Origin of the sequence: Luteimonas kalidii (genome assembly GCF_029887935.1) — a bacterium.
Taxonomy (GTDB): domain Bacteria; phylum Pseudomonadota; class Gammaproteobacteria; order Xanthomonadales; family Xanthomonadaceae; genus Luteimonas; species Luteimonas kalidii.
In genome coordinates this window covers 156,348-214,018 of record NZ_JARXRO010000020.1, presented here as the reverse complement: position 1 = coordinate 214,018, position 57,671 = coordinate 156,348, and the positions used below count along the sequence as shown (strand labels likewise).

The 57,671-nt window shown below is 70.3% G+C and carries 44 protein-coding genes (2 of these 44 cut by a window edge); 21 read left to right on the top strand and 23 right to left on the bottom strand.

Annotation, left to right across the window (positions count from 1 at the left end; all coding sequences use genetic code 11):
* Together QFW81_RS14380 and QFW81_RS14375 are read right to left on the bottom strand one after the other, a co-directional pair.
* Positions 1-2,308: the 5' portion of a hypothetical protein gene (locus QFW81_RS14380; protein ID WP_280579726.1), read on the bottom strand. The gene continues 1,358 nt to the left of window position 1, outside the view; the window shows 2,308 of its 3,666 coding nt (coding positions 1-2,308); the start codon lies at positions 2,306-2,308; the stop codon falls past the left edge of the window.
* A 14-nt stretch (positions 2,309-2,322) separates the two neighbouring features.
* Positions 2,323-8,430 (bottom strand): DUF7927 domain-containing protein, encoded by a 6,108-nt coding sequence (locus tag QFW81_RS14375; protein WP_280579724.1) that lies wholly within the window; start codon positions 8,428-8,430, stop codon positions 2,323-2,325.
* Positions 8,431-8,749: 319 nt separating this feature from the next.
* Between QFW81_RS14375 and QFW81_RS14370 the strand changes: the two genes are divergently transcribed.
* A complete protein-coding gene (locus QFW81_RS14370) occupies positions 8,750-10,144 on the top strand; it encodes a sensor histidine kinase (protein ID WP_280579722.1) in 1,395 nt (464 codons plus the stop codon).
* Here the strand turns inward: QFW81_RS14370 and QFW81_RS14365 are convergent.
* Entirely contained in the window at positions 10,141-10,854 is a 714-nt protein-coding gene (locus QFW81_RS14365; protein WP_280579721.1) for a response regulator transcription factor, read from the bottom strand. The genes QFW81_RS14370 and QFW81_RS14365 overlap by 4 nt on opposite strands.
* Before the next feature lie 274 nt (positions 10,855-11,128).
* Between QFW81_RS14365 and QFW81_RS14360 the strand changes: the two genes are divergently transcribed.
* Complete coding sequence (locus QFW81_RS14360; RefSeq protein WP_280579720.1) at positions 11,129-11,971, top strand: class I SAM-dependent methyltransferase; 843 nt, start codon at positions 11,129-11,131, stop codon at positions 11,969-11,971.
* 20 nt (positions 11,972-11,991) lie between these two features.
* Here the strand turns inward: QFW81_RS14360 and QFW81_RS14355 are convergent, their stop codons facing one another.
* Positions 11,992-13,269 carry a S41 family peptidase gene (locus tag QFW81_RS14355; protein WP_280579719.1) on the bottom strand — a complete coding sequence of 426 codons (1,278 nt, stop codon included), beginning with the start codon at positions 13,267-13,269 and terminating at the stop codon, positions 11,992-11,994.
* 284 nt (positions 13,270-13,553) lie between these two features.
* Between QFW81_RS14355 and QFW81_RS14350 the strand changes: the two genes are divergently transcribed.
* Positions 13,554-14,432 carry a hypothetical protein gene (locus QFW81_RS14350; RefSeq protein ID WP_280579718.1) on the top strand — a complete coding sequence of 293 codons (879 nt, stop codon included), beginning with the start codon at positions 13,554-13,556 and terminating at the stop codon, positions 14,430-14,432.
* Positions 14,433-14,802: 370 nt separating this feature from the next.
* Here the strand turns inward: QFW81_RS14350 and QFW81_RS14345 are convergent, their stop codons facing one another.
* The 3 genes from QFW81_RS14345 to ahr form a co-directional block, all read right to left on the bottom strand.
* Positions 14,803-16,404 (bottom strand): MFS transporter, encoded by a 1,602-nt coding sequence (locus QFW81_RS14345; protein ID WP_280579717.1) that lies wholly within the window; start codon positions 16,402-16,404, stop codon positions 14,803-14,805.
* 308 nt (positions 16,405-16,712) lie between these two features.
* Entirely contained in the window at positions 16,713-18,137 is a 1,425-nt protein-coding gene (locus QFW81_RS14340) for a serine hydrolase domain-containing protein (protein WP_280579716.1), read from the bottom strand.
* Positions 18,138-18,525: 388 nt separating this feature from the next.
* Entirely contained in the window at positions 18,526-19,542 is a 1,017-nt protein-coding gene (gene ahr / locus QFW81_RS14335; protein WP_280579714.1) for an NADPH-dependent aldehyde reductase Ahr, read from the bottom strand.
* Between the two features lie 252 nt (positions 19,543-19,794).
* Between ahr and QFW81_RS14330 the strand changes: the two genes are divergently transcribed.
* The 3 genes from QFW81_RS14330 (at position 19,795) to QFW81_RS14320 (ending at position 23,248) form a co-directional block, all read left to right on the top strand.
* Positions 19,795-21,273, top strand: a complete 1,479-nt coding sequence (locus tag QFW81_RS14330) for a hypothetical protein (RefSeq protein WP_280579713.1) — start codon at positions 19,795-19,797, stop codon at positions 21,271-21,273.
* 156 nt (positions 21,274-21,429) lie between these two features.
* The gene (locus QFW81_RS14325) at positions 21,430-22,386 is read left to right on the top strand and encodes an HNH endonuclease (RefSeq protein ID WP_280579712.1); all 957 of its coding nucleotides are present in this window, start codon (positions 21,430-21,432) and stop codon (positions 22,384-22,386) included.
* Positions 22,387-22,534: 148 nt separating this feature from the next.
* Positions 22,535-23,248 (top strand): hypothetical protein, encoded by a 714-nt coding sequence (locus QFW81_RS14320; protein ID WP_280579710.1) that lies wholly within the window; start codon positions 22,535-22,537, stop codon positions 23,246-23,248.
* A gap of 205 nt (positions 23,249-23,453) precedes the next feature.
* Here QFW81_RS14320 and QFW81_RS14315 read toward each other — a convergent pair whose 3' ends face one another.
* Together QFW81_RS14315 and aceE are read right to left on the bottom strand one after the other, a co-directional pair.
* On the bottom strand, positions 23,454-25,208 hold the full coding sequence (locus QFW81_RS14315) for a hypothetical protein (RefSeq protein WP_280579709.1): 1,755 nt from the start codon (positions 25,206-25,208) through the stop codon (positions 23,454-23,456).
* A gap of 273 nt (positions 25,209-25,481) precedes the next feature.
* Positions 25,482-28,172 (bottom strand): pyruvate dehydrogenase (acetyl-transferring), homodimeric type, encoded by a 2,691-nt coding sequence (aceE, locus tag QFW81_RS14310; protein ID WP_280579708.1) that lies wholly within the window; start codon positions 28,170-28,172, stop codon positions 25,482-25,484.
* 197 nt (positions 28,173-28,369) lie between these two features.
* Between aceE and QFW81_RS14305 the strand changes: the two genes are divergently transcribed.
* The 6 genes from QFW81_RS14305 (at position 28,370) to QFW81_RS14280 (ending at position 34,073) form a co-directional block, all read left to right on the top strand.
* Positions 28,370-30,388, top strand: coding sequence for a SpoIIE family protein phosphatase (locus tag QFW81_RS14305; RefSeq protein ID WP_280579707.1), 2,019 nt, complete (start codon positions 28,370-28,372; stop codon positions 30,386-30,388).
* A gap of 5 nt (positions 30,389-30,393) precedes the next feature.
* On the top strand, positions 30,394-30,807 hold the full coding sequence (locus QFW81_RS14300; RefSeq protein WP_280579706.1) for an ATP-binding protein: 414 nt from the start codon (positions 30,394-30,396) through the stop codon (positions 30,805-30,807).
* Between the two features lie 14 nt (positions 30,808-30,821).
* Positions 30,822-31,211, top strand: coding sequence for an STAS domain-containing protein (locus QFW81_RS14295; protein WP_280579704.1), 390 nt, complete (start codon positions 30,822-30,824; stop codon positions 31,209-31,211).
* A gap of 200 nt (positions 31,212-31,411) precedes the next feature.
* Positions 31,412-33,220, top strand: a complete 1,809-nt coding sequence (locus QFW81_RS14290) for a sensor histidine kinase (RefSeq protein ID WP_280579703.1) — start codon at positions 31,412-31,414, stop codon at positions 33,218-33,220.
* A complete protein-coding gene (locus QFW81_RS14285) occupies positions 33,217-33,657 on the top strand; it encodes a response regulator (protein ID WP_280579702.1) in 441 nt (146 codons plus the stop codon). Before QFW81_RS14290 ends, QFW81_RS14285 begins: the two co-directional genes overlap by 4 nt.
* Before the next feature lie 5 nt (positions 33,658-33,662).
* On the top strand, positions 33,663-34,073 hold the full coding sequence (locus QFW81_RS14280) for a response regulator (protein WP_280579701.1): 411 nt from the start codon (positions 33,663-33,665) through the stop codon (positions 34,071-34,073).
* A gap of 454 nt (positions 34,074-34,527) precedes the next feature.
* Here QFW81_RS14280 and QFW81_RS14275 read toward each other — a convergent pair whose 3' ends face one another.
* From QFW81_RS14275 to rsgA, 4 genes are all read right to left on the bottom strand, one after another.
* On the bottom strand, positions 34,528-35,028 hold the full coding sequence (locus QFW81_RS14275; protein WP_280579699.1) for an REP-associated tyrosine transposase: 501 nt from the start codon (positions 35,026-35,028) through the stop codon (positions 34,528-34,530).
* Positions 35,029-35,301: 273 nt separating this feature from the next.
* Positions 35,302-37,620, bottom strand: a complete 2,319-nt coding sequence (locus QFW81_RS14270; RefSeq protein WP_280579697.1) for an NADP-dependent malic enzyme — start codon at positions 37,618-37,620, stop codon at positions 35,302-35,304.
* Between the two features lie 231 nt (positions 37,621-37,851).
* Positions 37,852-39,096, bottom strand: a complete 1,245-nt coding sequence (locus tag QFW81_RS14265) for a flavohemoglobin expression-modulating QEGLA motif protein (protein ID WP_280579695.1) — start codon at positions 39,094-39,096, stop codon at positions 37,852-37,854.
* A gap of 11 nt (positions 39,097-39,107) precedes the next feature.
* On the bottom strand, positions 39,108-40,373 hold the full coding sequence (gene rsgA, locus QFW81_RS14260) for a ribosome small subunit-dependent GTPase A (RefSeq protein WP_425604051.1): 1,266 nt from the start codon (positions 40,371-40,373) through the stop codon (positions 39,108-39,110).
* 214 nt (positions 40,374-40,587) lie between these two features.
* Here rsgA and QFW81_RS14255 point away from each other — a divergent pair, with 214 nt between their 5' ends.
* From QFW81_RS14255 to QFW81_RS14245, 3 genes are read left to right on the top strand one after another with little or no spacing between them, the layout of a single operon-like run.
* Positions 40,588-41,856 carry an aminotransferase class I/II-fold pyridoxal phosphate-dependent enzyme gene (locus tag QFW81_RS14255; RefSeq protein ID WP_280579694.1) on the top strand — a complete coding sequence of 423 codons (1,269 nt, stop codon included), beginning with the start codon at positions 40,588-40,590 and terminating at the stop codon, positions 41,854-41,856.
* Positions 41,853-42,470, top strand: a complete 618-nt coding sequence (locus tag QFW81_RS14250; protein WP_280579693.1) for an SGNH/GDSL hydrolase family protein — start codon at positions 41,853-41,855, stop codon at positions 42,468-42,470. The genes QFW81_RS14255 and QFW81_RS14250 overlap by 4 nt, the downstream gene beginning before the upstream one ends.
* A 20-nt stretch (positions 42,471-42,490) precedes the next feature.
* Positions 42,491-43,162: a methyltransferase domain-containing protein gene (locus QFW81_RS14245; RefSeq protein ID WP_425604069.1), complete on the top strand. Its 672-nt coding sequence runs from the start codon at positions 42,491-42,493 to the stop codon at positions 43,160-43,162.
* 255 nt (positions 43,163-43,417) lie between these two features.
* Here the strand turns inward: QFW81_RS14245 and QFW81_RS14240 are convergent, their stop codons facing one another.
* The gene (locus tag QFW81_RS14240; RefSeq protein ID WP_280579691.1) at positions 43,418-44,197 is read right to left on the bottom strand and encodes a polysaccharide deacetylase family protein; all 780 of its coding nucleotides are present in this window, start codon (positions 44,195-44,197) and stop codon (positions 43,418-43,420) included.
* Between the two features lie 113 nt (positions 44,198-44,310).
* On the opposite strand from QFW81_RS14240, the gene grxD reads away from it, so the two are divergent.
* Positions 44,311-45,237, top strand: a complete 927-nt coding sequence (gene grxD / locus QFW81_RS14235; RefSeq protein WP_280579690.1) for a Grx4 family monothiol glutaredoxin — start codon at positions 44,311-44,313, stop codon at positions 45,235-45,237.
* A 28-nt stretch (positions 45,238-45,265) separates the two neighbouring features.
* On the opposite strand, the gene QFW81_RS14230 is transcribed toward grxD, so the two are convergent.
* Positions 45,266-45,811: a DUF924 family protein gene (locus QFW81_RS14230; protein WP_280579689.1), complete on the bottom strand. Its 546-nt coding sequence runs from the start codon at positions 45,809-45,811 to the stop codon at positions 45,266-45,268.
* Between the two features lie 484 nt (positions 45,812-46,295).
* Complete coding sequence (locus tag QFW81_RS14225) at positions 46,296-47,072, bottom strand: AMP nucleosidase (RefSeq protein WP_280579688.1); 777 nt, start codon at positions 47,070-47,072, stop codon at positions 46,296-46,298.
* A gap of 106 nt (positions 47,073-47,178) precedes the next feature.
* Here QFW81_RS14225 and QFW81_RS14220 point away from each other — a divergent pair, with 106 nt between their 5' ends.
* The 5 genes from QFW81_RS14220 (at position 47,179) to QFW81_RS14200 (ending at position 52,125) form a co-directional block, all read left to right on the top strand.
* On the top strand, positions 47,179-48,567 hold the full coding sequence (locus QFW81_RS14220) for an amidohydrolase (protein ID WP_280579687.1): 1,389 nt from the start codon (positions 47,179-47,181) through the stop codon (positions 48,565-48,567).
* The gene (locus tag QFW81_RS14215; protein WP_280579685.1) at positions 48,564-49,868 is read left to right on the top strand and encodes an amidohydrolase family protein; all 1,305 of its coding nucleotides are present in this window, start codon (positions 48,564-48,566) and stop codon (positions 49,866-49,868) included. Before QFW81_RS14220 ends, QFW81_RS14215 begins: the two co-directional genes overlap by 4 nt.
* 221 nt (positions 49,869-50,089) lie before the next feature.
* The gene (locus QFW81_RS14210; RefSeq protein ID WP_280579683.1) at positions 50,090-51,031 is read left to right on the top strand and encodes a DegV family protein; all 942 of its coding nucleotides are present in this window, start codon (positions 50,090-50,092) and stop codon (positions 51,029-51,031) included.
* 62 nt (positions 51,032-51,093) lie between these two features.
* The gene (locus QFW81_RS14205; protein ID WP_280579681.1) at positions 51,094-51,435 is read left to right on the top strand and encodes a hypothetical protein; all 342 of its coding nucleotides are present in this window, start codon (positions 51,094-51,096) and stop codon (positions 51,433-51,435) included.
* Between the two features lie 9 nt (positions 51,436-51,444).
* Positions 51,445-52,125, top strand: a complete 681-nt coding sequence (locus QFW81_RS14200) for a Dph6-related ATP pyrophosphatase (protein ID WP_280579678.1) — start codon at positions 51,445-51,447, stop codon at positions 52,123-52,125.
* A 12-nt stretch (positions 52,126-52,137) separates the two neighbouring features.
* On the opposite strand, the gene QFW81_RS14195 is transcribed toward QFW81_RS14200, so the two are convergent.
* The 7 genes from QFW81_RS14195 to ppc all read right to left on the bottom strand — a co-directional run.
* Positions 52,138-53,961: a methyl-accepting chemotaxis protein gene (locus QFW81_RS14195; protein WP_280579676.1), complete on the bottom strand. Its 1,824-nt coding sequence runs from the start codon at positions 53,959-53,961 to the stop codon at positions 52,138-52,140.
* A gap of 91 nt (positions 53,962-54,052) precedes the next feature.
* On the bottom strand, positions 54,053-54,895 hold the full coding sequence (gene fghA / locus QFW81_RS14190; protein WP_280579675.1) for an S-formylglutathione hydrolase: 843 nt from the start codon (positions 54,893-54,895) through the stop codon (positions 54,053-54,055).
* Between the two features lie 166 nt (positions 54,896-55,061).
* Positions 55,062-56,171 (bottom strand): S-(hydroxymethyl)glutathione dehydrogenase/class III alcohol dehydrogenase, encoded by a 1,110-nt coding sequence (locus QFW81_RS14185; protein WP_280579674.1) that lies wholly within the window; start codon positions 56,169-56,171, stop codon positions 55,062-55,064.
* Between the two features lie 48 nt (positions 56,172-56,219).
* Entirely contained in the window at positions 56,220-56,495 is a 276-nt protein-coding gene (gene frmR, locus QFW81_RS14180; RefSeq protein ID WP_280579673.1) for a formaldehyde-responsive transcriptional repressor FrmR, read from the bottom strand.
* A 106-nt stretch (positions 56,496-56,601) separates the two neighbouring features.
* The gene (locus QFW81_RS14175; RefSeq protein ID WP_280579671.1) at positions 56,602-56,877 is read right to left on the bottom strand and encodes a DUF4326 domain-containing protein; all 276 of its coding nucleotides are present in this window, start codon (positions 56,875-56,877) and stop codon (positions 56,602-56,604) included.
* Positions 56,878-56,887: 10 nt separating this feature from the next.
* On the bottom strand, positions 56,888-57,520 hold the full coding sequence (locus QFW81_RS14170; protein WP_280579669.1) for a glutathione S-transferase family protein: 633 nt from the start codon (positions 57,518-57,520) through the stop codon (positions 56,888-56,890).
* Between the two features lie 83 nt (positions 57,521-57,603).
* A protein-coding gene (ppc, locus tag QFW81_RS14165; protein ID WP_280579668.1) for a phosphoenolpyruvate carboxylase crosses the window boundary here: on the bottom strand, positions 57,604-57,671 show its final stretch. The gene runs 2,650 nt beyond the window's last position; only the last 68 of its 2,718 coding nucleotides appear in the window; its start codon lies off the right edge, out of view — the gene reads right to left on this strand; it ends in the stop codon at positions 57,604-57,606.

Sequence of the window (57,671 nt, the reverse complement as noted above, 5' to 3'; positions counted from 1 at the left end):
GCGCGTACACGCCCAGGTTCGGGGTGAACTCGCCCAGGACTTCTGCGCCGTATTCCTCGACCTCGGCGCCGGTGTCGAAACGCGAGATCGAGTAGCCGGCGTCGACCTGGCGCCACCATGCGCCCGCGCTCCACGGCTGTTCGCTCCAGCCCAGTTCCTGGAAGTTGGCGCGCGCCTCGACCGCGGTGGCCTCGCCTTCGCGCGGACCGGCCGGATTGAGGCGGGTGAAGCTCAGGCCGCCGTTGTCGGAGAAGAACACCGGCGCGCTGGTGGACTCGGTGCGCGCGTGCTCGAGCTTGAGGTACGTGCCCTTGCCGGCCTGCAGGGTGACGTCGGCCGAGGTCAGCGTGTAGTCCTCGCCGGCGCGGTTCTCGTCGACATGGGTCACGCCGACGCCTACGTGGTCGCCGAACCAGTGCTTGCCGCGCACGCCGGCGGCCACGTCGTCGGCGTCGAAGTCGCTCGGCACCCATTCGTAATCGACGATCAGGCGCTGCTCGAAGCCGTCGAGCGGCGCGTCGCGGGTCAGCGACGGCAGGTTCTGCAGGGTGATCTGCGCCAGCGGGCGGGTCAGCAGCACGCGGCCCTGCAATTCGTCGATCTCGTAGTCGGCGCCGCGCAGCAGCTCCACGCGCTGCTCGACGCGGCCGGTGGTGCGGTCGCGCACTTCCAGCACCACGCGGTCGGAGCCGGGCAGCACGTCGGTGTGCCGCAGGTAGTACAGGCTGCCGCCGGTGCCGATGAACTCGCTGTGGCCGGGCGCGGTCTGCGCCTCGGAGGCGAACGCGCGCAGCTGCGTCACCGGGTCGCCCCAGGCATTGGCCAGGCGCGAGCGCCAGTTCAGCGCGGCGCCGTACAGCGCACGCGAATACTGGCCGTACTCGGTGCCGGTGAAGCCGGTGGCGAAGTTGCCCCACAGCGCCTCGTTCTTGTCCCAGTCCGCGCGCAGGTAGAAGCGGCCCATGGTGTCGACGTCGCGCCACACACGGGAATCGTCGCCGTAGGTCGGGTAGTACAGGTCGGGATCGAGGCGCCGGAACACGTCCTGCGGATCGGCCGAGGTGAAGCCGTCGAACAGGTCCTCGAGCGGACGGTTCTGGGTGTCGGCCTGGGCGGTGATCAGGTACTTCCCGCCCAGCTTGGCCTTGCCGTAGAACGCCAGGCGGCCGTCGCTGAGGATGTCGTCCTCGCGCCCGGCCATCGCCAGCGACTGGCCGGGACCGCTGGCGTCGTTCTGGTACACGGTGACGTCGGCCATGGCCACGCCGAAGAAATAGCGGCCGCTGACGTCGACATCGAGCGTGTGCACGATCGGCGCGGCGCCGTCCTGGCCATCGAGGCCGATCTCGAACCGGTGTTGGCCGACGGGCACGAGGTACTCGGCGACGAACTTGCGCTCCAGGTCGACCGGATAGGATTCGCCATTGATGCGCAGCGAACGGCCTTCGGGCAGGTTGCGGCCCTGCACGCGCACGCGCGAACCGTAGATCGGGATGTTCTGCTGGCGCAGGCCGTTCCCAGCGAACGCGTCCTCCACGAGTTGCTGGGTCAGCGCCTGGTCGCCACTCAGCGCGGTGCCGAGCGAGCGTTCCACGCTCTCGCGCACCTGGACGCGGGCGCGCTCCACTTCGTCCGGGCGCACCAGCTGCAGCTTGCGCGGCGAGGTTTCGTCGAAGTTGCCTTGCGCGTCGAACGCACGCAGCACGTAGACCAGCTCGTCGCCGGCGCGCAGGCGCAGGTCAGCCGGAAGTTCGCCGTTCCACTCGCTCTGCACGGCAGCCTCGACCGGCAGCTCGATGCTCGCCACCGGCGAGACGAGGTCGCCATCGTTGCCGCGGTAGATCCGCAGTTCGTAGCGGTCGACGAAGGCGGTGTAGTTGCTGCGCACGAACAGGCGCACCGGCTCGACGATGCGCCCGGCGTCGAAGGCGACCATCGACGGCGCGGTGATGCTGAGTTCCGGCACGTCCAGGTCGGGATCCTCGGTGGCCCAGATCGCGCCGCCGCCCGGCAACTGCACTGAGAAGGTGCCTCGCGCCACCGCGCGACCCGGCTGGTCGAGCGCGACCGACACGCGGCGGTCCGGCTGCAACGCCTCGGAGGACGACTGGGCATCGGTGCCGGTGGTGACCGGCTGGTCGTAGCTGCGCGTGCGAACGCGGAACACCAGTTCGCCACTATCGTCGTTGCAGCCTTCGTCGCCGCATTCGATCGCGGCCGTCGCCGGCGCGGGCTGTTGCGCCGAAGCGCCGGCGCACATGCCGGCGAGGATGCCGAGCAACGCGGTGTCGAGCAGTTTCATCTTCATGGTCCGGATCCCCCTTACCTGCGTTCCGTGCCGACGGGGGCCGCCGGATCGCTGCTTGCCTCGACCCGCACCTGCGCGCGGACCTCCGGACTCAACCGCTGCGCGAGCGCCTGCTGCACCGCGCTGGCGCGTCGCAACCCGAGCGCGGCGTTGTACGCGTGCGAGCCGCGCACATCGGTGTGTCCGACGATCGCCACCACGCCGCCGCCGAGTTGCTCGAGCCGTTTCGCGACCGCGTCGAGCAGGCTTTCGAACTCCGGCCGGATCCGCGACTGGTCGGTGTCGAACAGCGCCGTGCCCAGCAACGCGCCGCCGGCATCCACGCCCGCGACCAGGCTGTGCGGATCCTCGACGCGCGTGCGCAGGACCACGCTCAGCCCGGCCTGCGCCTCGGCGGGCACCTGCGCCTGCAGCGCATCGCGCACCGCGGCCGCGCGGGCGAAGGCCAGGCCCTCGCTGTCGCCGTCGGCGGTGATCACCACCTCGCCGCCGCGATGGCGCTCGACCTGTTCCGCCATCTCCGCGATCGCAGGCAGGTACGCCTCGCGCACCTCGGCGCTGCCGGGCTGGAAGATCACTTCGCCAAGTTCCAGTTCCACCCGCCGCTCGCCGCCCGGCAGCACCTGCACCGGCAGCTGCACGCCGAAGTCGAAACGCACCGGCAGGCCCGGGGTCACGCGCCGCACCAGCGGATTGGCGGTGGTGAACGGCGTGCCTGGCGGCAGCGTGGCCGGATCGACCTTGAGGATGAAGTTGCGGCCATGGCCCCAGTCGCCGCCGTGCACGTCGGCCAGGTGGTAGCGGCCGTACTGGTCGGTCTCGATCAGCACGCCCTCCACCGACGCGATGCGCACGCCGGGAATGCCGCGCTCGTCGATGCCCGCGTTGGCGATGACGTAGGCCACGTCGAAACCGCCTTCCACCGCGGACACCACGCGCTCGACCGTCGGCTCGGCCGCGTTCAGTCCCTTCGCCGCCTCGCCGCTGCGTTCGAGCGTGGTGTTGCCGGCGGCGTCCATGCGCAGGGTCGCGCCCTGGGCGCTGGTCAGCACCAGTTCGCCGGTGAAATCGGCCGAGCGCAGGCGCTGGCGGATCACCACCTGGCGCGCCTCCACCGGGTCGGCTTCGGACTGCCGTGCCGCGATCGTGCCCACGTCGATGCCGTGCAGCAGCGGCGCGCTTGCATCGGCGACCGGCTGCGGACCGTCGCCACGATCGATCGTGGTCGAACCGGCGACGTAGGCCGCGGGCGCGAAACCGCCCTGCACGCGCACGTCGCCCAGGTCCGCGCGATCCTGCCAGCCGTCGCCGTCGCGGTCGTCGAAGACGGTGCCGAAGACCAGGCTGTCGTCGAGCAGCGGATCGGCGTCGAGCGCGACCTGCGCGGTGGCGACGTTCGAGATCGGCGTGTCCGCCGCGTCGACCGCGACCGCCTCGTTGACGTGCATGCCGGCACGCACGCCTGCGCCGACGCGCAGCAGGTAGACGATGGTCGCCTGCCCGCCGGCCTCGATGTCGAGCCCGCCGATGCGCAGCGGATGCCGCCCGTCCAGGGTGAAGGCGCCGTCGCGGTCGGTCACCGCCATCGAGCCCTCGACGTAGCTGAAGCCGTCCGGCGGGGTGTCGACGAGGGTGGCGCCGGTGACGTTCACCGCACCGATGTTCTCGACCGCCAGGGTGTAGCGGACCAGGTCGCCGATCGCGACGTTGCGCACGGCCACGCTCTTGACGATGCGCAGCAGCGCGTCGTCGGCCAGTTCGTGGCTGGTTTCGCAGACCGTACATTCGGGTTCGACGTCGGTGGATTCGCCCACCACCACGTTCTCGACGCTGCCGCTGGCATCCGCCGTGACCGTGGCCGGATAGGTGAAGGCGTAGTCGCCCGGCACGGTGCCCGTCGGCAGGGTGCAGACCACGGTGGTGCCCGCAGCGGCGCAGCCCGCGGGCAGCGCGCCCAGCGCAAGGCCCGGTCCGGGCGTGTCGACCAGCCGCACGTCGGCGCGCGTGGCGGAATTCTCCACCGTCGCCGTCAGCGTGTACTCGATGATGTCGCCGACGCCGACTTCCTGATCCTCGCCCGGCGTCGCCTGCTTGGCGATGACGATCCGCGGCTCGACCAGGGGGTGCTGGGTATTGCAGCTGGCGCACGTCGGCGGCTGGCCGCCGGTGCCGGTGCCGCCGCTGGCGGCGACCACGTTGCTCACGATGACGGTGGCGTCGGCATCCACCGTCGCGGTGTAGGTCAGCGCGTAGGTGCCCGGCAGGGTGCCCGACGGCAGCGTGCAGGTCAGGGTGCCGGTGCAGGCGAACGCGCCCGCATCGGTCACCTCGCCGAAGCCCAGGCCCTCGCCCAGGGTGTCGTCGAGGGTCAGCACCTCGCGCGTCGCCGAATGCTCGACCGTCGCCTGCAGGGTATAGGTGATGAGGTCGCCCGCACGCACCGGGGTGTCGCTGCCCGGGTTGGAGGACTTGGTCACGGTGACCACCGGCGCGATCACCTCGTGTTCGGTCGCGCACGTGGTGCACTCCGGCTCCGGATCGCCGCCCGGCGGGTTGCCCGCCGTCACCACGTTGCCCAGCGTGCCGGTGGCATCGGCATCCACCGTTGCGGTGTACGTCAGCGCATAGGTGCCCGGCACGGCGCCGGCGGGCAGCGTGCAGGTCAGCGACCCGGTGCACGCGAACGCGCCCGCATCGGTCACTTCACCGAAGCCCAGGCCCTCGCCGAGGGTGTCGACCAGTGTCAGCACCTGGGTCGTGGCCGAGTTCGCCACCGTCACCGTCAGCGTGTAGGCCAGCGTGTCGCCCGGCGCCACTTCGCTGCCCGGCGCGGGATCGGACGACTTCGCCACCGTGATCGAGGTCGGTTCGACGACGTGCTCGGTGGTGCACGTGGTGCATTCGGGATCGGGATCGGTGCCGCCGGGCGGATTGCTCGCGGTGACCACGTTGCGCAGCGTGCCGCTCGCGTCGGCATCCACGGTGGCGGTGTAGCTCAGCGCATAGCTGCCCGGCACCGTGCCCGCGGGCAGGGTGCAGGTCAGTGCGCCGGTGCAGGCGAATGCGCCCGTGTCCGTCACTTCGCCGAAGCCTAGGCCTTCGCCCAGGGCATCGACCAGCGTCAGCACTTCGGTCGTGGCCGAGGTGGCGACGGTCACGGTCAGCGTGTAGGTCAGCGTGTCGCCCGGCGACACCTCGGTGCCCGGCGCCGGGTCGGCCGACTTCACGACCGTGATGCTGGTCGGCTCGACGGGGTGGTCGGTGGAACAGGTCGTGCATCCGGGATCGGGATCACCACCCGGCGGCGTCGAGGGAACCACCACGTTCCCGACCGTTCCGGTCGCGTCGGCATCCACCGTCGCCTCGTAGGTGAACGTGTGCGTGCCCACCGTGGCGCCGGACGCCAGCACGCAGGTCACCACCTGGCCGCTCGCCGAGCAGCCGGCCGGCAGCGCGCCGGACAGCGTCAGCCCCGCACCCAGCGTGTCGGTGAGCGTGATCGCTTCGGTCGTGTCGGCGTTCACCACCGTCACGCTCAGCGTATAGGCGAGGCTGTCGCCGGGGGCGACCGTCGTGCCCGATGCGGGCATCGAGGTCTTGGCCACTGCCGTCACCGGCGTCAACGGATGCCCGGTCTCGCACGTGGTGCAGTCCGGGTCCGGATCGCCGCCCGGCGGGGTCGAGGGCACGACCACGTTGCCGACCGTGCCGGTCGCATCGCCGTCCACCGTCGCCGCGTAGTCGAACGTATGCGTGCCGACCGCGGTGCCTGCCGCCAGCACGCAGGTCAGCACCTGGCCGCTGGCCGAACAGCCGGCCGGCGGTGCGCCCGAGAGCGTCAGGCCGGCGCCCAGCGTATCGGTCAGCGTGATCGCCTCGGTGATGGCCGAATTGGCCACGCTCACCGTCAGCGTGTAAGCGATCGTCTGCCCGGCGGCGACCGCTGCGCCGCTGGCCGGATTCGAGGTCTTCGCGACCGCCGTCGCCGGGGTCAGCGGATGCTCGGTCGTGCACGTCGTGCAGTCGGGATCCGGATCGCCGCCCGGCGGCGTCGAGGGAACCACCGTGTTGCCGACCGTTCCGGTCGCATCGGCATCCACGGTCGCCGCGTAATCGAACGTGTGCGTGCCGACCGCGGCCCCGGCCGCGAGCACGCAGGTCAGCACCTGGCCGCTTGCCGAACAGCCGGCCGGCGGTGCGCCCGAGAGCGTCAGGCCGGCGCCCAGCGTGTCGGTCAGCGTGATCGCCTCGGTGGTGGCCGCGTTGGCCACGCCCACGGTCAGCGTGTACGCGATCGTCTGGCCGACGGCGACGGCTGCGCCGCTGGCCGGATTCGAGGTCTTCGCCACGGTCGTCGCCGGCGCGAGCGGATGTTCCGTCTCGCAGCTCGTGCAGTCGGGATCCGGGTCGCCGCCCGGCGGCGTCGAGGGAACGACCACGTTGCCGACCGTGCCGGTCGCATCGCCGTCCACCGTCGCGCTGTACTCGAACTCATGCGTGCCCACGGCAGCGCCCGCCGCCAGCACGCAGGTCACCACCTGCCCGCTCGCGGTGCAGCCCGCCGGCAACGTGTCCGACAACGTCAGTCCCGCACCCAGCGTGTCGACGAGGGTGATCGCCTCGGTGGTGGCGGCGTTGGCCACGGTCACGGTGAGGGTGTAGTCGATCGTGTCGCCGGCGCCCACCGCAGCGCCGGAGGCCGGGTTGGAGGCCTTCGCCACCGACGTCGCCGGCCCGAGCGGCGTGAGTTCCTCGCAATCGTTGCCGGTGGCCGTGCAGTCGATCGCATCGTTGGGGAAGGTCACCGCATTGGCGATGGCGGTCAGGCCGGCGGGCAACGGCGTGTCCACGGTCGCGCGGAACGCGAGCGTCGCGCTGCCACCGTTGCCGGGAATGTTGACCGCCGACGTGATCCCGCACGCGGCGCCGGCCGCGGTGCCGGCGCAGGTGAAATCGTCGCCGCCGGCATGGGTGGTGCCCACCGGCACGGTCTCGGCCACGTCGGCCGGGGTGCCCGGGTACAGGGTCGCCGCGGCGCCGCCGTCGTTGGCGATGTCGATGTGCCAGGTCAGCGTGTCGCCCGCCGCCACCGCGTTGCCGTCGACGTACGGCGCACCGTTGACTTCCGCCAGCGTCTTGACCACCGACAGTTCGGGTTCGGCCGGCACGGGGAACGCGCACGACGCCAGGTCGCGCGAGCCGCCCGCGGAGGTCGGCACCGCACTGGCGAGTTCGCCCGTGACCGGATCGTAGGCGTGGTAGGCGCTGCCACCGCCGCCCTGGTTGTTGGCCAGGTAGAGCGTGCCGTCGTCGGCGAACGCGACGCCCGCGAAGTCGAAGTTGGGCACCACGCCACCGATCAGCGGGCGGGTCTGGCGGGTGGCGGCCAGGGTGTCGAAGTCGACCCGGAACAGGTCGCGGCCGACCAGCAGCCAGCCGTCGCCGTTGGCGTCGAACGCGAGGTCGCCCGAGGTATTGGTGCCCTGCGGCGCGAAGTCGTAGGTCAGGGTGCCGATGTTCGCGACCGCATAGCCGAACGCGCCGCTGGGCGTGATCCGCCACACCTGCGGGCTGGCGCCGCCGGTCATCAGGTAGCCCACGCCGTCGGGCGCCATGCCGCCGCGCGGGAAGTTGCCGGTGACGCCGGTAGCGGCCGCATACCAGCCGCCGTTGTCGGCGTCGTAGGCCCACAGCGTCGCGCCGGTGTCGGTGTGGAACAGCAGGCGGTCCCGGGCCGCGTCGATCATCAGCGCGTTGACGTCGCCACCGACCGAAGGCAGCGCGAGTTCGGGTACGGCCGCATCGCTGCCCGCGCCGGGCTCGTAGCGCGCGATCGCGACGCCGTTGACGATGCTGTAGATCGCGTTGGATGTCGCGCTTCCGCCGGGTGCGGCGCAGAAGCTGTACGGCGCCGCCGCGGAAATGGTGACCGTGGCGCTGTCGGTCTCGTTGCCGGGGTTGCTGTCTTCGGTCCCGGCTGGCGCCGCGACCGTGGCGACGTTGGTCACCGACGCCGATTGCGCATGCACCGGCGCGCCCCACAACCCGGCCGCCCCCGCGAACACCGCCAGCACGACACCCGCGGCCGCGACACGGGCCTGCCCGAAACCGATTGAAGCCACCTGCAACCCCCTGGGAACGTCCACGGCACGACGCGCACGGATGTGCGCGGCTGCCGCCAATCGCGATGCGCGTGACGAGCAGGGGCGATGCAGTCCGTTTCCGGACGCCTTCATGCAGCAAGGCGCTGGATCCCCCTGATCCGGACTCCGGGCACGCGCCGGCGAGTCACCTCACGACGGCGGCCCGGAGTGCGCGCACTGTAGGAAGCGCATTGCGGTGCATCAATCGCGTTTCGCTCACGCTCGCTCACCGCAAGTGAGTTACTTGACGCGCGTTTTCGGGGATCATGCCCGCCGTCCGGACACGAGGCGGCATCCGATGGGATCGAGCAGGTTCACGCACTGGCTGCAGGTGCCGCGCATCGCCGACCCGGTCGATCGCCGCAACGCGCCGATGCTGCAGCTCATCCTGCTGGCGCTTGGCACCCTGCCGCCGGTGCTGTGGCTTTACCGCATCTTCGGGACCGACATCCCCTGGCGCGACGGCGAGACCGTGAGTCTGTCGGCCAGCCTGCTGATCAGCACGATCGCGCTGTGGTCGGTGGTGCTGATCCGGCGCGGGCGGTTCCAGTGGGCGATCCGCCAGCTGATGGTGCTGGTCGCGGTGATCCTGGTGGCGTCGTACGCGCTCAGCGGGCTGGGCGCGCACATCTTCGAGATGCCGGTGCAGGTGCTGTGGCTGTTCGTGGCCGGGATGATGATCGGGCGCAGGGCGCTATGGGCGATGTATGGCGCGATCGCCCTCGCCCTGCTGCTCGGCGCCACGCACGACGTGATCACCGATACCGAGGAAGCCCGGCATGCGTTCGGCGACGCCGTCATCCGCTGCGTGATGTTTCTGCTGATCGCGCTGGTGATCGACCGCAGCGTCGCCGCGCTGCGCGAGAGTCTGAGAGAGGCGCTGGCGCATGGCGATGAACTCGAACGCGCCAACGCCCAGCTGCGCGATGAGATCATCGCGCGCGAACGGGCGCAGGCGCTGCTGCTGCACGCACAGAAGATGGAAGCGGTGGGGCGCATGGCGAGCGGGCTGGCGCACGACTTCGGCCACCTGCTGACCCTGGTCAACGGCCATGCCTACAACGCCCTGCACGCGACATCGCCGCAGGAGCGCGACGAGGCCATCGACGGCGTGCGCTCGGCCGCCGCGCGTGCCACGGCGCACGTGCGCAAGCTGATGCACTTCTCGCGCCGCGACCTCGCCCTGGCCGAGACCTTCGACGCGGCGGAAACGCTCGCGGGCATCGAGCCCATGCTGCGCCAGACGCTGGGCTCGCGCATCCGGCTGACCCTCGAACTGCCCGACTCCCCGGCGCCGGTCCGCTTCGACCGCGAACAGCTGGTGCTGGTGCTGCTCAACCTCGCGGCCAATGCCGCGGACGCGCTTCCCGACGGCGGGCACGTGTCGATCGCGTTGCGCGTTCCGGAATCGGGCGGGCTGGAGATCCACTTCGGCGACGACGGCCCCGGCATTCCCGAGGCGCTGCACGAGCTCGTGTTCGAACCGTTCTTCACCACCAAGCCCGAGGACCGAGGCACCGGCCTCGGCCTGGCCGTGGCGCGGGACCTGGTGGAAGGCGCGGGCGGCCAGCTGGCCCTCGCCCCCCACGATGCCGGCGCCGCGTTCGTGCTGCGCCTGCCGGCTGCCTTGCACGACGATTACCCGGACGTCGCCGCAGGCCCGGCGCCGGATGGCGCGTTCGCGCCCGGCTAGCGCTCCAGCACGTAGCCCAGGCCGCGCACCGCCTTGAGCGGCAGCGGTTCACCGGCGGCGTCCTGGCATTTGCGCCGCAGGCGGTAGACCAGCATTTCCAGCCGGTGCGGGTCGAACCCGTCCACGTCGCCGGTCAGGTGCCGGATCAGGGTCTCGCGCGAGACCGGCTGGTTGGGCCGCGTCGCCAGCACGCCCACGATCTGGCGCTCGGCGTGGTTCAGATCCACTGAAACGCCCGACGGCGCGCGCAGCGACCAGCCCTGGCGGTCGAGGCGCCAGCCACCGGCCGCGCCGTCGGCCGACGATTCGCCGCCCGCCAGGCGCCGGTGCACGTTGCGGACGGTCTCGACCACTTCCTCCATGTCCAGCGGCTTGACCAGGTAGGCATCCACCCCCGCCCGCAACCCGCGCAGGCGGTCGGCACCGCGCCCGTGGCCGGTGCACAGCACGATGCCCAGGTCGGGCGACAGGCCGCGCAGGTGGCGCGCGACCTCGACCCCGTCGTCGTCCGGCAGCCCGACATCCAGCAGCACCAGGTCGAACGGCGCACCGGCCCACAGGCGATAGAACTGCAGCGCGCTTTCCAGCCCGGTGACGTCGAACCCGGCCCGGCGCAGGGCCGGCAGCATGAGCTGCTCGCGCAGCTCGGCGTCGTCCTCGACCACCGCCAGCCGGCGGCGCTCCATCGGCATCCCGGAGTCGCCGGCCATCATCGCGTCCCCGTCCGGACGCAACGGTTGCGAGTGCACGACCACCTGCCTCGTCCCATCCACCTTCCCTTGCCGGAGCGCCGACGTATTCGCCACCATGGCCAGGGGCATGATACCCACGCACCCCTGCTGGAACCTGACGCGGCACGACGGGTCAGGCCGCGTGGGTGCAGCGACGGCGCGCCGCCCTTCGAGCTGGCTCGACCGCGAAGGCGCCCGATGCGGGCCCAGGTTCGCGACCCGTTACGATGGCGCGCCCCATCGAGCCCCGACCGTGCCGCACGCCACCGGACCCCTGCTCACGCGAGAGATTGCCGACGCGCTGCGCGCAGCGCGCGATGCCGGCGACGGCACCTGGACAGGCTCGCTGGACCTGGATCGCAGCACGACGCAGGCGGCGCTCTCGCCCGTGCACTGGCGCTGGCAGGACCGCGAGTTCCCCTATCCCGACCGGCTCAAGGACCGCACCATCCACTACTGGGATGGCGAGGCGTTCGTGCCCGCGTCGCGCTACGGCCGGGCGCTGTACAAGCTGGTGCCGACCGCCTGGGGCGCGCCGACCTTCGAGATCGACGGCATCAAGATGCTGCCGACCGCGAAGGTCTCGCCGTTCGAGGACGCGCGCGCCAAGGTGGCGCTGGTGGAACCGCGCGGGCGCCGGGTGCTCGATACCTGCGGCGGGCTCGGCTATTTCGCCGCCGGCTGCCTCGAAGCCGGCGCGGCGCAGATCCTGTCGTTCGAGAAGAGCGAGGACGTGCTGTGGTTGCGCACGCTCAATCCCTGGTCGCCCGACCCCGATGCGCCCGAACACGGCGGACGGCTGCAGCTGCGCCACAGCGACGTGTCGCAGGCGATCGCGCAGCTGCCCGATGCCGGCGTCGACGCCATCCTGCACGACCCACCGCGCTTCGGCATCGCCGGCGAGCTGTATTCTCAGGCCTTCTACGACCAGCTCGCGCGCGTGCTGCGCAGGGGCGGCAAACTGTTTCACTACACCGGCACGCCCAACCGGTTGACGAGCGGACGCGACGTGCCGCGCGAGGTGTCACGACGGCTGGAGACCGCGGGGTTCCGCACGCAGCGGGCGCTGGACGGCGTGCTGGCGCAGCGGCGCTGAGCTCCGTGCCTGACGCCGCGTCAGTCGGTCGCCGCCTGCGTCCCCGACGCGGCCAGGCGCGCATGGCGCGCGACCTGGCCGTCGGCCCAGAGCAGCTCCAGCGCCGTCACGCGCGGCCCCTCGCGCTCGAAGCGTACGCGCCGCGCCGGTTCGCCCTCGACGGTGAACAGCACGTCCGACAGCGGTCGCAACCGCAGGGGCGGCCGGCGACCCTGTCGCAGCTGCAGGCCCGCGCCGGCAGGTTCGATGCGCACCGCGCCGTAGTCGCCGGCGAAGGCCGCCAATGCCTCCGGCGCGAGGACGGTCGGCGTCGCGGTCGAGGCTTCCAGCGCCCAGCGCACGTCGTCGCCGGCACCGCGCGCCAGCAGCGACTCCCATGCAAGGTTGGTCGCCGCCTCCAGCGCCTGCGCACTGTCGACCGGCATGTCGGGCGCCACGCCCACGCCTTCCCAGTTGCCGCCCGTCACCGGGTTGACCGGTGAGCCGGTCGAGACGAAGACGCTGAAGCCATCGTCCAGCGCGAACGGTCGCCCCGGATTGGCGGCACCGCCGCTGGCCTCGCCCACCAGCGTGGCGCGTCCGGCGTGCTCGAGGGTGTAGGCGAAGGCCTCGGCCGCAGAACCGGTGCGCCCGCTCACCAGCAGGTACAGCGGCAGCGTCGTGCGCGGCGCCGCGTACGGCCGCGCCGGCGCTTCGGATTCCGTGCCCGCACGCGAACGGAAGGTGTTGTAGACCTCGCGCCCCGGCGCGAGGAACGCGCTGGCCAGGTAGCCCACCATTGCCGGCGAGCCGCCGCCGTTGTCGCGCAGGTCGATCACCAGCGCGTCCACGTGCGCCAGCAGCTGCAGCGCGGCGTCAATGGCGCGGCGCGCGGGGGCATCGGCCTGGTCGGGCTCGAAGTCGGCGAACAGGCGCAGGTCGAGATAGCCGACATTGCCCGGCAGCACCTGCACCTGCCGAATGCCGAAGTTGCCGCGCGCCGGGTCGAACGGCGGCCGCGGCCGGGGCGCGGCGCCGGCGCCCTCGCCTTCCTGCCATCGCACGTTGAAGTGACCGTCGTGCGGCTTCAGCGCGCTGGTGAGCGCCGAGGCGAGTTCCTGCGGGTTCGTCGCTGCATCGAACTCGCCGCGCGCCGCGGCGCTGCGCAGCCCGGCGGCGATCGACGCGGCCCGCGCCGGATCGAAGTACTCGCGCTCGATGATGTCGGCGACCTGCGCGCCCACGACGCGCGGTTCGGCGGCCAGGACGACGGCGGGCAGCCACAGCAGGGCGGCGAAACACAGCAGGACACGTCGCATCGGGGTTTCCGGAGCAAGGACTGGTCTGAACAGAGATGTACGAGGCGCAGGGAGCGTCGCAGCGGGCGGGTCCGTGCACCGCTGCACATGTGGCGACGGGCAGGATCCAGCCCTGCGCCCTCGGTCACCGGGAGGCAGTCGACGGGCGGAAGGACTGGCACGTTTCGCGCGCCTTCGATTGCGGAAGTGGTCGCATCCGTCGACTGGCTGCTTCCTCCCTCAAGTGCACGGCATCGCCTGGATGCCGGGCATCACCGGTGGACGGCCGGGACCGGCAGAAGAACATGACGCACAATGCCGGTCGACGCATGTCGGCGAAGGAACTGCCCGTGAAGCACAACACCGTCGTCCTGACGATCGTTCTCCTCATCATCGCGCTAGGCTGGACCGTCCTGTCCGCCCTGCAGGATGGGGCCAACATCGAGACCCATGTCGTCGCAGCCGAGCCTGCGCCATCGATGGCTCGCGACGCTCACGGTCAGCCGCAGGGTGCGATCGAGGCACGCGCATCCGGTTCGCAGGCGCCGCCTCGCGTGACCTCCGCACTGCGCACCAACCTCGATCTGCTCGACGACGATCCGCGATTGATCGCGCTCTCGATCGAGGAACTCGAGTGGATGGGCAGGCATTACTACCCCACACCGGAGGAGCTCGCCAGCCTGGACCGGCTGGACCTCGAGCGCCTTGCAGGCACGTCCGATCCCGGACTCCAGACGCTTCAGGGCCTGGCCTTGATCCAGCGCGGCGATATCGCCGGCGCACTTTCCGTCCTGCAGAACGCTGCGACACGCGGGTCGATCTATGCCTACCAGGAGGCGGCCGTGGCCCAGCACGCCCTGCTTGCGGAGCGACTGGGGCGGTCGCACGAGATCGATGCGGCACTGCGGGCGCAGCTGGAAGTCTCGAGGATTCTGGGAGACCACCGGGCCGGCCATCTCATGGCGCGGCATTTGCCGGATTTCGATCCGGCGGCCCATGCCGCGCTCGTGCAGCAGTACACCACCGAGTTCCTGCGCCAACTGGGAAGCAATGCCCAGGCGCTCGGCACGAACGCAGCCGGCCCCGATCCGCGCCCCAACCTGGCCCAGTGGAATGATCTGATCAGGCTGGCGGACGCCGGCGAGTCCGTCAGCGTGGAGGTGTACTCGGCCGGCGGACAGTGAGCGTCCACGCAAGGCGAGGGTCGCGCGCCGGGTAGGCGCGGTGCTCCTGGCAATGCGACGCGCAGCCGGGCGAACGGGGGACGGCGTCGATGCGCATCGACCCGGATGCGGCCTTCGGCCTTATCCGGGCTACACGATCCGTTGCACGTTCCGGGCAACCAGGTCCGTCGCGCGACCCGGATAACGGAGTTCCTCGCGCGGCCCCGCCAACGCAACCCACCGCGTAGCCCGGGTAAGCAAAGCGCACCCGGGGCAGGCGCCCCCCATCCACCTGCCGGGCCGACCCCGTGCCTTCGGCATCCTTGATGCCGCCACCATCCTTCCGCCGCGCACATTCACGCATGCCACCAGGATCCCCGAGCGCACGCCGCTACGGCCCCGCCAGCGCCGTCTCGATCTCCTCCAGCCGCCGCCCGCGCGTCTCGATCCCGTGCCGCAGCAGCATCCAGCCCGACAGCGCCATCGGCGCGGCGATCAGCAGCGCCGACCACGCGAAGTGGTCGAAGAAGCCGACCACGCCCAGGCCCGCGCCGAGGATGCCGCCGGCCTTCGAGCTGGCCGCGACCATGCCCGAACCGGTGCCGCGCAGGCGCACCGGGTAGATCTCGGCCGCGTACGGGATCAGCATTGCGATCACCCCGCTCACGCTGACCAGCAGCGCGGCCGTGGCCACCACCACCCACGCCTGGTCGCGCACCCCGGCGAAGCCCATCGCCGCGAACGCCAGCAGCGACAGCGTGGTGAACCCGATGAACAGCACCAGCGCGCGCACGCTGCTCCAGCGGTGGTACAGCCAGATCACCACCGCGATCCCGGGCAGCGCCAACAGCGCCGAGCGCGCGAGCAGGGCGCTGGCCGCACCGGCTTCCACGCCCAGTTCCACCAGGTTGGTCGGCAGCCACAGCAGGAAGCCGAAGTTCGCCAACCCCCAGGCCACGCCGCAGACCAGCAGCCCGGTGGTGATCGGCGCATGCCGCCCGTGCAGCAGCGCGCGCAGGCCGGTGACCGGATGCGATTCCTCGATCACCGGCGCGCCCGGATGCGCGGCGTCGTCCACCTCCACCGCACCGCGCCCCGGCCCGGCGAAGCGGCGCAGCACCTCGCGCGCGGCGGTGTGCAGGCCGGCGTTCGACAAAAACCGCGGCGACTCCGGGATCCAGCGGTTGAGCACGATGATCAGCGCGCCGGTCGGCAACCCGAGCAGCCACAGCACGCGCCAGCTGAATAGTGGTTCCAGCCACGCCGCCGCGCCTGCGGCCAGCAGATACCCGGCCGACGTGCCTACGCCGCCGAGCGCCACCAGCAGCCAGCCGCGGTGCGCGGCCGGCACGGTCTCGGCCATCAGGGTGAAGGTGATCGGCAACAGGCCGCCGGCCGACGCGCCCATCAGGAAGCACATCGCCAGGTTCCATTCGAAGGTCGGCATCGCGCCGCAGATCGCGGTGCCCATGAACATCAGCGCCGACAGCAGGATCGCCGCGCGCCGGCCGGCGATGTCGGCGATGCGGCCCCATACGATCGAGCCGACCGTGGTGCCGGTGAGCGCGAACAGCGCCAGCAGGCTGGAGGTGGACTTGCCGATGTCGTACTCGGCGCCCATGCCCGGCATCACGAAGCCGAGCGTGGCCGGCTTCATCACGTCCACCGCCAGGGCCACCACCAGCACCAGCACCAGGGTGGCGTGGGCGCGGTTGAGCGCCACCCCGTCGGCGACGTGGAAGTGCAGCTGCGCGCCGGGCGCCGACGCCGCCCCGGGCAGCCGCGGCAGCATGCCGAAGGCCGACAGCGCCAGCCCCACCGGGATCGCGGCCATGCCCAGCCACATCTCCGTGGTCATCGGCATGCCCACCATCTGCCAGTGCGTGTGCTGCCCCATCATGAACATCGGCGCGTGCGCGAACACCCCGCCCACCAGCAGCGCGCAGCCGAACCAGAAGGCGACGGGGTGGCGGAAGGCGAGACCGTTGATCATCGGGGGCCGCTGGGGATGGGTAAAGCGGCGGAGTTTGCGGCAACGCGAGCGGGATTGCATTCGCAAACGGCGGGCGTCCCAGTGCGCGGGCCATGGCCCGGACGGCGCGGTGCCGCAGAGGAGTCGCAGGCCGGTGCGAGGGTCGGCACTCGCGATGCCGGTACGGCCGGCCGCGGAGCCGAATCGACCCGTCGGCAACCGATTCGACATGCATGCAGGCAAGCGCGTCCCGCGCATCGCCACACCTGCCATATGCGCCCACGAATTCCGGCGGTGCGCAAGCCATTCCGCTTGCGCACCACCGGACGTCATTCCGGCATCCGCAACAGGTAGTAGCTCACCAGCCGTTCGACGACGGGCGGATCCAGGTTGGAAAGTCCCAGCACCACGACGCCCGACGCGGGGTAGATGCGCAGGTCGCCGTTCATGCCCGGCGCGCCGCCGCCGTGGCCGAAGAAGCGCACGCCGTCCTGTTCGCGCGCCATGAAGCCGTAGCCGTACCACGGGGTCTGGTTGCGCGTGGCCTCGGCCAGCAGGTCCGGCGACAGCAGGGTGCCGTCCTGCAGCGCGCGCGCGAACTTCAGCAGATCGCCGGCGGTGCTGTAGCCGCCACCCGCCGAGGTACCGCGGTATGGCAGCGTGTCGGCGGCATCCACCCACGCGTCATCGCGCCGCGTGTAGGCCACTGCGCGGCCGGGCACCGCGACGTCCTCGGGCAGAGAACCGCTGTCGCGCATGCCGGCCGGGCCGAACACGTGCGCGTCGACGTAGTCGTAGTACGACTGCCCGCTCGCCTGCTCGATGATCCTGCCCAGCAGCAGGAAGCCATAGTTCGAGTAACGCTGTTCCGTGCCGGGCGCGTGTTCGGTGCCGCGCGCGCCGTACAGCCGCACGTAGTCCTCGTGCGTCTTCAGCGACAGGCGCTTCGCGTCGAACTCCGGCCCGAAGATGTCGCCAGTGCCGCCCGCGTGCGTGAGCAGCTGGCGGATCGTCACTTGCGCGACGTCCGCGTTCGGATAGCCGCGCAGCACGGCGCCCACGGTGTCGTCCAGCGACAGCTGGCCCGCCTGCACCAGCTGCAGCGTCGCCACCGCGGTGAACATCTTGTTCATCGAGCCGACGCGGAACTTCGTGTCCATCGCGACCGGCGTGCCGGCAGCGCGATCGGCCGTGCCCCAGGCGCGCTGCAGCAGCACCTCGTCGCCCCGGGCCACCAGCAGCACGCCGGAGAACGCGTCCTTCGCCGCCTGCGCATCGGCCTTCGCCACCAGCGCGTCGAGTGTGTCCTGCTGCGACAGGCGTGCGACGCGCAGGTCCTCCGGCGGCTCGACCACTTCGATCTCCAGCCGCGCATGGCCTTCGGGCGTGATCGTGGCGGCGATGCGCGCGACGCTGTCGGATTCACGTTCCTGCACCAGCGCATGCGCCGCGCCAGCGGGCGCGTCCTCGCGCCGCACCAGGCGGAAGCCGCCGGTGTCGTTGCGGAAGGCGAGCATCCGCTCGACGTCCAGCTCCGGGTTCCAGCGCTTCGCATAGGCCTCCAGCGAGGCGCGGTCGCCGGCGTTGAACGCCGCCAGCCAGGCATCGGCGGCCTGGCGCGCGCGGGCGGCCGCATCGGTGCCCGCCAAGGCCGCGGCGGGAGGAGCCTTGTTCTCCGCGAGTGCGGCGAAAGACGGCTTGCAGGCCGCAAGCGGCAGGCAACAGGCGAGCAGCAGGGCGAGAGATCGGGTCATGGCGGTCACCGGCAGGGAGTCCTGCGTGGGGATACGGTGCGGGGGTATCCGGTTGCACCGCCCGCAACCGGATCCGGCTTGCGCGCAAGCACGCGCAACCCACGCGTCGCGACACCCTGCTTGCACGCCAGTGAATTCCGGTCGCGCGCAAGCGGAATCGGCTTGCGCGCGAGTGAAAACCAGTCGCGCGCCACCGGAAGCCATTCGCGCGCGAGCGGATTTCACCCGGCCGTAGACCTCCACCATGCCAACCGCAAGCGAATTTTGCTTGCGCGCCACCGGTATTCACCTGCGCGCGACCGGGTTCTGCTTGCGCACGGGTGAAATCCGGCGGACGGCGGGTGAATCCGGCTTGCGGAGGGGTCCATGGGCACGCCGAGGCCGGTCCTCAGAAATCCGCGTCGAGCACGATCCGGTAGCGCGCCTTGCCGGCGCGCAGGTGGTCCAGCGCTTCGTTGGCCCGGCTCATCGGGAAGTGTTCGGTCTGCGGCGCCACACCGTGGCGGGCGGCGAAGCCGAGCATGCTGTCGATCGCGCCACGCGAGCCGGTGGGCGAACCCGACAGCGCCTTCTGCCCCGAGATCAGCGAGAACGCCGACACCGCGATCGGCTGCAGCGGCACGCCCACCACGTGCAGCTGCCCCTTGGGCGCCAAGGCCGCGACCAGACTGAGCCAGTCCAGCGAGGCGTTCACCGTATCGATGATCAGGTCGAACGTGCCGGCAAGCCGCTTCAGCGCCGCGGCATCGCCGGTGGTGACCACGCGGTGCGCACCGAACGCGCGCGCCTCCTCTTCCTTGGAGGCGCTGGTGGTGAACGCGGTGACCTCGCAGCCCCAGGCCCGGCAGAACTTCAGCGCCATGTGGCCCAGCCCGCCGATGCCGACCACGCCGACCCGCGCGGTGGGCGCGATGCCCAGCTCGCGCAGCGGCGCGAACACGGTGATGCCGCCGCACAGCAGCGGCCCGGACTCGGCCGCGTCCAGGCCTTCGGGCAGCGGCACCACCCACACCCAGTGCGCGCGCACCTTCTCGGCGAAGGCGCCGTGGCGCCCGCCCAGGGTGGGCTGCACCTCGCGGCACAGGTGCTGGTCGCCGGCCAGGCAGGCCGCGCAGTGCAGGCAGCTGCGCGCATTCCAGCCCAGGCCCACGCGCTGGCCCAGCGCGACGCCCCTGGCATGTTCGCCCAGCGCCGTCACCCGCCCCACCGCCTCATGGCCGGGCACGAACGGATAGGCGGTGAAGCCCCATTCGTTGTCCAGCATCGACAGGTCGGAATGGCAGAGACCGCAGTGCTCGACCGTCATCTCGACCTCGTCGGCGCCCAGCGGGCCGGGGTCGTACTCGAAGGGTTCCAGCGGGGCGCCGGCTTTCGGGGCGGCCCAGGCGCGGTAGGGGGTACTCATGGTCGGGACCTCCGATGGAGTAGCCCCGCACGATACGCCACCGCCTGTCGTCGCACGTGTCGGGGCCGTCCTCACCGCGTGCCGCTGGAGAAAGCGTGCGCGACTCCATGGTTGGAATGAAGCCATCCGGCGAGTCCATCGCTCTCCACTTGACCCGGCCATAGCCGCGCCTTCTACTCCCGCAATCGAGACACTGTGTCCGGGGGGAGCATGAGGGGGCAGCGAGTGGTCGGACGTCGCATCACCGCGGCAATGGTCGTACTCCTGGTCGGAACCGTGGGCAGCCTTGCACGCGCCCAGACCCCTGAAGAGACGTTCTACCGGCAGCGGGTCCTGGAGGCCTGGACCGCAGCGCAGGCGGAATCCCACGCACGCGCGGACTCGCTGTTCGGGGACGTGATCAACGACGCGCGCTTCGATCAGCTGCCGGAAAACGAGCGTCGCCGACTTCTGTCGGCCGCTGCATGGAGCGCGGCCCAGAATGCGCGTCTGACCACCGCGGCTGCCTGGTATGCGCGCGTTGCCGAGCTGGGTAGCGACGATCCCGACGACTGGTACCGCATGGGCCTGGTCGCCCTGGACCAGCAGGACCGCGATTCGGCCGCACGCGCGATGACCGTGCTGATTGGCCGCTGGCCCGAACTGCTGCCCAACCTGAGCCCCGACCTCCTCTACCCGCTCGCACAGCTGGGCGACACCAGCACCGCCGACCGCGTGGCCTTCCAGCAGGCACTCTTCGACGCCAACTGGAAAGGTGGTAGTGCGGGCACGCCGAGCGGCGTCTGGTTCAACCTGGCGCGCAACCGCCTGATCCAGGGGGATGTGGAACGCGCGCGGATCGTCGCGCGCCGCATCACGGATCCGGAAACGCTGATCCAGATGCGCGCCGACCGGCGCTTCGACGCCCTACTCGACCCATCCACCTGGCGCGCCAATGTGGCCCACGCCAACGCCCGCGAAATCGAGCGAATGCGCCTGCTGGTGGACGCCTATCCGGACCAACTCGAGCCGATCGTCTCGCTTGGCCACCAGCTCCTTCTTGGGGGACACCATCCGGAGGCCATCGCACTGAGTGACGCCACGCTGGCGCGCATCGCTTCCGCTCCGCTGGATGCGCCACCGTTCGACGACCTGGAGCGCCAGGTCTGGCTGATGAACCACAAGTCCCTGGCCCTGCGCAGGACAGGCCACATCGAAGAAGCCGTCGCCGAGCTACAGCGCGCCAGCCGCCTGGGCGAGGACGGCCTTCCCAATATCAGCCAGGCGCTCAACCTGGGCAGCCTCGAATGCGACCGGGGCCGTCCCGAAGCGGCGCTTGCCGCCGCTGCCACCGCAGGCGAGGAAGGCATGAGCCCTTACGGCAGAGCCGTCCGGGCCGCTATCCGCCACTGCGCCGCACTCCAGCTCGATGATCCGGCCGGCGCCGCGGCCGCAGTGGACGAACTGTCCGGACTCGTCGACGACGCGCCGATCAGGTATCTGGAAGCCCTGGTCTGGGACGGGCAGCCAGACCGTGCGGCCGCGTTGATGCGCGAACTGCTTCTGTCCGACGAACAGCGATCACAGGCACTGGAATGGGCGCAGGACTGCCGGCTTCCGGAACCTCTACCCGTCCAGGTGCAGGAGCGCGCACTCAGGCAAGCCTTCCTCGCCCGACCCGACGTGCTGTCCGACATCAAGGCTGTCGGGCGCATCGACAGCTACGATCTCTACTGCCACATCAACGGATGAGCCGCCGCCTCTATCAGTCTCGTGGCAACCGCTGACCTACGAACTCAACCTTCCCCCGTTCTTTATGCCGTGGCTTCCCCAACGTGAGGTGTCGCTCCCAAACCATCAACGTTGCAGGGGCTTCCCTTCGCCAGACGCCCAGATATCCTGGGCCGCATGCCACGGCTACAGCTGCCCACGGACCTACCCTTCGAAGTCGGCGCCCTCTACAACCGCCGGGAGCAGATCCATGGACCGCTGGGTGGACAGCGGCAGGGCGGCATCTCCACGCCCAGCAACTCGCCGTTCGTCATCCTCTTCACAGGAGAAGCTGGTTCACAGCACGGCTACCGGGATCACTGGGAGGAGGAAGATGGCGAGAACATCCTCCACTATTACGGTGAGGGCCAGGATGGGGATATGCAGGACAGCCGCGGCAATCGCGCCATCCGCGAGCATCTCCAGCACAACCGCAGGCTGCTCATCTTCCAGAGCCTAGGCAAGAGTCAGCCATATCGGTTCCTGGGCGAGTTCCGCTTCATCCACGCCTACGAGGAACATGGCGTTCCGGATACGAAGGGCTCGCTACGCAAGGCCATCGTCTTCAAGCTCAAGCCTGTCGAGGACGACTTCAATCCGTTCCAGAAGGAGATTGCGGACAGCATCCTTCCGGAGATTGACCTGTCCACGACGGTCGCCCAGCAGGTGCAGGAGATTCGGGTCAAGCAATCCCTGTTCAAGCGCAGGTTGTTGAACGTGGAGAAGCAATGCCGACTGACGGGAGTTGCTGACCTGCGCTTCCTGCGAGCAAGCCATATCAAGCCCTGGTCCCAGTGCACCAGCGGCACGGAGCGCGTCGACGGTGAGAATGGCTTGCTACTGACGCCCCACGCCGATCTGCTCTTCGACCGCGGGTGGATCACGTTCGAGAACAACGGTGCGCTTGTCCGCTCGTCCCATCTTCCGTCTGAAGTCACTAGACAGATTGGCCTGGATCTCACTAGCGGCCGTCGCTGCGGTGACTTCGACGGGAAGCAGAGGGCGTATCTCGAGTACCACCGAAACGCCGTGTTCGAGACCGCCTTCAAGCGAATAGAAGATCCGCTCACAAACTTGATCACGCCAGCGATGTAGTGATGCAGCGGTCCCCGGGAGGCGATGGCATCGAGCCCTATGCCTCCCCCAGAAGTGAACCTGACTCCGTTCTTCAGCTCGCAAGATCCGCGGAGAAAGTCGACTCTGACCCTTGTTTTGCTCACCCCCCCTTCTACCGGATCGACTGATGAACGCTAGCGTGCCTGAACTGGCCTTCCCTCGGACAGTGTTCGATGACTCTGGGTCCTATATTGGCGGCGGGACTTTTCGGGTTGAGTCACCCAGCATTGAGATGCTTGCAATTCTTGCATGGACGCACCGCGATCTATCCACCGCACTCGATCTGATCAGGGAGTGCTGCAAGGATGAGTGGGAAGAGCACGAAGGCCCGGTCAGCCAGGCACTTTGGTGGAGCGCTGTGGTGATCTATTCCAAGCCCTTCAAGTTTAGTGAAGCTCGTCGGCATCTTCCTCGGCGCTGGGCACGCGACTACCTTGAGCAACACGTGAGTACTGAAGCACTCGATGTACACGAGTACGTAATGCATCTACGAGACAAGATGATGGCTCATGATGATGGACTCGGAGAACACAAGCACTCGGTGTTGGTGCTTCCTGCCACGCCACCGACGAACCACGTCCATATTGGCGTGGGTACGGGAAACACCCGCGTGGTGTCGTTGGGCACGAACATCGCGAGACAACTTGAGCCTCACTTTGCCAGCGTAAATTCTCTCTTTGAGAAGCTTTGGCAACAGCAGTTTGAAGCTGTGCGGCAGCACCTGATGACGACTAGGTTTTCTGAGGTCGAGGTGCTCGGGCCCCACATCGAGGAGGAATTAGAGATCGATCTCGAGAACGTGTTGGCCGCCTATGGTCGTGCCGGCACTTGTAAGCCCTGACGGAAGCTCACAAGGAAATGTGGCCTGGAATGATTCGTGAGAGATTCTCCCGCGACGTAATTCTGCAGAGGTGTCCGCGGGAGGCGAGGGCATCGGGCGTTACATCGCGCCACAGAAGTGGACCTCACCCCGTTCCTTCGGCAAACCCGACTCTATTCTTCAGCATCAGCAGAGAAAAGTCGACTCTGACCCGTGCTTTCCTTGCTCAACCTTGTTCTTGTAACTCAGCAAGCAAAACATTCACATCTAGCCCGCCAAGCTTGTTTCGAACACGATCAGCGTTTAAAGGTGAGGTCTCAGCAATGATCTTCAATGCAGCAAGGAAGCGGGCCCTAGCCGACCTTCCCACATCGTCGTGCGGGCCATGCACACCTAATGTTCTAGCACATTGTCGCCATGTTCTCTTCTCTCGCACAAGGACCTCTGCGATCTCTTCCGGATGAGCGGCAGCAATTGAAGCGACTGCTTCATTGCTGTGAGAGCTAGAGTCGATCTGCACAAGCGCTTCAACAAGGAGCATTCCCGCAGCGCGCGTCTCTTCTATCCTCGCGCTTTCGATTAGATCTTTGAACTCGGCATCTGTCACGATTGTTCCTGGAAAAAATGACTCTTCGAAGAGCTCATCGCTTCGCTCGCCGCGGCGCGCATCAATCCAATCTTTGAACAGCTTCGTCGCGGCATCCGGATGCCCCATAACGCGAAGCAAGCGACCGGTAGATTCGATGTTGTGGACAGCCTCTGTCCCAACAATCCCCGGAAGCGCTTCCTGAAACGCATCGAAAACGTTCGCGTCGTCAGGCTCTAATGACGAATGGTACAAATCCCAAGCGCGCCTAAACTTTTGTTCTCGCTCATGTTTTTGTCTTATTTGACCCCACTCCAAAACCGCGGGAACCAAAAGATCGGTCCGGGGAAATCCATCCAGGACGCTCTGGGCGATCGCCTTATCGAGATCATCTCCGAAGTACAGCCCATACTCGGATATTCTTTTCTTCCAACCATTCTGCTCATCGCTTAGATCTGCATCACCTCCATCACCCAACATCGACAATCCTTGCGGATCTATGATCTCTAGAATATCCGGCGCTCCTACATTTCTACTTGCGTTAGCGGCAGATAGCAGAGTCGCAGTTTTCGCAATTTCCGCCCACGCCTCGTCGGAAACGTCGCTCATGCGCTTGTCTTTCAATATTTCTTCAATCAGTTGACGAACGAATCTCTGCGCTCTCGCTACAACTCGAACGTTGTCAATCTCGAGCTGGATCAGACAGCTTTTCACGGTGTTGTGCCACGTTTCAAGCTCGGTGCCATGCATCCCCACTTCAACGGATTTCTGCAGGGTCGGCTGGTACAACAACTCCGCTTCAAAGACCTTATCCCTACTCCGCTCCCATTCCTCGCGATCTTCTGCTGGCAAGGCATCAAAATTGAGGATTAGAATCACTCGGCACTCTCGTTGATCAACGAGATACGAAACAAGACCAAGAACGTCTCCGATCGATAGTTTGCCGTTGCGGCGCTCCAAGTCGTCTATGCATATCAGGGACCGCCGTATGCTCAGGAAGGAGAAATCATTTAGCAAGGTGGTCGCTTTGACTTTAATACCAAGCTCTTGCCCACCCAAGCTAAGTTCATCAGCAACGTTCTTACTGACGTGACTGGCGATGCGCCTAATACACTTGCGGACCCAGTGCTTAGCTATACCAAACAGTCCTGGCGGCTGATTCTCAATGTAGGAATAAGCCAATGAATTTCTCATTTGAGAGATAGTTTCTATCCCAAACAAGCTGACATACGCGTACCCTCTATTCACACGTCGTAGATCTGCATGCGCGAAGAACTCTTTGGCGATCTGCTCTCGCCAATAGAATGTCTTCCCTACCCCCCAGCGCCCCTTCATCACAAGTGCACGTGGTTGAAGGTTATTGACAAAGAATCGAAGCGATTCATCGATAAGCATGCGAACCCAGCTCCTTGTTATTTATCCGCCGAGGATTTGCGCTTCTAGCCCACATTCAATTTTCGAGCGCGTTAGCTTTTTCGGCAGAACGCCCCATATCTGGCAGCTGAGTGGGTCAGAGAGACATGAACATACTACTGATTGAAATCGGCATGCTTCCCCAGCCTGGACGAGACGACAGTGTCAGAGTCCTTTTCTCGACTGAAACAAAAAGGCGGCCATCGGCCGCCTTCTGCTTATTTGATCCTGCGCACGTGGCGACAGGTGCCCGCCTCAAACCCCCAACGGATTCGGCTTCTCCTGATCCAGCTTGTACAGCTTGATTGCCCTGGCCGCGTCCTTCGCGGTCATCTTCCCATCCTTCGCCAGCGCGTCGATCGCGGCGTGGGCGATGTAGTAGCGGTCCACCTCGAAGTGCCGGCGCAGGTTGGCGCGGGTGTCGCTGCGGCCAAAGCCGTCGGTGCCGAGCACGGTGTAGGTGCGGGGGATGAAGGCGCGCACCTGGTCGGTGAAGTTGCGCACGTAGTCGGTGGCGGCGATCACCGGGCCGGCGGGGCGGGATTCGATGCACTCGGTGACATAGGCCTTGCGCGGCTTTTCCTCGGGGTGCAGGCGGTTCCAGCGTTCGGCGTCGTAGCCGTCGCGGCGCAGTTCGGTGAAGCTGGGGCAGCTCCACACGTCCGCCACCACGCCGAAGTCCTTGTCCAGCAGCTCGGCCGCCGCGATGGCTTCGCGAAGGATCGTCCCGCTGCCCATCAGCTGCACGCGCAGCTCGCCCTTCTTGGCCTTGCCGGCGTCCTTCAGCAAATACATGCCCTTGATGACGCCCTCGGCCGCGCCCTCGGGCAGCGCCGGATGGCTGTAGTTCTCGTTCATCAGGGTCAGGTAGTAGTACTCGTCCACCTGCTCCTCGATCATGCGCTTCATGCCGTGCTGCAGGATCACCGCTACCTCACCGGCGAAGGTGGGGTCGTAGCTGCGGCAGTTGGGGATGGCGCCGGACAGCAGGTGGCTGTGGCCGTCCTCGTGCTGCAGGCCTTCGCCGTTGAGCGTGGTGCGGCCGGCGGTGCCGCCGAGCAGGAAGCCGCGCGCGCGCATGTCGGCCGCCTGCCAGGCGGCATCGCCCACGCGCTGGAAGCCGAACATCGAGTAATAGATGTAGAACGGCAGCAGCTGCAGGTTGTTGGTGGAGTAGCTGGTGGCCGCGGCCATCCACGAGGCGAACGCGCCGGCCTCGGTGATGCCTTCCTGCAGCACCTGGCCGGTGGTGTCCTCGCGGTAGTACATCAGCTGGTCGCGGTCGACCGGCTTGTACTTCTGCCCGGCCGGGGCGTAGATGCCGATCTGGCGGAACAGGCCCTCCATGCCGAAGGTGCGCGCCTCGTCGCAGACGATCGGCACCGCGCGCGGGCCCACCTGCTTGTCGCGCAGGATGATGTTGAGCGACTGCACGAACGCCATGGTGGTGGACATCTCGCGCTCGCCGGTGTCCTTCATCAGGCGCTCGAACACCTCGAGCTTCGGCGCGACCAGCTGCTCGTCGGCCTTGCGCCGGCGCTGCGGCACGCAGCCGCCCAGCGCCTTGCGGCGCTCGAGCAGGTACTGCACCTCGTCGGACTTCTCGCCCGGGTGGTAGAACGGGATGTTGCCGTCCTTCAGCAGATCGTCGTCGACCGGGATCTTGAAGCGGTCGCGGAACGCGCGCACCGCGGCGTCGTCGAGCTTCTTGGTGTTGTGGGTGGGGTTGAGCGCCTCGCCGGCGCTGCCCAGGCCATAGCCCTTCACCGTCTTGGCCAGGATCACCGTGGGCTGGCCCTTGGTCTGCATGGCGTTGGTGTAGGCCGCGTACACCTTGTGCGGGTCGTGGCCGCCGCGGTTGAGGCGCCAGATGTCGTCGTCGGAGAGGTTGGCCACCATCGCCGCGGTCTCTTCGTACTTGCCGAAGAAGTTCTCGCGCGTGTAGGCGCCGCCGAAGGCCTTGCAGTTCTGGTACTCGCCGTCGACGGTCTCCATCATCAGCTTGCGCAGCATGCCCTGGTGGTCCTTGGCCAGCAGCGGATCCCAGTAGCTGCCCCAGATGGTCTTGACCACGTTCCAGCCGGCGCCGCGGAACTGGCTTTCCAGCTCCTGGATGATCTTGCCGTTGCCGCGTACCGGGCCGTCGAGGCGCTGCAGGTTGCAGTTGACCACGAACACCAGGTTGTCCAGGCCCTCGCGGCCGGCGATCGACAGCGCGCCCAGGCTCTCGGGCTCGTCGGTCTCGCCGTCGCCGAGGAAGCACCAGACCTTGCGGTCGGACTTGGGCATCAGGCCGCGCGATTCGAGGTACTTCCAGTTGCGCGCCTGGTAGATCGCGGCGATCGGCCCCAGGCCCATCGACACCGTGGGCACCTGCCAGAAATCGGGCATCAGCCACGGGTGTGGGTAGGACGAGATGCCGCGGCCGTCGACTTCCATGCGGAAGTGGTCGATCTGCGATTCGCTGATGCGGCCTTCCAGGAACGCGCGGGCGTAGATGCCGGGCGAGCTGTGGCCCTGGGTGGCGACGACGTCGCCGGGGTGGTCGCCCTCGGGGCCGCGGAAGAAGTGGTTGAAGCCCACGTCGTACAGGGTGGCGCTGGAGGCGAAGCTGGCGATGTGGCCGCCGAGGTCGCCGGGCTTGCGGTTGGCGCGCACCACCATCGCCATCGCGTTCCAGCGGATGATCGAGCGGATCTTCCACTCCAGCGTCTGGTCGCCGGGCATCTTCGGTTCGAGATGCGTGGGGATGGTGTTGATGTATTCGGTGGTGGGCGCGAACGGCAGGTGGGCGCCGGCGCGGCGGGTGAGCTCCACCATGTCCTGCAGCAGCTGGTGCGCGCGCTCCGGCCCGCTGTGGTCGATCACCGCCTTGAGCGATTCGATCCACTCCCGGCTCTCGGTGGGGTCCGGGTCGTTCTGCAGCACGTCGTTCAGCCAGTTCATCGCTTGCTCCGCCGCGGCCCGCTGGCCACGCCTTGTCGTGGGGAAGTTGGACCCCCGATTCTAGCAGCCGGTCCGGCGCCGCCCGGCCCCGCCACGGGCCGTGCGCGGCCGCCCCCGGCGACCATGCGCCGGCGCACTGCGCGCGGCCCCGGGCGGACTATGATCGGTGCCACGGGCATCCCAAGGAGACCCCGGGCATGGACCGCGACCCGACGCCTTCGATCGACCTGCGCTGGCACCACAGCCTGCGCACGCGCATGGCGTTGTGGTCAGGGCTGCTCAACGCGGTGCTGGTGCTGGCCACCACGCTGGCGTTCTACCTCGGCGCGCGGATGCTGGTGGTGCACAACGCGCGCGTCGAGGCGCAGGCGCTCACCCGCCAGGGGGCGCTGAACCTGGAGGCGATCCTGGATTCGGTGCAGGTCAGCGGCCGCACCCTGGCGGCGGGCGCGACCGGCGTCGGCGCGCAGCCGCTGCACCTGCGCTCGCTGCTGCTGGCCAGCCTGGCCGGCGATCCCGACATCGCCGGGGCGATGATCATCGTCGAGCCCGGACGCCTGGCGCCCGACGATCCCGGGTTCACCTGGTACATCCGCCGCGACGGCGAGCGCCTGGTGGAACGCTCCGTGCAGGATCTGGGCTACGACTACCGCGCCATGCCGTGGTACGTGCGGACGCTGCAGTCGACGGGGGCATGGTGGTCCGAACCGTACGCCAACGCCGCCACGGCCGGCGCGGATTTCACCACCTACAACCTGCCGCTGCGCCTGCACGGCGACGGCGCGCTGGCGCCGGCGCTGGGCATGGTGAGCCTGGACGTGCCGGTGGCCCGGCTGCTGGACGGGCTGCTGCAGAGCACGCCGGACGAGGCCGGCCTGCAGCCGATGCTGTTCTCGCCCGGCGGCCTGGCGGTGCTGCACCCCGACCCGGAGCTGCGCATGCGCCAGCGGCTGGAGGTGCTGGTGGAGAACGGCCGCGCCGACCTGGTGCCGCTGGCGCAGGCGCAGGCGCGCGGCGAGACGGTGGAGTTCGAACACGAGGATCCGGCCAGCGGCGAGTCGTTCCTCACCCAGGCCGCGCCGGTGGGCGACAGCGGCTGGACCTTCGCCACCTCGGCCTCGGAGAGTTTCATCCTGCGCCAGCTGCGCGAAGTGGCGCAGTGGGTGGCGCTGATCGGGCTGCTGGCGCTGCTGCCGGCGCTGGTGCTGGTGCGGCGCTACACCGGGCGCCTGCTGCAGCCGATCGAGGATCTGACCGAGTCGGCGCGCCATTTCGCCAGCGGCGAGTTCGACTACCCGCTGCCGCACATCGGCCGGCGCGACGAGGTCGGGGTGATGGCGCGCGCATTCAACACCGCGCGCGGTTCGATCAAGCGCCAGCTGCGCGAGATCGAGGCCATGGCCGGGGCGCGGCAGAAGCTGGAGAGCGAGCTGGGGATCGCGCGCGAGATCCAGCAGTCGATGCTGCCGCACGCGCGCATGATCGAGCACGGCGGCATGCGCATGGACCTGTGCGCGGTGCTGGAACCGGCCAAGGCGGTGGGCGGCGATTTCTACCAGTTCTCCGAGCTCGACGGCGGCGCGCTGTGGTTTTCGATCGGCGACGTGTCCGACAAGGGCGTGCCGGCGGCGCTGTTCATGGCCCGCACCGCCACCGTGCTGGAGGGCCAGGCGCGGCGGCTGGGCTCGCCCGGGGCGATCCTGGCCGCGGCCTCGGGCCGGCTGGTGGAGGGCAACGAGACCTGCATGTTCGCCACCGTGCTGTGCGGGCGGCTGGAGATCGACAGCGGCCGCTGCCTGCTGGCCAGCGCCGGCCACGATGCACCGGTGCTGGTGCACGCGGACGGGCGGATCGAGACGCTGGCGCTGGAGGCCGGGCCGCCGCTGGGCTTCGAGGTCTTCGACGGCTTCGTGGTGCGCGAATCCTGGCTGCCCGAGGGAGCCACCCTGGTCGCCTGGACCGACGGCATCACCGAGGCCTTCGACGCCGACGACACCGGCTACGGCGACGAGCGGCTGCACCGGGCCCTGGTGCCGGGGGAGGCCGCCGACCAGACCTGCCGGCGCCTGCTGCAGGATGTGCAACACTTCGTGGCCGGGGCGGCCCAGTCCGACGACATCACCGTGCTGGCGATCCGGCGCACGCGCAGCGTGCCGGATGCGGTCACCGCGGACGCGATCACGGCCGAAGCGGCGGCGCTGGCGACGGGGGGATGAGGTCCGTGCACAAGATCATCGGCAATCCGGCACATATCGGCGAACTGGCCGATGCGGTGGAAACCACGCTGGCCCAGGCCGGCATCGACCGCGCCTGCATCGACGACGCGCGGCTGATCGTGGAGGAACTGGCCTGCAACGCCCTGGCCCACGCCGCCGAGGAGGACGCGCGCCTGCGGGTGCAGCTGCAGCTGCAGCTGGAGGCCGCACGGCTGGTGCTGGAGCTGGACGACAACGGTCCCGCGTTCGACCCCACCGCCGCGCCCGCGCCGGACCTGGATGCGCCCGTCGAACAGCGCCCGGTCGGCGGCCTGGGCCTGCACCTGGTGCGCGAACTGGCGCACAGCGTGGACTACCGCCGCCACGAGGGCCGCAACCTCGTGCGCGTCACCCTGCGGCTCGACGACGCGTCCGACTGAGAAGGAACCCGCCCATGTCCACCCTCACCCTGCGCATCGACCCGGCACGCAACGACGTGCAGACCGTGGTGATCGGCGGCCGGCTCGACACCCATACCCATGTCGAACTCGACCAGGCGCTGGCGCCGCTGCTCGAGGCCGACACCCTGCGCTCGCTGGTGCTGGACCTGCACGACCTGAGGTACATCAGCAGCGCCGGGGTGCGTTCGATCTTCCGCGCGCGCAAGGCGCTGTCGGCGCACGGCGGGCGGGTGCTGGTGGTCAACCCGCAGCCGCAGATCCAGAAGGTGTTCGACCTGGTCAAGGCGGTGCCGCTGAACGAGATCTTCGCCTCCACCGCCGAGGCCGACGCCTACCTCGACGCGATGCAGCGCAAGGTGCTCGAAGGCGACGACGGCGACTGAGCGCCGGCGCGTCTTCGCGTCGCCTGCACACGGCCGCGGGCAGGATGCCGCGTTTTCGCCCGGACCCCGGGCGGGCGCCGTCGTCGCACCGCGCTTGCCCTCCGGGATCGTGTCGGCAATGATCGCCATCACAGGGGAGTGAGGCGCCATGTCCGGCGTCCCGGGTCCCGTGTGTCCAGTCCGGCCCGAACCCGAGCACGATGTCGCCTTCCCCCCACCCCCAACCGCTGTCGAACTGGCGCCTGCCCGCGCTCGGGCTGGTGATCGTGGTGATCGTGGTCACCCCGTTCCTGCTGCTGCGCCAGGCCGCGATCGACATCGACGCCGCCTGGGCCATGGTGGTGCACACGCACGAGACCGAGGCCACCGTGCATTCGCTGGCCGCGGACATGCGCAACATGGAATCGGGCGCGCTGTCGCTGGCCAGCGGCGTGGACAACGCGATGCTGCGCAACCGCGTCGCCGACAGCCGCGAACGCATCATCCCCACCCTGCAGAAGCTGCGGCGGCTGACGAGCGACAATCCCGCGCAGCAGGTGCGCATCGCCGAACTGCAGACCAACCTGCTGCTGCGCAAGGCGCACGCCGACCGCATCATCGAGGCCGGCGCCAACGACGTCACCGCGATCGACATCGACGCGATGGTGGCGCGCTACCCGATCCACGACCTGATCGCCGAGATCGTCGGCGAGGAGCAGCGCCTGCTCACCCAGCGCCAGGCGCGCGCCGAACAGATGGACCGCCGTGCCCGCTGGGCGACCTGGATCGCCATGGCCGGGCAGCTGCTGCTGCTCGGCGGCGTGCTGGTGTATTCGGCGCGGCAGCTGGCGCACCGGCTGCGGGCCGAGAGCGATGCCCAGCGCGCCAGCGCGCGCGCCAGCGTGGTGCTGGACACGGTGCGCGAGCCGATCATGCTGGTCGACGGCCAGCAGCGGGTGGTGCTGTACAACGCCGCGTTCGCGGAACTGTACGGCGTGGAGGGCGACCCGCGCGGCAAGCCGCTGACCGAACTCGGCGACGGTGCCTGGAACGACGAGCGCATCCTGCGCCGGCTGGCCGACGTGCTCGGCCGCGGCCGCGAGCTGTGGGACCACGAGCAGGTGCAGCGCACCGCCGACGGCGTCGAGCGCACGATGGTGATCAACGCCCGGCGCATGCCGCTGCCCGACAGCGACGAGGACGTGGCCCTGGTGACCGCCAGCGACATCAGCCTGCAGAAGGCCAGCGACCGCCAGATCCGCGAGCTCAACCGCCAGCTGGAGGGCAAGGTGGAGCAGGTCTCGGACGTGAACCGCGAGCTGGAGGCCTTCAGCTATTCGGTCTCGCACGACCTGCGCGCCCCGCTGCGCCACATCGCCGGCTTCGGCGACAAGCTCGGCCGCCACCTGGGCGAGAACCTCGACGACAAGTCGAGCCACTACCTCGACGTGATGGTCTCCTCGGCCAGGCGCATGTCGGCGCTGATCGACGACCTGCTGGTGTACTCGCGCCTGGGCCGCAGCGCATTGCGGCTGCAGTCGGTGGACATGCAGTCGCTGGCGGCCGAGACCCGCGCCATGCTCGATGCCAACAATTCGACCGAAGCGCCGGAGCACCGGATCGAATGGCGCATCGCGCCGCTGCCGATCGTGGTGGGCGACGAGAACATGCTGCGCCAGGTGTGGCTGAACCTGCTCGGCAACGCGGTCAAGTACAGCCGCGGCAGCGAGCCGGCGCGGATCGAGATCGGCTACCGCCGCGCCGACGACGGCGCGCACGAGTTCGAGGTGCGCGACAACGGCGCCGGCTTCGACATGCAGTACGCGGGCAAGCTGTTCGGCGTGTTCCAGCGCCTGCACGCGGCCAGCGAATTCCCCGGCACCGGCATCGGCCTGGCCAGCGTGCGCCGCGTACTGGCGCGCCACGGCGGCCGCATCTGGGCCCAGTCCGAACCGGGCCAGGGCGCCGCCTTCCACTTCACCCTTCCTGCCGCGGGCGACCTGCCCGCCTCCAACGAGACCACGCCATGAGCGAACTGCGCACCATCCTGCTGGCCGAGGACAGCCCCCACGACGCCGAGATGGCGATCGACGCGCTGCGCGAGGCGCACCTGGCCAATCCGATCGTGCACGTCGAGGACGGCGTCGAGGCGCTGGACTACCTGCTGCGCCGCGGGAAGTGGTCCGAGCGTCCGGACGAGGACCTGGCCGTGCTGCTGTTGGACATCAAGATGCCGCGCATGGACGGGCTGGAAGTGCTGACCGAACTGCGCAAGAACGACCGCTTCAAGTCGCTGCCGATCGTGGTGCTGTCGTCCTCGCGCGAGGAAAGCGACCTGGCCCGCAGCTGGGACCTGGGCGTGAACGCGTACGTAGTCAAGCCGGTCGACGTGGACCAGTTCTTCGACGCGGTGCGCACCCTCGGCCGGTTCTGGGCGGTGCTCAACGAGCCGCCGAAGAAGGGCTGACGCGAATGGCGGCAGGGTCTGCGTCCGGATCCGGACGTGGCGATGGCGACTGGCGCGTGCTGCTGGTCGACGATTCGCGCGACGACGCCGAACTGGCGGAGTACGCGCTGCGCAAGGGCGGGCTGGCGGTGGACTGCCGGCGCGTGTACACCGGCGCGGCGCTGGCCGAGGCGCTGCAGGCGTTCGCGCCGCACGCGGTGGTCTGCGACGTCAACCTGCCGGGGTTCTCCGGCGTCGAGGCGCTGGCGCTGGTGCGCGCGCACGATCCGGCGCTGCCGTTCGTGTTCCTCACCGGCGGGCTTGCGCCGGACGGCGATCCGCCGGCGGCGGACGGCCTGCTGCTGAAGGACGACCTGGACGCGCTGCCGGGCGTGTTGCGGCCGTTGCTCGCCACCGCGACACCGCGCAACCCATAGGCCAGATGTGGCGTCGCCTACCGGGCGACGGGCTCCGACCGCGTAGCCCGGATAAGGCCGCAGGCCGCATCCGGGGATGCCGGGGATGCCTGGGTACGGGAATGCGGTAATGCGGTAATGCGACGGGGTTCATCGACGCGAAGCGGCGGGATCGACGGGTCCCGGGTGCGCTTCGCTTACCCGGGCTACGCGGGCACGTAGCCCGGATAAGGCCGAAGGCCGCATCCGGGGTCTGGTGTCGAGACGGCCGCGTCGGTGCGGGCAAGAGACGTTTGGTGGAAGTGGTGGTCCCGCCCCGGGTGCGCTTCGCTTGCCCGGGCTACGACACCGGCTCCGGCATCGACGTAGCCCGGATAAGGCCGAAGGCCGCATCCGGGGTCGGACGACAGCGTGCCACCACGGCTCCGCGAGGCGGGGCCGCAACGGGTCCCCGGGTGCGCTTCGCTTACCCGGGCTACGCGTCGCGTTCGCCGGTGCATGGGGGCGGGTCCACCTCTCCGCCCCAGTCCTGCGGCAACAGTCCGAGTCGCACGTGACGATGGAAGCTGGAATGCGGCCACTCGGCCACACGCGCGACCAGGCCGTGCTTGACCGGGTTCGCATGCACGTAGTCGATGTGCGAGGCCAGATCGCCCGCATCGCGGATGGTGTGTTCCCAGAACCGCATCTGCCACGGCGTCGACTTCACGGCGAGGCCGCGGGTGAATCCCTTCTTGATCTCGCGCCACAGCCCTGAGTAGTCGCCCTCCTCGTCGCGCATGGTGATCACCGCATGCAGGTGCTCGGGCAACACCACGACCGCCACCACCTCGTGCGCGATGCGTTCGCGCGCCTTCCGCCAGGACGCGCCGAGGAGGTCGATGTGGCGCACGAGCAGATCGCTCCGCCGGTCGCGCAGGGTGACCGTGAAGAAGAACGTTCCGCCGGGAACGCGATTGCGGCGATAGCGCACCATGCGCATACGCTCCCACGGCCGCGCGAACACGGGTATCGCGCGCGCTGGGCGCGACTGGTCGGGGATTTGTGCGTACGTGGGTCGGGGATCTTCCCGGGTGCGCTGCGCTTACCCGGGCGACGGGATCCGGGCATTGCGCGGTTCGGCATCGACGCGTAGCCCGGATAAGGCCGAAGGCCGCATCCGGGGTCGGCACACCGATGAAGCGGCTGGGCCGCTGGATGCGACGCGCGATGCGTTCCCCGGGTGCGCTTCGCTTACCCGGGCTACGGGCTACGGGCTGCGGTCGGCGAGCATCTGCTTGCGGATCTGGGCCTCGACGGCGGCGATGGCGGTCATGTTGACCACGCGGCGCGGGGTGGAGGTCTGGGTCAGCACGTGCGCGGGCTTGCTCACGCCCATCAGGATCGGCCCCAGGGCCACGCCCTCGGTCATCATCCGGATCAGGTTGTAGGTGATGTTGGCCGCGTCCAGGTTGGGCATCACGAACAGGTTCGCGCGCCCGTCCAGCGTGGTGTTGGGGAAGATGCGGCGGCGCAGGCCGTCGTCCCAGGCGGTGTCGCCCTGCATCTCGCCGTCGACCTCGAGCTTCGGCGCGCGCCGCAGCAGGATCTGCCGCACCTCGCGCATCTTGCGCGCGCTGGGATCGTCGTGGCTGCCGAAGTTGGAGTGCGACATCAGCGCGATCTTGGGCTCGATCCCGAACAGCTTGAGCCGGTACGCGGCCTGGATGGTGCTCTCGGCGATCTGCTCCGGGGTCGGGTCCGGCTGCACGTGGGTGTCGACGAAGAACCACAGGCCGCGGTCGTTGACCACGCCGGTCATCGCCGAGGTGCTCTGCACGCCCGGATCGAGCGGGAACACGCTGCGGATGTAGCCGAGCTTCTTGTGGAAGCGGCCGACCAGGCCGGTGATCATCGCGTCGGCCTCGCCGCGATCGACCATGATCGCGGCGATCAGGGTGGTGCGCGAACGCAGCATGGCCTTGGCCGCGTCGGGCGTCACGCCGCGGCGTTCGGTCAGGGCGTGGTAGTGGCGCCAGTAGTCGTTGTAGCGCGGGTCGTCGTCGACATTGGTGAGTTCGAAGTCCTCGCCCGCGCGCAGGCGCAGCCCCAGGCGCTGGATGCGCATGTCGATCACGTCCGGGCGCCCGATCAGGATCGGGAACGCCAGGCCCTCGTCGACCACGGTCTGCACCGCGCGCAGCACGGTCTCCTCCTCGCCTTCGGCGTAGACCACGCGCTGGCGGTCGCCGCGGGCGCGGTCGTACACCGGCTTCATCACCAGGCCGGTGCGATAGATGAACTGGCCGAGCTTCTCCCGGTACGCCGGCATGTCGGTGATCGGCCGGGTGGCGACGCCCGATTCCATCGCCGCCTTGGCCACGCACGGCGCCAGCTGCATCAGCAGGCGCGGGTCGAACGGGCGCGGGATCAGGTAATCCGGGCCGAAACTCGGAATCTCCTCGCCGTAGGCCGCGCCCAGGTCGCTGGCCTCGCTCTTGGCCAGGGCCGCGATCGCGTGCACGCAGGCGAGCTTCATCGCCTCGTTGATGCCGGTGGCGCCGACGTCCAGCGCGCCGCGGAAGATGTACGGGAAGCAGAGCGCGTTGTTGACCTGGTTCGGGTAGTCCGAACGGCCGGTGGCGATGATGCAGTCCGGACGCACGGCCTTGGCCGCTGCGGGCAGGATCTCGGGGTAGGGGTTGGCCAGCGCCAGGATGATCGGCGTCGGCGCCATGGTGGCCACCATCTCCGGCGTCAGGATGCCGCCGGCCGACAGCCCGAGGAACACGTCCGCGCCGGCGACGATCTGCGCCAGCTCGCGGTGGTCGGTGTCGCGCGCGTAGCGGCGCTTGGCCTCGTCCAGGTCGGTGCGGCCGCTGTGTATCACACCGCCGCGGTCGAAGGCGACGATGTGTTCGGGCTTCAGGCCCAGGGCGACCAGCATGTCCAGGCAGGCGATGCCGGCCGCGCCGGCGCCGGTGGTGGCCAGCCGGACGTCCCCGATCTTCTTGCCGGCGATCTCGAGCGCATTGACCACCGCCGCGGCGACGATGATCGCGGTGCCGTGCTGGTCGTCGTGGAAGACCGGGATCTTGAGCCGTTCGCGCAGCTTGCGTTCGACGATGAAGCATTCCGGCGCCTTGATGTCCTCGAGGTTGATGCCGCCGAAGGTCGGCTCGAGGCTGGCGATGATGTCGACCAGCTTGTCCGGATCCTTCTCGTCGACCTCGATGTCGAACACGTCGATGCCGGCGAACTTCTGGAACAGCACGCCCTTGCCTTCCATGACCGGCTTGCCGGCGAGCGGGCCGATGTCGCCCAGGCCCAGCACCGCGGTGCCGTTGGAGATCACCGCCACCAGGTTGCCGCGCGCGGTGTAGTCGCTGGCCTTGTTGGGATCGGCGGCGATTTCCTCGCAGGCGTAGGCCACGCCCGGCGAATAGGCCAGCGCCAGGTCGCGCTGGGTGAGCATCGGCTTGGTGGCGACGACCTTGATCTTGCCGCGCGGCGCCAGGCGGTGGTAGTCGAGCGCGGCCTGGCGGAATTCGTCGGCGGTTTCGCTGTTGTCCGGCAACTTGTCTGACATCGGGTCTTGGCCGTGTGCGGAACGGGGATTCTAGCCGCTCATCCCCGGACGGGCCGGCCGCTGCCGCTGCGGCGGCCGCGAACGCGCGCGGCGCGCGGCCGCCCGTGAGCGCTCACACGCCCGACGCGGCGGTGCAGCATGAACGGCGGTTGCGGCGCGGAGCTCAACCACGAGGCCCGGCGCAAGGACCGACAGAACGAAGCGGCCTCCGCCCGCAGGTCGCGCGCGGCCTCAGTCCCCGTCACCGTTCGACAGCCGGTCCAGCCGGATGCGGTTGGCAAACAGCGAGAACGCGAGCAGGCCGGCCAGGCCGTTGGCGCGCGCGACCCAGGTCGGCAGCCACCGCGGGGGCGCCAGCGTCGCGTCCTCGAACAGCGGCTCGAAGCGGCGCACGTCCTCCAGCGTCATCTTGCCGGCGAACAGCCACCGGCACTGCCGTAGCCGGCCCTCGCGCAGCGCGTGGCGGAAGAAGGTGTGCACCTCGACCAGGCCGCGCAGGTACACCGTGTCCTTGGCGAACGCCGCGCCGCCGCCGAGCGGCACGCCGCGGAACACGCGCTGGGCGGAGGCGAAGCTCTCGCCATCGGATTGCCCGGCATCGCGGAAGTAGCCGAACACCTGCAAAAAGTCCGCGCCCGCGAGCGCCATCGCGATCGCCTCGGTGCGCAGGCTCACGCGCTTCATGCGTTCGATGTCGATGCTGCCGGTGATCTGCTCGGCCAGCACCGCCAACCCTTCCTGGGTGGCGGTGACCCGCGGCGAGGACAGCGCCAGGCTCGGCAGCACCGGCTGCGCCCGTCCGTTGAGCGCGGTCAGCGAGTGCACCAGCGCCTCGTGGTGCAGCAGCTGCTGGCGGTCGTAATCGCTGAACGCGGCGCCGTCGCGCAGGCGGATGCGGTACGCGCCCGCGGCGGCCTTGGCGATCATGTCCGGATCCAGTTCGACCGCGATCACGCGCTCGCCGAAGAACGCATCCAGGTCGCCCTGCAGCTGCAGCCGCAGCGCGGTGGCCGACACGCCGACCTGTTCCTGCGGCGCAAGCAGTTCGTGGTCGAGCTCGTCGGCGATGCCGATGAAGTGGCGCGCGGCGTCGCGGCTGGTGGTGCCGCCGCCGGGCAGCGGGTCATCCGGATGTCCGTACAGCGCGACCGACAGCGCGCCCGCCTGCGCCGTGCCCAGGGCCTCGAGCAGGCGCGCGGCCAGGTCCCAGGCGCGGGCGGATTCGACCAGGTAGGCGCCGAGCGGGTGGTCGGCATCGGCGGCAGATGCGATTTCCGCCAGTTGGTGCCGCGCCGCGCTGAAATCGTGCCGCGGGTAGCGCACCTCGGGCATGCGCAGCTGTCCGCGCGCGTGGGCGTCCAGGAATCCGCGCTGGACCGACGCCGGCCAGCTGGCCAGCGACAGCACGCGCAGGCCGCGGGCGGCGGCGACCAGGCGCGCATCGAGCGCAGCGTGGTGGGCGATGGCGTCCGGCATCCCGCCTCCCCTCAGCCGCGGCGCCCGCTGCCGCCGCCCGGAGGCCGGGTGGGCGGCCTGCCGCCGGGACCGCGTGCGCCCGCGCCCGGGCGCTTGCCAGACGAGCCCTTCGCATCGGCCTGCTGGGCCACGCGCGAGGCCAGGCGGTCCGCGGCGCCGGCCACCTCGTCGCGCAGCTTGAGGTAGTTGGCCAGGCGCCCGGCGTCCAGCGCGCCGGATTCGACGGCGGCGCGCACCGCGCAGCCCGGCTCCTTCAGGTGCGCGCAGTCGCGGAAGCGGCACTGCGCGGCCAGCGCCTCGATGTCGCCGAAGCCGCCGTCGGCCAGCGTCTCCTCGCCGGTGGGCTTGAGTTCGCGCATGCCCGGGGTATCGATCAGGCAGGCGCCCGACGGCAGCGCGATCAGCGCGCGGAAGGTCGTGGTGTGGCGGCCGCGCGCGTCGTGTTCGCGGACTTCGGCGGTCTTCATCCGCTCGATGCCGAGCAGCGAGTTGGTCAGGGTCGACTTGCCCGCGCCCGAACTGCCGACGAGCACCGCGGTCGCGCCGGGCGGCAGGAAGCGGTCCAGCGCGGCGACGCTGGCCGGGTCGCGCGCGTTGACCGCGACGACGGCGACGCCCGCGGAGCTTGCGCCGGAAGACGCGGAGCCCGTCGCCTCGACCTGCCGCGGTGGATCCTGCGCCGGGTCGGGCGTGTCGGGGGCACCGTCCGCGTCGGCGGCTGCGGGCGGCGGCAGGTCGATCGCCGCCAGCCCGGCGCGCGCCGCGGCCACGTCCACGCCGGGGCGGTCGGCCTTGGTCAGCACCACCACCGGGGTCACGCCCTCGGCCTGCACCAGCAGCAGGTAGCGCTCGATCCGGCGCGGATTGAAGTCGCCGTCGAGCCCGCACACGATCAGCACGGTGTCGATGTTCGCGGCGATCAGCTGCTGCCGGTAGTGTTCGCCGGCGGCCCCGCGCTTGATCGCGCTGCGTCGCGGCAGCAGGGCGACGATCCGCCTGCCGTCCTCGACCAGCACCCAGTCGCCGACCACCGCGCGATCCTCCGGCGCCACCTTGCCACGCTTGTAGCCGGGCGGGCGCTGCCACTCCGGCGGCGACTCGACGGTGAAGGCGTGGTCGGTTGCATCGGCAACCACGTAGCCGGAGCGGTGCTGCTCCACCACCCGCGCCGGTCGCGCCTGCGGGTGCGCCGCCATCGCGTCGGCCCACGGCCCCGGCCCAGGCGCGCCGACACAGGGCCAGCCGATCGCGCGCAGCGCGTTGGCGGCGGGGATCAAGCGCGGGCGGGCGGGATCGGCATGCGGGGATTCTAGGGCCTGCGGGCGCGTGCGCCCGTTTCGGGATCGCCGCTGCCGCGCAGGTCCGGCAGCCGCGGCCGCGCAGCCGGTCACGGTTGCGGGCCAACGCGCGCCTCCACGCCGGCGTGCGGGCGCGTGGCACAGGCGTATGATCCGGAGTTTCGCGGCCTCCCGCCGCCCCGCCGCCGCTCCGATGTCACTGCCCAGCCTGCCCGTCCGCGAACGCCTGTCCGAAGTGCGCTACGAGATCCGCGGCGAGCTCGCCCGGCGCGCACGCGAGCTGGAGACCCAGGGCCGCAGCCTGATCAAGCTCAACATCGGCAACCCGGGGGCGTTCGGGTTCCGCGCGCCGGAGCATCTGCAGCGCGCGATCGCCGACCACATCCACCGCACCGATCCCTACACCCACCAGCAGGGCCTGCCGGAGGCGCGCGAAGCGATCGCCGCGCACCACGTCGCGCGCGGCACGCCGCACGCCTCGCCCGAACGCGTGTTCGTGGGTAACGGCGTCAGCGAACTGATCGACATCTCGCTGCGCGCGCTGCTCAACCCCGGCGACGAGGTGCTGGTGCCCTCGCCCGACTACCCGCTGTGGTCGGCCGCCACGATCCTCAACGACGGCCGCCCGGTGTTCTACCAGTGCCGCGAAGGCAACGGCTTCCTGCCCGACCCGGTGGAGCTGGAAGCGCTGGTGTCCGCGCGCACGCGCGCGATCGTGCTGATCAACCCGAACAACCCGACCGGCGCCAACTATCCGCGCGAGCTGCTCGAGCGCATCGTCGCGATCGCCACCCGGCACAACCTGCTGCTGCTGTGCGACGAGATCTACGACAGCATCCTCTACGACGACAACACCTTCGTTCCGGTGGCGCCGATCGCCGGCGACGCGCCGTGCCTGTCGTTCGGCGGCCTGTCCAAGGTGCATCGCGCCTGCGGCTGGCGCGTGGGCTGGGCGGTGCTGTCGGGCGATCCGAAGCGCAGCACCGAGTTCCGCCACGCGATGGACCTGCTCGGCGCGCTGCGCCTGTGCGCCAACGTGCCGGGCCAGTTCGCGATCGAGGCCGCGCTCACCGGCGCCGACACCATCACCCCGCTGTGCCGCCCGGGTGGCCGGCTGTACGAGACCCGCCGCGCGGTGATCGAGGCCTGCGCCGCCAGCCCGCACCTGGAGCTGGCGTCTCCGGCCGGCGCGCTGTACGCCTTCCCCGGCGTGGTCGGCGACGCCGCGCAGAACTTCGACGACCACGGCTTCGCGCTGGAGATGCTCGAGAGCGAGGACGTGCTGATCGTGCCGGGCGCCAGCTTCAACGTGCCCTATCGCAACCACTTCCGGGTCACCCTGCTGCCGCAGCCCGACGTGGTGCGCGAGGTGTTCGCGCGCATCGACCGGGTGCTCGACCGCCGCGCGCAGGCCCACGCCAAGGTGGTGCCGATGAAGAAGAAGGCCCGGCCCGCGGCGTGACGCGGGTGCGCTACCTCGCCCTGGGCGACAGCTACACCATCGGCGAAGGCATCGACGCCGACGGGCGCTGGCCGGTGCAGCTGGCGCGCGCGCTGCGTGCCGATGGCCTGGCGCTGGATGACCCCGACATCATCGCCGCCACCGGCTGGACCACCGACGAGCTGTCGGCCGCGATCGACGCGGCGGATCCGCCTGCCGGCTTCGACCTGGTCTCGTTGCTGGTCGGCGTCAACAACCAGTACCGCGGCCGCGACGTGGCGGAATACCGCGCGCAGTTCGATGCCCTGCTCGTGCGCGCCGTCGCCCTGGCCGGCGGACGTCCGGGGCGTGCGCTGGTGCTGTCGATCCCGGACTGGGGCGTGACCCCGTTCGCGATCCAGTCCGGCCGCGACCGGGCGCAGATCGCGCGCGAGCTCGACGCCTTCAACGCCGCCGCGCAGGCGGCCTGCGACGCGCGCGGCATCGCCTTCGTCGACATCACCGCGGCCAGCCGCGCGCAGGGGGGCGAGGTGCCGATGCTGGCCGACGACGGCCTGCATCCCTCCGCCGCCATGTACGCGCAGTGGACGCGGCTGGCGCTGCCGGTCGCGCGTCGGTTACTGTCGCCGCCATGAACGGACCCGTCCCGCGGCCCATGGAAGCCGCCGCCGCGCAGGGCATCGCCCGCGCCTTCCTGCCCGAGCGCACCCTGGGCAACCGCTACGACTACTACTACACGCTGACCAAGCTGCGCACCGACCCGCTGTATCCCGGCGTGCTCGATGCGCTGCGCGGGGTGGACGCGCCGCTGCTGGACCTGGGCTGCGGCCTGGGCCTGCTGGCGCACGCGCTGCGCCGCGAGGGCCAGCGCACGGACTACCTGGGCGTGGACATCGATGCGCCCAAGATCGAACGCGCGCGCCGCATCGCCGCGCGTGCGGCGCTGGCCGATGTGCGCTTCGACGTGGTCGACCTGGCCGCAGGCTACCCGCCGCACCGGGGCAGCGTCGCGATCCTGGACGTGCTGCAGTTCCTCACCCGCGACCAGCAGGCGACGCTGCTGGACGCGGCGACCGCGATGCTCGCGCCCGGCGCCGTGCTGGTGATGCGCGCCGCGCTCGACGACGGCAGCGCGCGCATCCGCCGCACCCGCGCCGGCGACCGCTTCGCCGCGCTGACTGGCTGGATGCCGGACCGGCCGAAGCACTATCCGGCGGTCGAGGACCTGCGCGCACGGCTCGATGCCGCGGGCCTGGCGGCCGACATCCGGCCCTGGTTCGGCAACACGCCGTTCAACAACTGGCTGGTGGTCGCGCGCAAGGCGTGACGCGGACGGGTCGGGTATCGGCCTCGTCGAATCGCAAGGCTGTGAGCCGAGCCTGCGGAATGTTCCTGCTGCTATCCGCACGGATGGACGACGCTCGACGCCGGTTTCCGGTGTGAGTCCGCGGCGACCTCGATCGCGTGGTGCGGTTCTCTCCACCAGGACAACCGCATCACTGTGCCCCCGGCACACAGGCGACCATGCGCTGGACTTTCCGGATGCCGATCCCGGATCTTGTTCCGGTTTTCGCTCCGCGCGCTACGCCGTCCCCGGTTCCGGCACCACCGCGCGATACCCCAGCGCCTCGAGGCGCGCCAGGACCGCGGCGATCATCTCGACGCTGCGGCCATGCGGCGCGCCCTCGTGCAGCAGCACGATCGCGCCGGGCGCGAGGTCGTGCTCGATCCTGCTCACCACGCGCCCGACATCGCGCTCGACCGCGTCGAAACCGCGCGCGTTCCAGCCCACGCGCGCCAGTCCCGCATCGCGCAGGGGCGTGGACACGAACGGATTGGCATGCCCCACCACCGCCCGGAACCAGCGCGGCGCGGCGCCGGTGATCGCCTGCAGCTGGCGCTGGCAGCCTTCGATCTCCGCGCGCATGCGCCGCGGTCCCAGTGCCCAGAACCGGGCCTGCGGATGGGTCAGGCTGTGGTTGGCGATGCCGTGGCCGCGGCTTGCGATCTCGCGCACCAGGTCGGGCCGCGCCTGCGCGCGGTCGCCGACGAGGAAGAACGTGGCCCTGGCGCCGTGCGCGTCGAGCAGGTCGAGGATCGGCAGGGTGTCGTCCGAAGGGCCGTCGTCGATGGTCAGCCAGACCTGGCGTTCATCCGCGGACAGCCGCGACAGCACCGGCCCGTACAGCGCCGCATTGGGCGCCAGCACGCCCCACCAGGCGACCGCATGGGTCGCCAGCATGACCGGCAACCCGACCGGCCAGCCCCAGCGCCACCACAGCCACGCCACCACCGCCTGCGAGAGCAGCAGCAACGGTAGCCAGGCGCGGGGATGGCGGGGTGGGCGGTGGGGTGCGTGCATCGGCACGATGATGCCATCGCCGCCTGCGCGACGGTCCGCGCACCGCTGCGTTCCGGGCCGCCTGCGGACGATCGCGGTACCATGGCAGGCCCCGTTTTCCGCAGGATTCCCCCATGTCCCTCGACCCCGCCGTGCGCGCCCGCATCGACGCGCTGCTGCAGTCCAACCGCGCCGTGCTGTTCATGAAGGGCGCGCCGGGCGCGCCGCAGTGCGGGTTCTCGGCCAAGGCGGTCTCCGCGCTCGATGCGCTGGGCGCCGATTACGCCCACATCGACGTGCTGTCCGATCCCGAGATCCGCGAAGGCATCAAGGCCTACGGCGACTGGCCGACCATCCCGCAGCTGTACATCGACGGCGAGCTGGTCGGCGGCAGCGACATCATCGGCCAGATGGTCAACAGCGGCGAACTGCACGCCGCGCTCGGCCTGCCCGCGCCGGACCGCACCCCGCCGTCGATCACCATCACCCCGGCGGCGCTGAAGATGATCCGCCAGGCGATCGACGATGCCGGCGGCGAAGTGGCGCTGCAGGTGGAGGTCGACCGCGGCTACCGCACCCGCCTCAACCTCGGCCCGGCCGATGCCGATGCGATCGCGGTCGACGTGGACGGCGTGCGGGTCCAGTTCGACGTCGCCGGCGCGCGCCGCGCCGAGGGGCTGACCATTGATTTCGCCGACGACATGCGCGGCAAGGGCCTGGTGATCGACAACCCGAACGCGCCGGGCCCGGTGGGCACGCTGACGCCCGCCGAAGCCGACGCCAAGGTGCGCACCGGCGAGGTGATGCTGGTCGACGTGCGCCCGCCCGAGGAACGCGCGATCGCCTCCGTGCCGGTGGCCTATCGCACCTTCGACGAGGGCCGCGGCGCGATCGAGGCGCTGCCGAAGGACACCGCGATCGCGTTCCTGTGCCACGGCGGCGGCCGCAGCGGTCAGGCGGCCGAGGAGTTCCGCGCGCTCGGCTTCCGCAATGTGTTCAACGTCGAGGGTGGCATCGCGGCGTGGTCGGACACGGTGGACGCGTCGATCCCGAAGTACTGAGCGCAGGCGCCCGCCCGCGGGCGGTGGCTCAGAAGCCGCCGCCCGCGTCCAGCCAGGCCTGCTCGTCGGCGGTGCTGTCGCGACCCAGCGCGCGGTTGCGGTGCGGGAAGCGGCCGAAGCGTTCGATCACCTCCAGGTGCGCCTGCGCGTACTGCAGGTACTGTGCGTCGCCCAGCGCCTCGAACAGCGACACCGCGCGCTGCTGGTCGGCCAGCGCCTCGGAGTGTTCGAACGGCATGTACATGAACGCGCGAAGGTCCGCATCCACTTCGCGGTCGAGGCCGGCGTCGAGCGCGCGCCGCGCATAGTGCAGCGCCAGCGCATCGGTGGCGAAGGCGTGGCCGCTGCCGCGGTAGACATTGCGCGGGATCTGGTCGAGCAGGATCAGCAGCGCCAGCGCGCCGTCGGGACTGTCCATCCAGGTCTCGCACTCGCGGCGTGCCGCGGCCAGGTGCAGGTCGGTGAAGCGCTCACCGCACTGGGCATCGAACGCATCGCCGCCGTTGAACCAGCGCTCGTAGCCGGACGCGCGCCAGAACTCGATGACCTGGCCGATCTCGTGTGTGTTGTCCATGGGCGGATGATAGCCGCGACCATACGCAGTGCGAAGCGCTCCGGTCGCGTCGCCCGGACGAGGCCAGAGGCCGCATCCGGAAGTGCCGCATCCGCAGATGCGCGCGATCGGGAGCGCGCAACGGTCCGGGTCGCGCGGGGCCCCGGGTGCGCTTCGCTTACCCGGGCTACGACCGACGCCTGGCGATCCGGGATACATCCGTGCCGGGAAGCGCACCGCGTAGCCCGGATAAGGCCGCAGGCCGCATCCGGGGATGACCCATCCGGAATTGCTGCATCCGCGGGTACGGGCGACCGGGAACACCGCGGCGGCGGTCGCGATCGCGAGGTCCCGGTGCGCTTCGCTTACCCGGGCTACGGGTCGATGCCTCGGAATTCCGGACGCTTCGGCGTCGGGAAGGCGTCGCATTGCCTCGCCCGGACGAGGCCGAGCGCGCGCATGCGGTAGCGGGCGGCAGACGCACGCCGTGCGCGCCGCGGCGCGGTTATTCGTCGAACCGCAGGTGCCGCACCGATTTGCCGTGGCGGCGGATCAGGCGGAGCGCCTCGATGCCGATCTGGATGTGGCGTTCGACGAATTCCGCGCTCACGCGCGCATCGGAGACGTCGGTCTTGACGCCTTCGGGAATCATCGGCTGGTCGCTCACCAGCAGCAGTGCGCCCGACGGAATGCGGTTGGCGAAGCCGGCGGCGAACAGGGTCGCGGTCTCCATGTCGATCGCCATGCAGCGCATCGCGCGCAGCCGCTTCTTGAACGCGTCGTCGTGCTCCCAGACCCGGCGGTTGGTGGTGAACACGGTGCCGGTCCAGTAGTCGTGGCCGAGGTCGCGGATCATGGTCGAGACCGCGCGCTGCAGCGCGAACGCCGGCAGCGCCGGCACCTCGGGGAGCAGGTAGTCGTTGGACGTGCCTTCGCCGCGGATCGCCGCGATCGGCAGCACCAGGTCGCCGAGCTGGTTCTTGCGCTTGAGCCCGCCGCACTTGCCCAGGAACAGCACCGCCTTGGGCCCGATCGCCGACAGCAGGTCCATCATGGTGGCCGCGTTCGGACTGCCCATGCCGAAATTGATCATGGTGATGCCGTCGGCGGTGGCGCTGGGCATCGGCCGGTCGATGCCGACGACTTCGGCGCCCGTGAGCCGGCTGAAGTGCCCCAGGTAGCCGCCGAAGTTGGTCAGCAGGATGTGTTCGCCGAATTCCTCGAGCGGCACGCCCGTGTAGCGCGGCAGCCAGTTGGCGACGATCTCGTGCTTGTCCTTCATGCCGTCTCCTTTTTTTGCGGCATTCTGTCACGCACCATGACCTTTGGCGGCTGGCGCATCCCGCGCCAGCGGCTACCGTCCGCCGATTCTCCCGGGGAACACCAGCATGCTCCGACCCTTGACCGCCGCGCTGTGCTTGGCCCTGTTCGCCGGCTGCGCGAGCACCGGCGGCAGCGACGCCCCGGCGTCTGCCGCCGAGGCGCGTCCCGGCTCCGGCCAGGAGGCCTACGCCAGCACCTATCGCGCGATCGCCGCGCCGCCGGTGCTGATCAGCGGCGCCACCGTGCTCACCGGCGACGGGCGCCGGCTCGAAGGCGCCGACGTGCTGCTGCAGGACGGCCGCATCGCCGCCGTCGGCAGCGGGCTCACCGCCGGCAGCGATGCGGTGCGCGTGGACGGCCGCGGCAAGTGGGTCACGCCGGGCCTGATCGACGTGCACTCGCACCTGGGCGTGTACCCCAGCCCCGGCGCCAGCGCGCACAGCGACGGCAACGAGGCCACCGCGCCGGTCACCGCCCAGGTCTGGGCCGAGCACTCGGTGTGGCCGCAGGATCCCGGTTTCGGCGCGGCGCTGGCCGGCGGCGTCACCGCGCTGCAGATCCTGCCCGGCTCGGCCAATCTGGTCGGCGGGCGCGGCGTGACGCTCAAGAACGTCGCCGCCACCACCGCCCAGGGCATGAAGTTCCCGGGCGCGCCGCACGGGCTGAAGATGGCCTGCGGCGAGAACCCCAAGCGCGTCTACGGCCAGAAGGGCGGCCCGTCCACGCGCATGGGCAACGTGGCCGGCTACCGCAGCGCCTTCATCGACGCCCAGGACTACGCGAAGAAGCGCGAGAAGGACGATTCCGGCAAGCGCGACCTCAAGCTGGAGACGCTGGCCGGCGCGATGGCCGGCGACATCCTGGTGCACATCCACTGCTACCGCGCCGACGAGATGGCGCAGATGCTGGACCTGGCGAAGGAGTTCGATTTCCAGATCGCCGCCTTCCACCACGGCGTGGAGGCCTACAAGCTCGCCGACCGCCTGGCCGCCGACGGCGTGTGCGGCGCGCTGTGGGCCGACTGGTGGGGCTTCAAGATGGAGGCCTTCGACGGCATCCAGGAGAACATCGCGATCGTCGACCGGCCCGCCAACGGCTGCGCGATCGTGCATTCGGATTCCGACGAGGGCATCCAGCGCCTCAACCAGGAGGCGGCGAAGGTGATGGCCAACGCGCGCCGCGTGGGCATCGAGATCGCGCCCGAGCGGGCGATCCGCTGGATCACGCAGAACGCGGCGAAGTCGCTGGGCGTGCTCGACGTCACCGGCACCCTGGAGGCCGGCAAGATGGCCGACGTGGTGCTGTGGAACGGCAATCCGTTCACCGTGTACGCGCATGCCGAACAGGTGTACATCGACGGTGCGCGCCTGTACGACCGCGCCGACCCGACGCTGCGGCCGACGACGGACTTCATGCTCGGCCAGCCGACCGCGGCGACCGGAGGTGCCCGATGAACCGCCGCCTCGCACTGCTGGCGCTGCCGCTCGTCGCCGCCTTCGGCATCGGACCCGCGTTCGCGCAGGACGTGCTGATCCGCAACGCCACCGTGCACACCGCCAGCGAACGCGGCACGCTGCAGGCGCACGACGTGCTGGTGCGCGGCGGCCGCATCGCCGCCATCGGCAGCGGGCTGGCCGCAGCCGGAGTGGCCGAGGTCGATGCCGGCGGACGCCCGCTCACGCCGGCGCTGTTCGGCGGCATCACCGGCATCGGCATCGAGGAAGTCTCGGGCGAGGCCTCCACCCGCGACGCTTCGCTCGCGCTGGGCGAGAACGCCAAGGACATCACCGTCCGCCCCGAGTTCGACGTGACCCTGGCCTACAACCCGGAATCGATCCTGCTGCCGGTCGCACGGGTGGAAGGCATCGGCTTCACCCTGCTCACCGCCAACACCACCGCCGGCGGCTCGATCGTCGGCGGCCAGGGCGCGGTGGTGCGCCTGGATGGCAGTCCCGACCCGAGCGGCCCGAAGGTGCTGTTCGTGGCGCTGGGCGCGGGCGCATCGAACCTCAGCGGTTCCTCGCGCGCGGGCCAGTGGATGCTGCTCGACCAGCTGGTCGAGGAGGCGCGCGGACGCCTGCCGGCGGATTCGAACTTCGCCCTGCTCACGCCCGCCGGGCGCACGACGCTCAGGCGCTACCTCGACGGCGGCGGCCGCGTGGTGGTCGAGATCGACCGCGCCGCCGACATCCGCCAGTTGCTGCGCTGGTCGCGTGCGCACGGGCTGCGGATCGCCATCGCCGGCGGCGCCGAAGCCTGGAAGCTGGGCCGCGAACTCGCCGCCGCCGACGTGCCGGTGTTCCTCGATCCGCTGGTGAACCTGCCGGGCAACTTCGACCGCCTCGGCGCCACGCTCGAGAACGCCGCGCGCCTGCATGCCGCCGGCGTGCGGGTGGGCTTCACCCAGTCGGGCGACGCCTCGCACAACGCGCGCAAGGTGCGCCAGCTGGCGGGCAATGCGGTGGCCAACGGGCTGCCGTGGGAGGCAGGGCTCGCGGGCCTGACCCGGGTGCCGGCGCAGGCGTTCGGGGTCGGCGACCGGCTCGGGACGATCGCGGTCGGCCAGACCGCCGACCTGGCGCTGTGGACCGGCGATCCGCTCGACGTCGCCCAGGTCGCGCAGCAGGTGTGGCTGGGTGGCCGCGCGATCCCGATGCGCTCGCGCCAGACCGAGCTGCGCGACCGCTACCTGCGCGCGGCGCCGGCGGCCGAGTCCGGCGCATTGCCGCGCGCCTATCCGGCGCGCGTGGAGTAAAGCCCGCCACCCGCGACCATCGATCGGCGTCGCGTTGCGCGCGCGCGGGACGGGCCGGGGCCCGGGGCCCGCGCGCATCGCCAAGCCTCGCCCTTGCTCGCGGTGGGCGCGCGTGCATCCCCAGGCCGCGATAGACGAGCCGCCGGGAACCCGCGCGGACGCATCTGCGAGACAATGCGGCGGCAGGCGGGCGCGACGTCCCCGCGACGGAGGACCAGGCGATGCGCATCGGACTCGTGGTCGATTCGACCTGCGACCTGCCGGTCGCCTGGCTGCGCGAACACCAGGTCGGGATCCTGCCGATCTCGGTGCGCATCGGCGACGAACTGCGGGTCGACTACCGCGACGAGGCCGACACCCTGGCCTTCCTGCATTCCCACATCGCCGAGCGCGGCGCCAGCGCCGAGACCATTCCGTTCACCGTCGAACAGATCCGGGACCTGTTCCTGCAGCGGCTGGTGGTCGACTACGACCACGTGTTCTGCATCACGGTGACGAAGACCCGCAGCCAGATCTTCGACAACGCGCTGCAGGCCAGCTACGCGATCCTCAACGAGTACAAGCCGGTCCGTGCCGCGGCGGGCCACCCGACCCCGTTCGCGATGCGCCTGGTCGACACCCAGAACCTGTTCTCGGCGCAGGGCGTGCTGCCGGTGGAGGCGGTGCGGCTGCGCGCGGCCGGCGACGGCCCCGGCCGCATCCGCGCGCGCTTGGAACACCTGGCGCTGCACACCTACGGCTACCTGGTACCGCGCGACCTGTACTACATCCGCAACCGCGCGCGCCACAAGGGCGACCGCAGCGTGAGCCTGCTCAGCGCCGCGCTCGGCACCGCGCTCGACATCAAGCCGGTGCTGCGCGGCTGGCGTGGCGACACCGGTCCGGTGGCGAAGATCAAGGGCTTCGATCCGGCGGTGCGTGCCCTGTTCGAGTTCGCCGCACGACGCGTGTCCGCGGGCCTGCTCACGCCCACCCTGTGCCTGTGCTACGGCGGCGAACTCGACGAGATGCGGGCGATGCCCGGCTACGAGGCACTGCGCGCGGCCTGCGCCGATCGCAACATCGAGGTGTTCGAGAGCGTGATGAGCCTGACCGGGATGGTCAACGTGGGCAAGGGCGCGGTATGCATCGGATTGGCCGCGGACCCGCACGCCTTCGGCTGATCGCCACGCGGCGTCGACGCGCCGCTGCTAGCCTGCAGCCTTCCCTGCTTGGACGAGACGCCATGGCCACCCGCTACCACCTCCGCCTGCCCGACCCGGCCGCGCTGCGCGACGCCGGCGAGTTCGCGTTCCGCTCCCAGGGCGCCGAAGGCTTCGCCGGAGAACTGCAGGCCGCGCTGCGCACCGATGCGCTGTTCCAGCGCTGGCGCGCCACCCGGGAGGATCCGGACGCGGTCGATCCCGCGCTGGGCGCGGTCGATCCCGCCGCCACGGTGAACGGAGAGCCGCACGACCTGCACGTCGACCTGGTCGCGACCACATCGCTGTCGGGCAACCTGCTGCGCCAGCGCATGCGCCTGCTCGCGGGCAGCGCGTGGGAACTGCGCGACGTGCGCGCCGGCTGAGCGCAGCGCGTGCGCACGCCCGCCCTGCTCGCCTGGAGCGGCGGCAAGGACGCCGCGTGGACCCTGCACGAACTGCGCCAGCGTGGAGCACTGGAGGTGGTCGGCCTGCTGAGCACGATCACCCGCGAGGACGGCCGCAGTTCGATGCAGGGCGTGCGCCGCGAGGTGCTGCGCGCGCAGGCGCGGGCCGCCGGGCTGCCGCTGCTGGAGGTCGCCCTGCCCGCAGCCTGCGGCAACGATGCCTACGAGGCGGCGATGACGGAAGCGCTGGTGGCCGCATCGGCGCGCTGGCCGGACCTGCGCACGGTGGCGTTCGGCGACCTGTTCCTGGCCGACATCCGCGCCTGGCGCGAGCAGCGCATGGCGCGCATCGGCTGGCGGATCGAAACGCCGCTGTTCGGCCGCGACACCGCCGCGCTGGCGCGCGCGATGATCGCCGGCGGACTGCGCGCCTCGCTGTGCTGCATCGACACGCAGCAGCTGGACGCGCGCTTCGCCGGCCATGCGTTCGACGAGGGGCTGCTGGACGCCCTGCCGGCGGGCGTCGATCCATGCGGCGAGCGCGGCGAATTCCACACCTGCGTGCATGACGGCCCGATGTTCGACGCGCCGCTGGCACTGGTGCGGGGCGGTACGAACGTGGTCGACGAACGGTTCGCGCGCACCGACTTCGCGCTGGCCGGCGGCTGACGCCGGCCGGCGTCAGTCCAGCGTGTAGCCGATGCGGAAGCCGCCCCAGTGGCGGCCGTCGACGAATACCGGCACCGACAGGTCGAACATGATCTGCCCGGTGTCGCGGCGGTACACCTGCAGCTTGTAGGGGTCGGTGTGCGCGCCCACGCTGCGGCCGACGCGGTCGGAGAAGATGCGCTTGGTGCGGTTGCCGACCAGGTCGCGCGCCGGATCGCCGGTGAGCGGCTGGCAGAAGCGGTCGTTGTGGGTGGGCACGTAGCCGTCGGGATTGGCGCTGATGGCGAACACGATCCACGGATGCGCCCGGGTCACCGCTTCCTGCAGCGGCGGCAGCAGTTCGTCGCACAGGGCGTCGAACGTGGTCTCGTACTTGGTCGGCTCGATCCCCTCGATCGGGATGTACTCGCGCGAGAACAGCGCGTCGGCAGCGATCCAGCCCTGCCGCAACGCATCCTCGAAGGTCGCGCCGATGGCGGTGGCGGCCTCGCGCCCGAGTTCCAGCACGCGCGCGTGGCGCGGCTCGCGCAGCGGGTCGGGCGGCAGCCGGAACAGGCCGACGCAGTCGTGCAGCGCGCCGGCGCCGCTGCCGAGCGCCTCGCTGCGTTCGGCGACCTTGGCCGCATGCTGCAGGTTGCTGCGCCCGAGCTCGGCCACCCGGCCGACGGCGCGGTCGATGTCGGCGATCGCGTCGCCCTGTTGCGCGATGCCCGTCGCGACGGTGTCGATCGCCGCGCTCGCGCGGCCGAGCAGCGCGCCGATGCCGCCGAGGACGTCCTCGGTGCGGCGCGCGGTCGCCGCGCCCTCGCCGAGCGCATCGCCGTTCTCGCCGATGATCCGGCGCACGTGGCGTGCCGCCTCCGCCGCGCGTTCGGCCAGGCGCCGGATCTCGGTCGCCACCACCGCGAAACCGCGCCCGGCGGGGCCGGCGTGCGCCGCCTCGATGCTGGCGTTGATCGACAGGATGTTGGTCTGGAAGGCGACCTGGTCGATGACCTCGATGACCTCGTTGGCGCGGGCCGAACTCGCCTGCACCGCGGCCATCGCCTCGGCCAGGGCACGCGCGGCCGCAGCGCCCTCGCGCGCGCTGTCGTCGGCGCTGGCAGCGACGGCGGTCACCGCGCGCAGGTCGCCGCCGATGCCTTCGAGCCCTTCGAGCAGCCCGCGCGTGGAGCCCACCACGGTGTCCAGCGCGTCGACCTGGGCCTGCGACTGCCGCACCAGCTCGTCGTTCTCGGCCACCACCTGCGGCACTTCCGCGGCCACCTGCAGCGACAGGGCCACGGCCTGGCGGATCGCCTCGGCGAGGTTGCCGAAGCCGGCCGCGAGGCGGCGTGTCTCGGGGAGCGCGGCATCGGCGGGGTCGAGCGCCAGGTCGAGTTCGCAGGCCGCCAGACGGTCGCCGACGCGCGCCAGCAGCTGTACGGCGGCGTCCTCGTCCGCGACCGGCGTCGCCACCGGGGCGACCGGCGCGACGGGCACCGCGGGGACCACCGGCGCGGCCGCGGCGCGTTCGCGCCACAGCGCGGCACTGTGCGGATCGGGCAGCGACAGCAGCCAGCCGCCGCCGTCGCGGTCGTACTGGTAACACACGCGGCGCGCCGGATCGGGGCCGGGCGCCACCCACACGCCCTCCTCGCCACCGAGGTCGTCCGGCGACAGGCCCCACACGCAATCGCACCGGAGGGACGCGGGATCGGCGCCGGCAAGATCGAGCAGGTCGATCGCGGCGCGGTTGAGCGCCTGCACGCAGCCGTCGCCGTCCAGCCGGATCAGCGCGACGGGAGCGTCGGGCAGTGCGGGCAGGCAGGTGGCGGCAGGGTCGAAGGCGGGCATGTCCGCTCCCGGAAAGGGTCCCTGCCGGTAACGGCCGCCCGGCGCCGGAATTGAGTCACGGGCCTCGCGACAGGCCCGCGCGGCGGCTGGGCTACGCCTGCAGCGCCCGCGCGTGGTGGGCCATGTGCTCGCCGAGGAAGCTGGCCATGAAGTAGTAGCTGTGGTCGTAGCCCGGCTGCAGGCGCAGGGTCAGCGGGTGGCCGGCTTCGGCACAGGCGGCCTGCAGCAGGCCCGGCCGGAGCTGGCTGTCGACGAATTCGTCGCCCTCGCCCTGGTCGACCAGCAGCGGCAGCCGCTCGGCCGCCCCGGCGACCAGCGCGCAGGCATCCCACGCCCGCCAGGCCTCGCGGTCGTCGCCCAGGTAGGCGGTGAAGGCCTTCTCGCCCCACGGGACCTGCGAGGGCGCCACGATCGGCGCGAACGCCGACACGCTGCGGTACCGCCCGGGATTGCGCAGCGCCAGCACCAGCGCACCGTGGCCGCCCATCGAGTGGCCACTGATCGCGCGGCGGTCGTCGACCGCGAAGGCCGACTCCACCAGCGCCGGAAGTTCGTCGACCACGTAATCGTGCATCCGGTAGTGGGTCGACCACGGCGCCTGCGTGGCGTTGAGATAGAAGCCGGCCCCCTTGCCCAGGTCGTAGCCGTCGGCATCGGGCACCTCGTCGCCGCGCGGACTGGTGTCCGGGGCGACGACGACCACGCCGTGCTCGGCCGCGTAGCGTTGGGCACCGGCCTTGGTGATGAAGTTCTGCTCGGTGCAGGTCAGGCCCGAGAGCCAGTACAGCACCGGCAGCGTCGCGCCCGGCGTGGCCGCCTGCGGCGGGAGGTACACCGCGAACCGCATGGTGCAGCCCAGCGTGTCCGACGCGTGTTCGTAGACGTCCTGCCAGCCGCCGAAGCAGGCGCGGTGTTCGATGCGTTCGAGCGTCATGGTCTCTCCCGTGTTCCCGTCTCCCGCCCGGAGAAGGTGGCGCGACAGCGCCGGATGAGGGTTTGGCGAAGCGCGATTGCCTGCCGGATGCGGATGCTGCAGGAGGCGCGGCGTCCGGCGATCTGGATGTCGCCGGCCCCTCTCCCCAGGCGAAAGGGCTTGCGCGTCAGTAATGCACCACCGAGCGGATCGACTTGCCCTCGTGCATGAGATCGAAGGCTTCGTTGATCCCGTCCAGCGGCATCGTGTGGGTCACGAACGGCGCCAGTTCGATCTCGCCGCGCATCGCGTCCTCGACCATGCCCGGCAGCTGCGAGCGGCCCTTCACCCCGCCGAACGCGGTGCCCATCCACTTGCGCCCGGTCACCAGCTGGAACGGGCGCGTGCTGATTTCCTGCCCGGCGCCGGCGACGCCGATGATCACGCTCTGGCCCCAGCCGCGGTGCGCGCATTCCAGCGCCGCGCGCATCACGTTGACATTGCCGATGCACTCGAACGAATGGTCCACGCCCCAGCCGGTCATCTCCACGACCACCTGCTGGACGGGCTGTTCGAAATCCTTCGGGTTGATGCAGTCGGTCGCGCCGAACTGTTTCGCCATCTCGAACTTGGACGGATTGGTGTCGATGGCGATGATGCGTCCCGCCTTCGCCTGGCGCGCGCCCTGGATCACCGCCAGGCCGATCCCGCCCAGCCCGAACACCGCGACGCTGTCGCCTTCCTGCACCCTGGCGGTGTTGTGCACCGCGCCGATGCCGGTGGTCACGCCGCAGCCCAGCAGGCACACGTGCTCCGGGTTGGCGTCCGGATTGACCTTCGCCAGCGAGACCTCGGCCACCACGGTGTATTCGCTGAAGGTCGAGCAGCCCATGTAGTGGTACAGCGGCTGGCCTTCATAGCTGAAGCGCGAGGTGCCGTCGGGCATCACGCCCTTGCCCTGGGTGGCGCGCACCGCGGTGCACAGGTTGGTCTTGCCGCTGGTGCAGAACAGGCACTGCCCGCATTCGGCGGTGTAGAGCGGGATCACGTGGTCGCCCGGCGCCACGCTGGTCACGCCCTCGCCCACCTCGACCACGATGCCGGCGCCTTCGTGCCCGAGCACGACCGGGAACAGGCCCTCGGGATCCTCGCCCGACAGCGTGAACGCATCGGTGTGGCAGACGCCGGTGTGGGTGATCCTCACCAGCACTTCGCCGGCCTTCGGCGGCGCGACGTCGATCTCGACGATCTTCAGCGGTTCGCCTGCGGCGAAGGCGACGGCGGCACGGGATTTCATGGGATACGACTCCTGCAATGGATGCCGGCGCCAGCGCCGGCAGGGATGTCATCTCAGATACGAGCGCACCAGCGCGGTCATCTCGTCCACGCGCGCCTTGCGGCTGGCCGCGTCGCTCGCGGGTTCGCCGAACTGCTCGCGCAGGTGCGCCTCGAGCACCTCGCTCATCAGCCCGTTGACCGCGCCGCGGATCGCGGCGATCTGCTGCAGCACGGGCGCGCAGTCGGCGCCGGACTCGAGCGCGCGCTCCACGCCCTCGCACTGGCCGCGGATGCGGCGGACGCGGGCGAGGACCTTCTTCTTTTCCTCGGGCGAATGGGGCACGACGGGCACTGGCTCGATAGTGGGGGGTAGTATATCCGAGGTCAGGTCGGACACGGCCACCGGGCACCTGAGGTTCGCCGCAACCGCCACGCGGACACGGGCTGCCTCAGCGGTTGGCCAGCTCCAGCAGCACCTCGGCATGGCATGGCGCGTCCGGCGCGCACCAGCAGGCCAGGTCGCGACCGCGCAGCGCCACTCGAGCCGCATTCACGCGCGCCGGATCGGCCAGCATCCAGTCACGGAAGCGCGCCACGCAGGTGGCCGCATCGCCGTCGATGCCGATGCGGAACGGATTGCCCCAGCGCGTGGGCCGCGCCACGCTCACGGCGTCGTCCGGCAGGCGCCAGCCGCGTCGGCGGCTCAGCTGGAGACGGACGGGCACGACGCGCCCGTCAGCCCGTCGGCGGCATCACCGCATCGTCGGCGGCCTTCGCACGGCGATAGGCCTCGCGCGCGCGCAGCCGCTCTGCCCAGGCGGTGAATGCAGGGCGTTCGGGGATGGACTTGAACGCCAGGCCGAAGTCGACCTGGCTGCCGACATAGACGTCGGCGGCGCTGAAGCGCTCGCCCAGCAGCCACGGCGATGCGGAGGCTGCCGCCATCTCCAGCACGTCCATCGTCTGTTCGAAGCTGCCGTAGCCGACGAAGCCCGCCTTGTCGGGCGGCGGCAGGCCGCCCACGCTGCGTGCGGTGACCGCCGCCTCCACCGGGCCGGCGGCGAAGAACATCCAGCGCAGGTAGGGGCCGCGCAGCGGATCGTCCAGCGCCGGGGCCAGCCCGGCCTGCGGGAAGGCATCGGCGAGGTAGGCGCAGATCGCCGCGGCTTCGGTCACCACGATGCCGCGGTGCTCGATCGCCGGCACCTTGCCCATCGGATTGATCGCCAGGTAGTCCGGCGACTTCATCTCCGCGCCGTAGCCGTGCACGGCGGCGCGGTACGGCACGCCGAGCTCCTCCAGCATCCAGCGCACGATCCGGCCACGGGACATGGGGTTGGTGTGGAAGACGAGCTCACTGGCGGCCATTGCACTGCCCCGTCGGGAAAGGTGCCGACGATACCGCGCCGCCCGCCGCGGCGCGCGTGCCCGGAGCGACCGCGGCCCGCGCCTCAACCGGTGTTCTGGATCCCCGCCGAGATGCCGTTGACGGTCGACACCAGTGCGCGTAGCAGGTCCT

Bases quoted from the DNA above. Each gene is read 5' to 3' on its own strand.
- QFW81_RS14370 (WP_280579722.1), top strand. From the start codon at position 8,750: ATGGGATCGAGCAGGTTCACGCACTGGCTGCAGGTGCCGCGCATCGCC.
- QFW81_RS14365 (WP_280579721.1), bottom strand. From the start codon at position 10,854: ATGGCCGGCGACTCCGGGATGCCGATGGAGCGCCGCCGGCTGGCGGTG.
- QFW81_RS14355 (WP_280579719.1), bottom strand. From the start codon at position 13,269: ATGCGACGTGTCCTGCTGTGTTTCGCCGCCCTGCTGTGGCTGCCCGCC.
- QFW81_RS14350 (WP_280579718.1), top strand. From the start codon at position 13,554: ATGACGCACAATGCCGGTCGACGCATGTCGGCGAAGGAACTGCCCGTG.
- QFW81_RS14345 (WP_280579717.1), bottom strand. From the start codon at position 16,404: ATGATCAACGGTCTCGCCTTCCGCCACCCCGTCGCCTTCTGGTTCGGC.
- QFW81_RS14340 (WP_280579716.1), bottom strand. From the start codon at position 18,137: ATGACCCGATCTCTCGCCCTGCTGCTCGCCTGTTGCCTGCCGCTTGCG.
- ahr (WP_280579714.1), bottom strand. From the start codon at position 19,542: ATGAGTACCCCCTACCGCGCCTGGGCCGCCCCGAAAGCCGGCGCCCCG.
- QFW81_RS14330 (WP_280579713.1), top strand. From the start codon at position 19,795: ATGGTCGTACTCCTGGTCGGAACCGTGGGCAGCCTTGCACGCGCCCAG.
- QFW81_RS14325 (WP_280579712.1), top strand. From the start codon at position 21,430: ATGCCACGGCTACAGCTGCCCACGGACCTACCCTTCGAAGTCGGCGCC.
- QFW81_RS14320 (WP_280579710.1), top strand. From the start codon at position 22,535: ATGAACGCTAGCGTGCCTGAACTGGCCTTCCCTCGGACAGTGTTCGAT.
- QFW81_RS14315 (WP_280579709.1), bottom strand. From the start codon at position 25,208: ATGCTTATCGATGAATCGCTTCGATTCTTTGTCAATAACCTTCAACCA.
- aceE (WP_280579708.1), bottom strand. From the start codon at position 28,172: ATGAACTGGCTGAACGACGTGCTGCAGAACGACCCGGACCCCACCGAG.
- QFW81_RS14305 (WP_280579707.1), top strand. From the start codon at position 28,370: ATGGACCGCGACCCGACGCCTTCGATCGACCTGCGCTGGCACCACAGC.
- QFW81_RS14295 (WP_280579704.1), top strand. From the start codon at position 30,822: ATGTCCACCCTCACCCTGCGCATCGACCCGGCACGCAACGACGTGCAG.
- QFW81_RS14290 (WP_280579703.1), top strand. From the start codon at position 31,412: ATGTCGCCTTCCCCCCACCCCCAACCGCTGTCGAACTGGCGCCTGCCC.
- QFW81_RS14285 (WP_280579702.1), top strand. From the start codon at position 33,217: ATGAGCGAACTGCGCACCATCCTGCTGGCCGAGGACAGCCCCCACGAC.
- QFW81_RS14280 (WP_280579701.1), top strand. From the start codon at position 33,663: ATGGCGGCAGGGTCTGCGTCCGGATCCGGACGTGGCGATGGCGACTGG.
- QFW81_RS14275 (WP_280579699.1), bottom strand. From the start codon at position 35,028: ATGGTGCGCTATCGCCGCAATCGCGTTCCCGGCGGAACGTTCTTCTTC.
- QFW81_RS14270 (WP_280579697.1), bottom strand. From the start codon at position 37,620: ATGTCAGACAAGTTGCCGGACAACAGCGAAACCGCCGACGAATTCCGC.
- QFW81_RS14265 (WP_280579695.1), bottom strand. From the start codon at position 39,096: ATGCCGGACGCCATCGCCCACCACGCTGCGCTCGATGCGCGCCTGGTC.
- QFW81_RS14255 (WP_280579694.1), top strand. From the start codon at position 40,588: ATGTCACTGCCCAGCCTGCCCGTCCGCGAACGCCTGTCCGAAGTGCGC.
- QFW81_RS14245 (WP_425604069.1), top strand. From the start codon at position 42,491: ATGGAAGCCGCCGCCGCGCAGGGCATCGCCCGCGCCTTCCTGCCCGAG.
- QFW81_RS14240 (WP_280579691.1), bottom strand. From the start codon at position 44,197: ATGCACGCACCCCACCGCCCACCCCGCCATCCCCGCGCCTGGCTACCG.
- grxD (WP_280579690.1), top strand. From the start codon at position 44,311: ATGTCCCTCGACCCCGCCGTGCGCGCCCGCATCGACGCGCTGCTGCAG.
- QFW81_RS14230 (WP_280579689.1), bottom strand. From the start codon at position 45,811: ATGGACAACACACACGAGATCGGCCAGGTCATCGAGTTCTGGCGCGCG.
- QFW81_RS14225 (WP_280579688.1), bottom strand. From the start codon at position 47,072: ATGAAGGACAAGCACGAGATCGTCGCCAACTGGCTGCCGCGCTACACG.
- QFW81_RS14220 (WP_280579687.1), top strand. From the start codon at position 47,179: ATGCTCCGACCCTTGACCGCCGCGCTGTGCTTGGCCCTGTTCGCCGGC.
- QFW81_RS14215 (WP_280579685.1), top strand. From the start codon at position 48,564: ATGAACCGCCGCCTCGCACTGCTGGCGCTGCCGCTCGTCGCCGCCTTC.
- QFW81_RS14210 (WP_280579683.1), top strand. From the start codon at position 50,090: ATGCGCATCGGACTCGTGGTCGATTCGACCTGCGACCTGCCGGTCGCC.
- QFW81_RS14205 (WP_280579681.1), top strand. From the start codon at position 51,094: ATGGCCACCCGCTACCACCTCCGCCTGCCCGACCCGGCCGCGCTGCGC.
- QFW81_RS14195 (WP_280579676.1), bottom strand. From the start codon at position 53,961: ATGCCCGCCTTCGACCCTGCCGCCACCTGCCTGCCCGCACTGCCCGAC.
- fghA (WP_280579675.1), bottom strand. From the start codon at position 54,895: ATGACGCTCGAACGCATCGAACACCGCGCCTGCTTCGGCGGCTGGCAG.
- QFW81_RS14185 (WP_280579674.1), bottom strand. From the start codon at position 56,171: ATGAAATCCCGTGCCGCCGTCGCCTTCGCCGCAGGCGAACCGCTGAAG.
- QFW81_RS14170 (WP_280579669.1), bottom strand. From the start codon at position 57,520: ATGGCCGCCAGTGAGCTCGTCTTCCACACCAACCCCATGTCCCGTGGC.